Origin of the sequence: Micromonospora sp. NPDC050784 (assembly GCF_044456765.1) — a bacterium.
Classification (GTDB): Bacteria; Actinomycetota; Actinomycetes; order Mycobacteriales; family Micromonosporaceae; genus Micromonospora; species Micromonospora foliorum.
This window is the reverse complement of the sequence record NZ_JBITGG010000024.1, coordinates 1-53,865: the sequence shown is the minus strand read 5'-3', so window position 1 is coordinate 53,865 and position 53,865 is coordinate 1. Positions and strand designations below refer to the sequence as shown.

At 71.4% G+C, this 53,865-nt stretch carries 57 protein-coding genes, 1 tRNA gene and 2 pseudogenes (1 of these 60 only partly in view); 26 read left to right on the top strand and 34 right to left on the bottom strand.

The annotated features are described in order from the left end of the window. From ACIBD9_RS27180 to ACIBD9_RS27160, 5 genes are all read right to left on the bottom strand, one after another. Positions 1–420, bottom strand: the 5' portion of a protein-coding gene (locus ACIBD9_RS27180; protein ID WP_396721911.1) for an ATP-dependent DNA ligase. Its footprint begins 1,173 nt before the window's first position; the window shows 420 of its 1,593 coding nt (coding positions 1–420); the start codon lies at positions 418–420; its stop codon lies beyond the left edge, outside the window. An 85-nt stretch (positions 421–505) separates the two neighbouring features. Further along, positions 506–712 carry a hypothetical protein gene (locus ACIBD9_RS27175; protein WP_030333429.1) on the bottom strand — a complete coding sequence of 69 codons (207 nt, stop codon included), beginning with the start codon at positions 710–712 and terminating at the stop codon, positions 506–508. A 77-nt stretch (positions 713–789) separates the two neighbouring features. Further along, complete coding sequence (locus ACIBD9_RS27170) at positions 790–2,133, bottom strand: dipeptidase (RefSeq protein WP_387169493.1); 1,344 nt, start codon at positions 2,131–2,133, stop codon at positions 790–792. Positions 2,134–2,169: 36 nt separating this feature from the next. Continuing rightward, the gene (locus ACIBD9_RS27165; protein ID WP_396721910.1) at positions 2,170–3,315 is read right to left on the bottom strand and encodes a M48 family metallopeptidase; all 1,146 of its coding nucleotides are present in this window, start codon (positions 3,313–3,315) and stop codon (positions 2,170–2,172) included. Positions 3,316–3,382: 67 nt separating this feature from the next. Then, on the bottom strand, positions 3,383–4,189 hold the full coding sequence (locus ACIBD9_RS27160; RefSeq protein ID WP_396721908.1) for a uridine kinase: 807 nt from the start codon (positions 4,187–4,189) through the stop codon (positions 3,383–3,385). A gap of 224 nt (positions 4,190–4,413) precedes the next feature. Here ACIBD9_RS27160 and ACIBD9_RS27155 point away from each other — a divergent pair, with 224 nt between their 5' ends. Further along, positions 4,414–4,815 carry a rhodanese-like domain-containing protein gene (locus ACIBD9_RS27155; protein WP_396721907.1) on the top strand — a complete coding sequence of 134 codons (402 nt, stop codon included), beginning with the start codon at positions 4,414–4,416 and terminating at the stop codon, positions 4,813–4,815. A gap of 509 nt (positions 4,816–5,324) precedes the next feature. Here the strand turns inward: ACIBD9_RS27155 and ACIBD9_RS27150 are convergent. The 3 genes and pseudogenes from ACIBD9_RS27150 to ACIBD9_RS27140 form a co-directional block, all read right to left on the bottom strand. Beyond that, on the bottom strand, positions 5,325–6,863 hold the full coding sequence (locus tag ACIBD9_RS27150) for a cobyric acid synthase (protein WP_396721905.1): 1,539 nt from the start codon (positions 6,861–6,863) through the stop codon (positions 5,325–5,327). A 185-nt stretch (positions 6,864–7,048) separates the two neighbouring features. Further along, positions 7,049–8,029, bottom strand: a pseudogene (locus ACIBD9_RS27145) (cobalamin biosynthesis protein); the annotation flags it as partial. A 431-nt stretch (positions 8,030–8,460) separates the two neighbouring features. Next, positions 8,461–9,348 carry a single-stranded DNA-binding protein gene (locus ACIBD9_RS27140; RefSeq protein WP_396721904.1) on the bottom strand — a complete coding sequence of 296 codons (888 nt, stop codon included), beginning with the start codon at positions 9,346–9,348 and terminating at the stop codon, positions 8,461–8,463. A gap of 304 nt (positions 9,349–9,652) precedes the next feature. Here ACIBD9_RS27140 and ACIBD9_RS27135 point away from each other — a divergent pair, with 304 nt between their 5' ends. Both ACIBD9_RS27135 and ACIBD9_RS27130 read left to right on the top strand, forming a co-directional pair. Beyond that, entirely contained in the window at positions 9,653–10,072 is a 420-nt protein-coding gene (locus ACIBD9_RS27135) for an HPF/RaiA family ribosome-associated protein (RefSeq protein WP_396721903.1), read from the top strand. 268 nt (positions 10,073–10,340) lie between these two features. Beyond that, a pseudogene (locus ACIBD9_RS27130) lies at positions 10,341–11,363 on the top strand (alpha/beta hydrolase); the annotation flags it as partial. A 159-nt stretch (positions 11,364–11,522) separates the two neighbouring features. On the opposite strand, the gene ACIBD9_RS27125 reads toward ACIBD9_RS27130, so the two are convergent. Then, positions 11,523–12,218: a hypothetical protein gene (locus ACIBD9_RS27125; RefSeq protein WP_396721902.1), complete on the bottom strand. Its 696-nt coding sequence runs from the start codon at positions 12,216–12,218 to the stop codon at positions 11,523–11,525. A gap of 160 nt (positions 12,219–12,378) precedes the next feature. On the opposite strand from ACIBD9_RS27125, the gene ACIBD9_RS27120 reads away from it, so the two are divergent. Further along, positions 12,379–12,451, top strand: a tRNA-Arg gene (locus ACIBD9_RS27120). A 159-nt stretch (positions 12,452–12,610) separates the two neighbouring features. Continuing rightward, a complete protein-coding gene (locus tag ACIBD9_RS27115; protein WP_396721900.1) occupies positions 12,611–15,196 on the top strand; it encodes a hypothetical protein in 2,586 nt (861 codons plus the stop codon). A gap of 86 nt (positions 15,197–15,282) precedes the next feature. Here the strand turns inward: ACIBD9_RS27115 and ACIBD9_RS27110 are convergent, their stop codons facing one another. After that, the gene (locus tag ACIBD9_RS27110) at positions 15,283–15,780 is read right to left on the bottom strand and encodes an STAS domain-containing protein (protein WP_396721899.1); all 498 of its coding nucleotides are present in this window, start codon (positions 15,778–15,780) and stop codon (positions 15,283–15,285) included. 110 nt (positions 15,781–15,890) lie between these two features. Continuing rightward, positions 15,891–16,637 carry a GAF and ANTAR domain-containing protein gene (locus ACIBD9_RS27105; protein ID WP_396721897.1) on the bottom strand — a complete coding sequence of 249 codons (747 nt, stop codon included), beginning with the start codon at positions 16,635–16,637 and terminating at the stop codon, positions 15,891–15,893. A 363-nt stretch (positions 16,638–17,000) separates the two neighbouring features. Between ACIBD9_RS27105 and ACIBD9_RS27100 the strand changes: the two genes are divergently transcribed. Beyond that, entirely contained in the window at positions 17,001–17,324 is a 324-nt protein-coding gene (locus ACIBD9_RS27100; RefSeq protein WP_396721896.1) for a plasmid stabilization protein, read from the top strand. 46 nt (positions 17,325–17,370) lie between these two features. On the opposite strand, the gene ACIBD9_RS27095 is transcribed toward ACIBD9_RS27100, so the two are convergent. Continuing rightward, positions 17,371–18,360, bottom strand: coding sequence for a hypothetical protein (locus tag ACIBD9_RS27095; RefSeq protein ID WP_396721894.1), 990 nt, complete (start codon positions 18,358–18,360; stop codon positions 17,371–17,373). Positions 18,361–18,682: 322 nt separating this feature from the next. Between ACIBD9_RS27095 and ACIBD9_RS27090 the strand changes: the two genes are divergently transcribed. The 4 genes from ACIBD9_RS27090 to ACIBD9_RS27075 all read left to right on the top strand — a co-directional run bounded on the left by ACIBD9_RS27090 (position 18,683) and on the right by ACIBD9_RS27075 (position 22,544). Further along, entirely contained in the window at positions 18,683–19,861 is a 1,179-nt protein-coding gene (locus ACIBD9_RS27090; RefSeq protein ID WP_396721893.1) for a sensor histidine kinase, read from the top strand. Further along, positions 19,851–21,062, top strand: a complete 1,212-nt coding sequence (locus ACIBD9_RS27085) for a hypothetical protein (protein WP_396721891.1) — start codon at positions 19,851–19,853, stop codon at positions 21,060–21,062. The genes ACIBD9_RS27090 and ACIBD9_RS27085 overlap by 11 nt, the downstream gene beginning before the upstream one ends. Then, a complete protein-coding gene (locus ACIBD9_RS27080) occupies positions 21,035–21,748 on the top strand; it encodes a response regulator (protein WP_387168331.1) in 714 nt (237 codons plus the stop codon). The genes ACIBD9_RS27085 and ACIBD9_RS27080 overlap by 28 nt, the downstream gene beginning before the upstream one ends. Positions 21,749–21,821: 73 nt before the next feature. Continuing rightward, positions 21,822–22,544, top strand: a complete 723-nt coding sequence (locus ACIBD9_RS27075; RefSeq protein WP_396721889.1) for a hypothetical protein — start codon at positions 21,822–21,824, stop codon at positions 22,542–22,544. On the opposite strand, the gene ACIBD9_RS27070 is transcribed toward ACIBD9_RS27075, so the two are convergent. The 11 genes from ACIBD9_RS27070 to ACIBD9_RS27020 form a co-directional block, all read right to left on the bottom strand. Next, the gene (locus ACIBD9_RS27070; RefSeq protein ID WP_396721887.1) at positions 22,426–23,406 is read right to left on the bottom strand and encodes a GlxA family transcriptional regulator; all 981 of its coding nucleotides are present in this window, start codon (positions 23,404–23,406) and stop codon (positions 22,426–22,428) included. The genes ACIBD9_RS27075 and ACIBD9_RS27070 overlap by 119 nt on opposite strands. Positions 23,407–23,410: 4 nt before the next feature. Continuing rightward, positions 23,411–24,013: an isochorismatase family protein gene (locus ACIBD9_RS27065; RefSeq protein WP_396721886.1), complete on the bottom strand. Its 603-nt coding sequence runs from the start codon at positions 24,011–24,013 to the stop codon at positions 23,411–23,413. Positions 24,014–24,167: 154 nt separating this feature from the next. Continuing rightward, the gene (locus ACIBD9_RS27060; protein ID WP_396721884.1) at positions 24,168–24,920 is read right to left on the bottom strand and encodes a lysophospholipid acyltransferase family protein; all 753 of its coding nucleotides are present in this window, start codon (positions 24,918–24,920) and stop codon (positions 24,168–24,170) included. Positions 24,921–25,015: 95 nt separating this feature from the next. Continuing rightward, the gene (locus ACIBD9_RS27055; protein WP_396721882.1) at positions 25,016–27,076 is read right to left on the bottom strand and encodes a glycogen debranching N-terminal domain-containing protein; all 2,061 of its coding nucleotides are present in this window, start codon (positions 27,074–27,076) and stop codon (positions 25,016–25,018) included. Beyond that, on the bottom strand, positions 27,076–27,450 hold the full coding sequence (locus tag ACIBD9_RS27050) for an SCP2 sterol-binding domain-containing protein (protein ID WP_387168348.1): 375 nt from the start codon (positions 27,448–27,450) through the stop codon (positions 27,076–27,078). Before ACIBD9_RS27050 ends, ACIBD9_RS27055 begins: the two co-directional genes overlap by 1 nt. 311 nt (positions 27,451–27,761) lie before the next feature. After that, the gene (locus tag ACIBD9_RS27045) at positions 27,762–28,178 is read right to left on the bottom strand and encodes a CBS domain-containing protein (protein ID WP_387168351.1); all 417 of its coding nucleotides are present in this window, start codon (positions 28,176–28,178) and stop codon (positions 27,762–27,764) included. Between the two features lie 73 nt (positions 28,179–28,251). Next, positions 28,252–28,935 (bottom strand): TMEM175 family protein, encoded by a 684-nt coding sequence (locus tag ACIBD9_RS27040; protein ID WP_396721880.1) that lies wholly within the window; start codon positions 28,933–28,935, stop codon positions 28,252–28,254. Positions 28,936–29,038: 103 nt separating this feature from the next. Continuing rightward, positions 29,039–29,479, bottom strand: coding sequence for a PPOX class F420-dependent oxidoreductase (locus tag ACIBD9_RS27035; RefSeq protein ID WP_396721982.1), 441 nt, complete (start codon positions 29,477–29,479; stop codon positions 29,039–29,041). 185 nt (positions 29,480–29,664) lie between these two features. Beyond that, a complete protein-coding gene (locus ACIBD9_RS27030) occupies positions 29,665–30,690 on the bottom strand; it encodes an aspartate-semialdehyde dehydrogenase (RefSeq protein WP_387168359.1) in 1,026 nt (341 codons plus the stop codon). A 230-nt stretch (positions 30,691–30,920) separates the two neighbouring features. After that, positions 30,921–32,258 carry a M16 family metallopeptidase gene (locus ACIBD9_RS27025; RefSeq protein ID WP_396721878.1) on the bottom strand — a complete coding sequence of 446 codons (1,338 nt, stop codon included), beginning with the start codon at positions 32,256–32,258 and terminating at the stop codon, positions 30,921–30,923. Then, the gene (locus ACIBD9_RS27020; protein ID WP_396721877.1) at positions 32,255–33,544 is read right to left on the bottom strand and encodes a M16 family metallopeptidase; all 1,290 of its coding nucleotides are present in this window, start codon (positions 33,542–33,544) and stop codon (positions 32,255–32,257) included. Before ACIBD9_RS27020 ends, ACIBD9_RS27025 begins: the two co-directional genes overlap by 4 nt. Before the next feature lie 102 nt (positions 33,545–33,646). Between ACIBD9_RS27020 and ACIBD9_RS27015 the strand changes: the two genes are divergently transcribed. Further along, positions 33,647–34,396: a phosphodiesterase gene (locus ACIBD9_RS27015; RefSeq protein ID WP_396721875.1), complete on the top strand. Its 750-nt coding sequence runs from the start codon at positions 33,647–33,649 to the stop codon at positions 34,394–34,396. Here ACIBD9_RS27015 and ACIBD9_RS27010 read toward each other — a convergent pair. Continuing rightward, positions 34,363–34,581 (bottom strand): hypothetical protein, encoded by a 219-nt coding sequence (locus ACIBD9_RS27010; RefSeq protein WP_387168372.1) that lies wholly within the window; start codon positions 34,579–34,581, stop codon positions 34,363–34,365. The genes ACIBD9_RS27015 and ACIBD9_RS27010 overlap by 34 nt on opposite strands. A 273-nt stretch (positions 34,582–34,854) precedes the next feature. Here ACIBD9_RS27010 and ACIBD9_RS27005 point away from each other — a divergent pair, with 273 nt between their 5' ends. From ACIBD9_RS27005 to ACIBD9_RS26985, 5 genes are all read left to right on the top strand, one after another. Beyond that, a complete protein-coding gene (locus ACIBD9_RS27005; protein WP_196929802.1) occupies positions 34,855–35,949 on the top strand; it encodes a 3-deoxy-7-phosphoheptulonate synthase in 1,095 nt (364 codons plus the stop codon). A 292-nt stretch (positions 35,950–36,241) separates the two neighbouring features. After that, positions 36,242–37,093: a helix-turn-helix domain-containing protein gene (locus ACIBD9_RS27000; RefSeq protein WP_396721980.1), complete on the top strand. Its 852-nt coding sequence runs from the start codon at positions 36,242–36,244 to the stop codon at positions 37,091–37,093. Positions 37,094–37,196: 103 nt separating this feature from the next. After that, positions 37,197–37,880 carry an SDR family NAD(P)-dependent oxidoreductase gene (locus ACIBD9_RS26995; protein ID WP_396721873.1) on the top strand — a complete coding sequence of 228 codons (684 nt, stop codon included), beginning with the start codon at positions 37,197–37,199 and terminating at the stop codon, positions 37,878–37,880. 64 nt (positions 37,881–37,944) lie between these two features. Further along, positions 37,945–38,178 carry a hypothetical protein gene (locus ACIBD9_RS26990; protein WP_396721978.1) on the top strand — a complete coding sequence of 78 codons (234 nt, stop codon included), beginning with the start codon at positions 37,945–37,947 and terminating at the stop codon, positions 38,176–38,178. Positions 38,179–38,227: 49 nt separating this feature from the next. Continuing rightward, positions 38,228–38,422 carry a hypothetical protein gene (locus tag ACIBD9_RS26985; protein WP_091405645.1) on the top strand — a complete coding sequence of 65 codons (195 nt, stop codon included), beginning with the start codon at positions 38,228–38,230 and terminating at the stop codon, positions 38,420–38,422. Between the two features lie 57 nt (positions 38,423–38,479). On the opposite strand, the gene ACIBD9_RS26980 is transcribed toward ACIBD9_RS26985, so the two are convergent. Genes ACIBD9_RS26980 through ACIBD9_RS26970 form a run of 3 tightly spaced genes read right to left on the bottom strand, consistent with a single transcriptional unit; the run spans position 38,480 to position 39,758 of the window. Continuing rightward, positions 38,480–39,019, bottom strand: a complete 540-nt coding sequence (locus ACIBD9_RS26980; protein WP_238661501.1) for a DUF1360 domain-containing protein — start codon at positions 39,017–39,019, stop codon at positions 38,480–38,482. A 59-nt stretch (positions 39,020–39,078) separates the two neighbouring features. Continuing rightward, positions 39,079–39,417, bottom strand: a complete 339-nt coding sequence (locus ACIBD9_RS26975; RefSeq protein ID WP_210784555.1) for an SRPBCC family protein — start codon at positions 39,415–39,417, stop codon at positions 39,079–39,081. Further along, the gene (locus ACIBD9_RS26970; RefSeq protein ID WP_396721976.1) at positions 39,417–39,758 is read right to left on the bottom strand and encodes a DUF6158 family protein; all 342 of its coding nucleotides are present in this window, start codon (positions 39,756–39,758) and stop codon (positions 39,417–39,419) included. The genes ACIBD9_RS26975 and ACIBD9_RS26970 overlap by 1 nt, the downstream gene beginning before the upstream one ends. A gap of 131 nt (positions 39,759–39,889) precedes the next feature. On the opposite strand from ACIBD9_RS26970, the gene ACIBD9_RS26965 reads away from it, so the two are divergent. Next, positions 39,890–40,312: a hypothetical protein gene (locus tag ACIBD9_RS26965; RefSeq protein ID WP_396721871.1), complete on the top strand. Its 423-nt coding sequence runs from the start codon at positions 39,890–39,892 to the stop codon at positions 40,310–40,312. Positions 40,313–40,337: 25 nt separating this feature from the next. Continuing rightward, positions 40,338–40,667 (top strand): DUF3817 domain-containing protein, encoded by a 330-nt coding sequence (locus tag ACIBD9_RS26960; RefSeq protein ID WP_387168388.1) that lies wholly within the window; start codon positions 40,338–40,340, stop codon positions 40,665–40,667. Positions 40,668–40,724: 57 nt separating this feature from the next. On the opposite strand, the gene ACIBD9_RS26955 is transcribed toward ACIBD9_RS26960, so the two are convergent. Beyond that, positions 40,725–41,246: a DUF6232 family protein gene (locus ACIBD9_RS26955; protein WP_396721869.1), complete on the bottom strand. Its 522-nt coding sequence runs from the start codon at positions 41,244–41,246 to the stop codon at positions 40,725–40,727. A 502-nt stretch (positions 41,247–41,748) separates the two neighbouring features. Between ACIBD9_RS26955 and ACIBD9_RS26950 the strand changes: the two genes are divergently transcribed. Then, a complete protein-coding gene (locus ACIBD9_RS26950) occupies positions 41,749–42,726 on the top strand; it encodes an NlpC/P60 family protein (RefSeq protein ID WP_387168394.1) in 978 nt (325 codons plus the stop codon). 72 nt (positions 42,727–42,798) lie between these two features. Here the strand turns inward: ACIBD9_RS26950 and ACIBD9_RS26945 are convergent, their stop codons facing one another. From ACIBD9_RS26945 to ACIBD9_RS26930, 4 genes are all read right to left on the bottom strand, one after another. Then, positions 42,799–43,788, bottom strand: coding sequence for an RNA polymerase sigma factor RpoD/SigA (locus tag ACIBD9_RS26945; protein WP_196919428.1), 990 nt, complete (start codon positions 43,786–43,788; stop codon positions 42,799–42,801). A 377-nt stretch (positions 43,789–44,165) separates the two neighbouring features. Continuing rightward, complete coding sequence (gene murQ / locus ACIBD9_RS26940; RefSeq protein ID WP_396721867.1) at positions 44,166–45,107, bottom strand: N-acetylmuramic acid 6-phosphate etherase; 942 nt, start codon at positions 45,105–45,107, stop codon at positions 44,166–44,168. Beyond that, positions 45,104–46,018 (bottom strand): MurR/RpiR family transcriptional regulator, encoded by a 915-nt coding sequence (locus ACIBD9_RS26935; RefSeq protein ID WP_091405675.1) that lies wholly within the window; start codon positions 46,016–46,018, stop codon positions 45,104–45,106. Before ACIBD9_RS26935 ends, murQ begins: the two co-directional genes overlap by 4 nt. Positions 46,019–46,093: 75 nt before the next feature. Beyond that, a complete protein-coding gene (locus ACIBD9_RS26930) occupies positions 46,094–47,110 on the bottom strand; it encodes an NAD-dependent epimerase/dehydratase family protein (RefSeq protein ID WP_396721865.1) in 1,017 nt (338 codons plus the stop codon). 169 nt (positions 47,111–47,279) lie between these two features. On the opposite strand from ACIBD9_RS26930, the gene ACIBD9_RS26925 reads away from it, so the two are divergent. Next, positions 47,280–47,972 (top strand): SDR family NAD(P)-dependent oxidoreductase, encoded by a 693-nt coding sequence (locus tag ACIBD9_RS26925; protein WP_396721864.1) that lies wholly within the window; start codon positions 47,280–47,282, stop codon positions 47,970–47,972. Here the strand turns inward: ACIBD9_RS26925 and ACIBD9_RS26920 are convergent. Further along, positions 47,957–48,625 (bottom strand): thymidylate kinase, encoded by a 669-nt coding sequence (locus tag ACIBD9_RS26920; RefSeq protein ID WP_387168405.1) that lies wholly within the window; start codon positions 48,623–48,625, stop codon positions 47,957–47,959. The two genes, ACIBD9_RS26925 and ACIBD9_RS26920, sit on opposite strands and share 16 nt — an antisense overlap. 182 nt (positions 48,626–48,807) lie before the next feature. Here ACIBD9_RS26920 and ACIBD9_RS26915 point away from each other — a divergent pair, with 182 nt between their 5' ends. The 5 genes from ACIBD9_RS26915 (at position 48,808) to ACIBD9_RS26895 (ending at position 51,250) form a co-directional block, all read left to right on the top strand. Further along, complete coding sequence (locus tag ACIBD9_RS26915; protein WP_238658023.1) at positions 48,808–49,392, top strand: nucleotidyltransferase; 585 nt, start codon at positions 48,808–48,810, stop codon at positions 49,390–49,392. Beyond that, positions 49,389–49,664 carry a hypothetical protein gene (locus ACIBD9_RS26910; RefSeq protein WP_124823215.1) on the top strand — a complete coding sequence of 92 codons (276 nt, stop codon included), beginning with the start codon at positions 49,389–49,391 and terminating at the stop codon, positions 49,662–49,664. The genes ACIBD9_RS26915 and ACIBD9_RS26910 overlap by 4 nt, the downstream gene beginning before the upstream one ends. Before the next feature lie 10 nt (positions 49,665–49,674). After that, positions 49,675–50,451: a metallophosphoesterase gene (locus ACIBD9_RS26905; RefSeq protein ID WP_396721861.1), complete on the top strand. Its 777-nt coding sequence runs from the start codon at positions 49,675–49,677 to the stop codon at positions 50,449–50,451. After that, positions 50,442–50,585, top strand: a complete 144-nt coding sequence (locus ACIBD9_RS26900) for a GPGG-motif small membrane protein (protein WP_007464364.1) — start codon at positions 50,442–50,444, stop codon at positions 50,583–50,585. Before ACIBD9_RS26905 ends, ACIBD9_RS26900 begins: the two co-directional genes overlap by 10 nt. Before the next feature lie 170 nt (positions 50,586–50,755). Then, positions 50,756–51,250: a TspO/MBR family protein gene (locus ACIBD9_RS26895; protein ID WP_396721859.1), complete on the top strand. Its 495-nt coding sequence runs from the start codon at positions 50,756–50,758 to the stop codon at positions 51,248–51,250. 45 nt (positions 51,251–51,295) lie between these two features. On the opposite strand, the gene ACIBD9_RS26890 is transcribed toward ACIBD9_RS26895, so the two are convergent. After that, positions 51,296–52,069 carry a peptidoglycan DD-metalloendopeptidase family protein gene (locus ACIBD9_RS26890; protein ID WP_396721857.1) on the bottom strand — a complete coding sequence of 258 codons (774 nt, stop codon included), beginning with the start codon at positions 52,067–52,069 and terminating at the stop codon, positions 51,296–51,298. Positions 52,070–52,319: 250 nt separating this feature from the next. On the opposite strand from ACIBD9_RS26890, the gene ACIBD9_RS26885 reads away from it, so the two are divergent. Next, entirely contained in the window at positions 52,320–53,666 is a 1,347-nt protein-coding gene (locus ACIBD9_RS26885; protein WP_396721855.1) for an ABC transporter substrate-binding protein, read from the top strand. Positions 53,667–53,865 lie beyond the last annotated feature (199 nt).

Genomic DNA, 53,865 nt, shown 5'->3' with positions numbered 1-53,865 from the left:
CACCGCGTCCGCGAGGAGCCCGGCCTGGGCACCCTGGCGTAGCTCGCCGCTGAACAGGCCGGTGAGCAGGCGCTGCTCGTCGGCCGTCGCTGCCGCGTAGAGCGCACCGAGCAACGCCCGACGCCGGGCCTGCGAGCCCGAGCCGTGCACCGCGGCGATCTGCGCGATGGCCGCGTCCACGGCGGCCACCGTCAACGTCGGCTCGGCGGCCGGTGGCGGCAGGTCACGCAGGCTCGCGTAGCCGACCCCGGTCTGCCGTTGGCGCAGCTCACCGGCGAGATAGCCGGCGCCGGCCTCGACCTCGTCAGGGTCGAGCCGGCGCAGCGCGTCAGCGAGCAGCTCCACCTTGGCCCGTCGGCCGCTGGTGGCGCCGACGGCGGCGGAGGTGGCTGCCAGATCGAGGAACCGCACGCAGCTCATCCTGCCAGTCACCTCCGACACCGCCCGGGCATTGCCGTGCCCGGGCGGTGTCGGCAGGGTGCCGCCCGCTCACGCGGACGACGGATCAGGCGGAGACGGGCTCCTCGATGCGCAACCCTCGGGCGCGGACCTCGCCGGCGACCCGGGAGAGCACCGAGTCGAGGGCGACCAGTGCGGCAGAGAGCTCACCGAGCTGTTCGTTGAGCGTGTCCTCGGACCACGCGGAGACATCGACATCTCCCAGCGCGCTGACAGCGGCCCCCAACCGGGCCATCACCTCGTTCGTACTCATGTACGAAAGGCTATAACAGCTGACCATCCGACACGCCGTAAACTCCCAGATCAGGCCCAAAGTTGCCGTTCTGACACCTAACTGCCCGCCGCCGCCACGTTGCGCAGGAGCAGCGCCTCGGCGAGGCAGACCCGGGCGAACTCCCCCAGGTGCAGACTCTCGTTCGGGCCGTGCGCGCGGGCGTGCGGGTCCTCCACACCGGTCACCAGGATCGCCGCCTTCGGGAACATCTCCTGGAAGGTGGCGATGAACGGAATCGAGCCGCCGACACCGATGTCCACCGGGTCGGTGCCGTCCCAGGCGGTCCGGAAGGCCGAACGCGCGGCGTCGAACATCGGCCCGGACGCGTCGATCACGCACGGGTCACCGTCGTGTTCGAAGGTGACCGTCACCTGCGCACCCCACGGCGCGTGCTGCTCCAGGTGCGCGCGCACCGCCGCGTACGCCCGCTTGGGGTCGTCGCCCGGGGCGAGGCGGATGCTGAGCTTCGCCTTCGCGGCCGGGACCAGGGCGTTCGGCGCCTCGCCGGTGGACGGCGCGTCGACACCGAGGATGGCCAGCGCCGGCTTGGTCCAGAGCCGGTCGGTGATCCGGCCGGTGCCGATGAACTGCACGCCCTCGGCGAGCCCAGCCTCGGCCCGGACCCGGTCCTCCGGGTAGTCGACGGTGGCGCCCTCCCGGCCGACCAACCCGTCCACGGCCACGTCACCGGCGTCGTCGTGCAGCGTCGCCAGCAGCCGGACCAGCGCGGTGAGCGCGTCCGGCACGGCGCCGCCGAACATGCCGCTGTGCACCGCGTGGTCCAGCGTGCGCACCTCGACGAAGCAGTTGACGATGCCCCGCAGCGAGGTGGTCAACGCCGGTACGCCGATGTCCCAGTTGCCGGAGTCGGCGATCACGATGACGTCCGACGCGATCTCGTCGCGGTGCTCGGCCAGCAGTTGCTCCAGCGAGTCGGAGCCGTACTCCTCCTCGCCCTCGATGAAGAGGACCACGCCAACCGGCAGCGCGTCGCCGTACGCGCGCAGCGCCGCGACGTGCGCCATGATGCCGGCCTTGTCGTCGGCCGCACCCCGGGCGTAGAGCCGGCCGTCCCGTTCCACCGGCTCGAACGGGTCGGACTCCCACAGCGACCGGTCCCCGACCGGCTGGACGTCGTGGTGGGCGTAAAGCAGCACGGTGGGTGCGCCGGGCGGGGCGGCCCGACGGCCGATCACCGCCGGCTGGCCGCCGGAGCGCACGATGTCGACGTCCAGGCCACAACCGCGCAGCAGCTCGGCGACGGCCTCGGCGGAGCGTTCCACGTGCGAGTGGTCGAAGCCCTCGAAGGCGATGCCGGGGATGCGGACGAGGCGCTCCAGGTCGGCCCGGACGCCGGGCATCTCCCGCTCGACGGCGGCCCGCACCTCGGACTCGGACATGATCGGTGAGGTCATGACCGGCATCGTATGCCGGCCTTACCGGGGCGTGCCGGCGGAGCCCGTACCGTCACCGCTGTCCGCGGGGCCGGCGCCGGCCCGCGTGCCGGGGGCGGCCCGGCCGGCGCGGTGCGCGCGGCCCGCCGCCTCGGTGGCGGCGTCCATCCAGGAACGGGCCCGACCGGCGGTGCCGCCCACCCACTCGCCGACGTCGCTCGCGCCGTCGCCGAGCCGGCGCAGCAACCCGACCAGGGGGTCGGTGGACCGGCTGAACTCCTCCCGGTACGACTCGGCAGCCGCCTTGATCTCCTCCGAAACGCTTGTCGAGCTGTCGTCCTCGCGGCGCGGATAGTCCCCGGCCAGCACCCGCCCGTACGCCCCGGAGTCGATCCACTGGCGCAGCTGCGCCGCCCTCGCCACCGGCACCGGGTGGGTGCTCCACGCGGTCATCCGGATCTTGTGCAGGCTGTCGCGCAGGTCGCCGCCGCCGGCGTACTCGGCGGCCTGCTCCAGGAAGGCGGTGGTGTCGACCTGGGACAGGTCACCGCCGCCGGCCAGCTTCATCAGCAGCCGCAGCGCGGCGGCCGGATCCTGCCCGGCGAGCAGGCCGGCCCGGTCGGCGGAGAGCTCCGCCTTGCGCCACCACTCCAGCATCGCCGCGATGATGGCGCGCAGCGCGATCGCGCCGACCGGCAACCAGCTCAGGTTGGCCGCCCACCGGGTGAGGATCATGAGCATCGTCTTGTAGACCGCGTGCCCGCTGCCCACGTGCCCCAACTCGTGGCCGAGCAGACAGCGCAGCTCGTCCTCGTCGAGTTGCTGCACGCACGCGGAGTTCAGCACGATGAACGGCCGCTCCAGCCCGACCGCCTCGGCGCCCAACCAGGGCGACTGGGTCACGTACAGCTCGGGCAGCTCGGCCACGTCGAGCGCCGCCGCGGCCTCGGTGTAGCGCTGCCACACCGCCGGGTACTGCCGGTGGTCGACCCGGATGCCGGAGGCCAGCACGGACAACCGGAAGCCCCGCTCGTTCCACATCCCGAAGAACGCCCGCACAACGTCGTCGAAACCGCGCAGCTCCCGCAGGGCGACCAGGGCACCCCGGTCGGCCGGATGCTCCCAGGCCCGCGAGCTGATGCCGGTGAGGGTGATCCGACGCCGCGCTGGCGCGTCCGCTGCCGTCATGGTGGCTCCCCGTTCGCCGTAGCTCCCCGCATCGTGCCGCAGTCGGTCGCCGACGTCCATGCCCCGCTCAGCGCAGCCGCACGTAGTACCGCTCCGCGTCGTGCGGGAGTGTCGGCGCGCCGTCCACCAACAGGTCGACGTGGGTCGCGGTCTCGTCGACGGCGAAGTGCGCCCGCTCCCCGTCGTGCCAGCGGCGCAGCTCCGGCAGGATCTCCGGCCCGTCCCGGGCGACCGCGCGAGACAGCCGCAGCGACGCCGGCGCGGTGACGAACACGGCCAGCGTCAGCTCCGGCCGGACAACCGCCCGGGCGGCGCTGACCCCCTCGACCACCAGCACCGGAGCCACCGGCACCGGAACCGGCCGGGGCAGGAAGCGTTGCCGGACCCAGCTGTACCGCCGGTAGGCGCCCGGCTCCCCGTTCCGCAGCGGGGCGAGCACCCCCTCGTCGAGGCGGGGCCAGAAGGTGACCTGGTCGTCCCACCCGTCGAGTAGGTCGTCGGTGTGCACCACCGGCGGTCGGCCGCCGAGCGGCCCCGCCAGGGCATCCGCGAGCCGCGCGGCGAACCGGCTCTTGCCCGCGCCGCTCGGCCCGTCGACCGCCACCAGCCGGGTTCGCCCCAACCGCGCCGGGCCCGCGAGCACCCGACGAGCCAATTCGGCGTACGCCTCGACGACCGCCACGGTCGGCCCGCCAGTCTCCGGGTTCAGCACAGCCTCCCGTGGTGCATGACCGAAGTATGCACGCTGGGCTCGTCGGGCTCGTCGGGCTCGTCGGGCTCGTCGGCCGTCTGGCTCGCCGGGCTCGGTGAGCCGGTGGGCCGGTGGGCCGGTGGGCCGGTGGGCCGGTGGGCCCGATGCTCGACTCGGGTTCATTGAAGGCGCGGTATCCCCGTTGGCGGGACACCGCGACATCAGTGAAGCCGTGTCGATCATGCCGGTAGAGGGGCCAGAGTGGGCCGTGTTGACACGTCCGGCTGACCGCCCTGACCAGCCACCGTCACGTCCGGGGGAATTGGGGCGGCGACGGGTGACGGGCGGCCCGTTCGCCGCCCGGGGTGCCACCGAATCGGCATGATCGGGTGGTGCTCCGAGACGTAATGAGCCCCGGTATAGACGCCCTACTCGAACAGGCCCGCGCCGGGCTGCACCGACTGACTCCGCAGCAGACCGTCGAGGCGGTCCGCGGCGGTGCGTTGCTGGTCGACACCCGTACCGAACCACAGCGCCGCGAACAGGGCGACCTGCCGGGCGCGATCGTCATCGACCGGACCGTACTGGAGTGGCGCCTCGATCCGGCCAGCGCCTGGCGGATCCCGGAAGCCACCGGGTACGACCGGGAGATCGTCCTGGTGTGCCGGCAGGGCTACAGCTCCAGTCTGGCCGCCGCCAGCCTGCAGACCCTCGGGCTGCGCCGGGCCACCGACATGATCGGCGGTGTGGACGCCTGGCTCGCCGCCGGCCTACCCACTACCGACCGCCCCGCCGACATCCGCCCCTGATTCCCACCACCCTGCGCCTCAGGCCGCCCGGGCGGGCGGCCGACTCAAGCAGGCAACCGGCTCAAGCCAGACGGCCGGCTCAAGCAGGCGGCCGGCTCAAGATCGCGCTAGATCCAGGAAACAGGCCACTCCTCGCATGGACGAGGCCCCTACAACAAGGATCGAGCACGATCATGCGCAGCCCCGCCGGCGCACTCCCCATCGGACGGCGGCCGGGTCAAAAGGGCGAGCCAGGTCAAACCGGCGAGCCAGGTCAAAACGCGGGCGCGTCAGAACGCGACCGGGCCAGGACCCGACCAGGTCAAGACACGACCGGGCCAGGACCCGACTAGGTCAAGACAGGACCGGGCCAGGACACGACCAGGCCAAGACACGACCGGGCCAAGACACGACCGGGCCAAGACACGACCGGGCCAAGACACGACCGGGCCAAGACACGACCGGGCCAAGACGCGACCGGGCCAGGACCCGACCGGGCCAGGACCCGACCGGGCCAGGACCCGACCGGGTCAGGACGGTGGGCCGGGCGGGATGAAGGGGCGGCCCGAGGGCGGGCCGGCTTCGATGAGACGCCAGAGAGCATCGGTGTCGAGGTGTTCCTCGACCAGGTCGCCGAGTAGGTCGAGTGAGCGTTCCCGGACGGCGGCGAAGCTGGTGGCCGGTGCGACCCGAAATCCGCTGCGGCCGGCCAGGCGAGCCGCCTCGGTGAGGAACCACCGCCGGAACTCGTCGGACTCGAACGTCCCGTGCCAGTGCGTGCCGTGCACCGCGCCGAGCACGGCTCCCTCTCCGACACCGTCGTCGCCCGTCAGCAGCGGGGTCAGGCTGGGGTCGGCGTGTGAGACGTACCCGTGGTGGATCTCGTAGCCCCGCACCGGGAGGCCGCCGTGGCCGGCGCCCACCGACTGCCGGACGGTCTTGCGCGGATCGAAGGTGATCTCGATGGGCAACAGTCCGAGCCCTGGGACGCTGCCCTGCCGGCTCTCGACCGGGTCGTGGATGGCGCGGCCGAGCATCTGGAAACCACCGCAGAGGCCGAGCAGGGGCTTGCCGGCCGCCACGTGGGTGGCAACCGCGTCGGCGAGGCCGGTTTCACGCAGCCACGCGAGGTCGGCGACGGTGGACTTGGAGCCGGGTAGGACGACCAGGTCGGCGGCGGCCAGCTCGGCCGGTTCGATGGTGAGCCGTACCCGGACCCCCGGCTCGGTGGCGAGCGCCTCCACGTCGGTGGCGTTGCTGATCCGGGGTAGGCGGACGACGGCCACGTCCAGCCATTCGCTGCCGTGCGGGGCGGCGGGCCGGCCGAGCACCCGACCGTAGGCCAGTGAGTCCTCCGCGTCGAGCCACAGGTCCAGTGCCCAGGGCAGCACCCCGTACGTGGGGCGGCCGGTGACCTGACGCAGCATGTCCAGACCCGGCTGGAGCAGCCCGAGGTCGCCCCGGAACTTGTTGATCACGAACCCGGCGATCAGCGCCTGGTCGGCCGGGTCGAGCAGGGCCACGGTGCCGAACATCGAGGCGAAGACACCGCCCCGGTCGATGTCGCCGACGACGATGGTGGGCAGGTTGGCGTGCCGGGCCAGCCCCATGTTGACGTAGTCACCGGCCCGTAGGTTGATCTCCGCGGGACTGCCGGCGCCCTCGCAGATCACCACGTCGTACGTCTCGCGCAGCTCCGCCAAGGCGGCGTACGCGGTCTCGGCGAGCCGGGGACGTAGCTGCCGGAAGGTGCCGGCGGTGATCGTGTCGACCGCCTCGCCCAGCAGCACCACCTGACTGGCCAGGTCGCTGCCCGGCTTCAGCAGCACCGGGTTGAACCGCAGGTCGGGTGCGAGCCCGCACGCCGCGGCCTGCATGGCCTGGGCGCGCCCGATCTCGCCGCCGCGCCCGTCCGGCCCGACGACCACCGCGGAGTTGTTCGACATGTTCTGCGCCTTGTACGGCGCCACCTTCACGCCCTGCCGGTGCAGCCAACGGCAGATGCCCGCGGTGAGCACGCTCTTGCCAGCGTCGGACGTCGTGCCGGCGACCAGCAGCCCGCCGCTCACCGCCCGCTCCCCCGCCGCACCCCGACGCCCCCGTCCAATCCGCCTGCCCCGCCCTTGCCAACAGCCCAGCCCGTGCCGACAGCCGCGCCTTTGCCGACGGCCGGCAGCCCGCGCTCGCCGGCACCGACCAGCCGGAGTGCTCCAGCCACGCCGGCCAGCCCGCGCCCTCCGGCCACGCCGGCCAGCCCGCGCCGACCCACGGCGCCGGTCAGCGCTCGCCTGCTCGCCGCGCCAAGCAGCCGACCGAGGGTCACCGGGTACGCGGCGGCCAGCCCGACAGCGGCCAGCCCCACCGCTCCGGAGATCCGGGCGGCCCGCTTCAGGTGCCGCGCCTCCGGGCGGGGACCGTCGCCGAGAAATGGCCGCACCTCGGAGCGCCCGAAGTAGACATTGCGGCCACCGAGGCGGACCCCGAGCGCACCGGCCATCGCCGCCTCGCACTGACCGGCGTTGGGGCTCGGGTGGTCGTTGCGGTCCCGCCGCCACACCTGCCAGGCGCGCTGGCGGTCCCCGTGCGCGACCGGCGCGACGGCGATGGTGAGCAGCCCGGTCAGCCGGGACGGCACGAGGTTGAGCGCGTCGTCCAGTCGAGCTGCCGGGGTACCGAACCGCGCGTAGCGCGTCGACCGGTGCCCGACCATCGCATCGAGGGTGTTCGCCGCGCGGTAGCCCAGCAGCCCGGGCAGGCCGGCGACCGCACCCCAGAGCAGCGGAGCGACGACCGCGTCGGAGGTGTTCTCCGCGACCGACTCGACGGTGGCACGGGCCAGCTCCGACTCACCCAGCGTCGACGGGTCCCGTCCGCAGAGGTGACCGAGGCGTCGCCGGGCAGCGGGCAGGTCACCGCCGCGCAGCGTACGACCCATGACGGTCGCCTCGTGCCGCAGCGTGCGACCGCCCAGCACGGTCCAGGTGCCGGCCGCCACGAGCAGCGCCCGGGTCACCGGCCGGTGCCGGGTAGCCGCCGAGGCCACCGCCCCGAGCAACACCGGCCCCCCGACGGCCAGCGCGGTGAACGCCGTACCCGCCGTTCGGTCCGGGCGGTAGATGCGGCGCTCCAGCGCACCTGCGGCCTGCCCGAAGCCCGCCACCGGGTGCCACCGGCGGGGGTCGCCGAGCAGCCTGTCCAGCGCGTACCCGGCCAGCAGCCCCACCGCGTTCGCCATCGGCGCTGTCCGTCGCACCCGCACCACCTCCGGCCGGCCAGCCTAGACGAGCACCCCGTGAACCAGCCGAACCCACGGTCCCGCACCGGCCACGAGAACCATTCAAGCGAACAGGTAGGCAGGCCCCGGCTCACCAACTTCGACGCCGCGCTGGAGGGCTACAAGACCCCGTCGCAGCCAGGTCGACGCCTGTCACGCGGGGTGACGACGCTGGTCGCGCCGCCACCCCGCCCCCGTCGTGCCGCACCGCTCCGTGGAGCGGCGCACCGCACCCGCACCGCGCCGTCTGGTGCCATTTCGCCGCAGCCGCAGCACCCGCAACTGATACCGAGCCTCAGGCAGCTCGACCGCCGACCGACTCGCGGTGGCGTTCGCCATCGCCGCCGTGCTCGGCGGTGGCCGAGCCGACGCGGGTCAGCCGAGCCGATCGGTCAGGCTGGCTGCGGAATCCGGCCCCGACCGCGCCGCCCTCGAGCGGGCTGCGCCGGCTCCGGTTGCCTCTCGTCGGGCACCGGCCTCAACTCGATGTCCAGGTCACCGTCGGCGTTGTCGTCGTCCGCCTCGGGCGGTGGGGCCAACTCGTCGTCGAGGCCCGGCGGGACGTTGGCCTGCCCGACCTGCCCGACCTGCCCGACCTGCTCGCCGCTCGGCAGCGCTCCGCCGTCACCGAAAAGCCCACCGCCCAAGGAGACCCCACTCCCCGAGGAGACCCCACTCCCCGAGGAGACCCCACTGTCCGAGGAGACCCGGTCGCTCGGGGAGCTGTCGTCGTCCTCCGGGACGTTGCCGAACGGGCTGGTTCGCAGCTCGGCGTAGTCGGGCAGCTCGAAGTCGTCGTCCAGCGGACGGTCGTCGGGCAGGACGGGTGCCTGCCCGGCGGGCACCGGCTCGGTGGGCTCGCCGTGCACCCGGCTCTCGGCCTCCGTGTCCTCCACGGTGCTGGTGGTCATGCTCGGCCGGTTGCGCAGGAACCGGGCCCGGCCCCGGGACAGGTCGTGGCCGACGGCGACCGCCTCCAGTTCGTAGAGCGTGCGGTGGTTACCGGCGTCGTCGGTCCAGTCGCGGGTGTAGAGCCGCCCGCAGACCACCACCGGATCGCCGACCATGACCGAGGCCGCCACCCCCTCGGCGAGCTTGCGCCAGCAGTTGACGCGGACGCGAAGCGAATTGCCGTCGACCCACCGGCCGCTGTCGCGATCGAGTCGGCGGGCGGTGGAGGCGACCTTGAAGTTGGCCACCAGCGTGTTGCTCTGGGTCGTACGCCGCCACTCGGGCGTGGTCAGCACATTGCCGACGATTGTCACGTAAGTGTCGAACATCGTCCCTCCAGGGGGATCGGGGCTTGCCAGCGCGAGTCGACTCGACACCGAGCATCGGCACTACAGGCACCCATCGCGAGCGCCCATCCCCGACCTGTGGATGACGAACCCACCTGTGGACAACGCCCTGATCACGCCCGGATGTGGTACGCCCGACCCGCCCGACGCGCCGTCGACGGTTTCCCAGGCCGCCCGAACTGGGTAAGGACTTGATCAACGCACCACCGACAGCTCCACGTCGACGAGAGGTCAGCGCCATGACGATCACTACCATCGGCTCCGCGAACGCTTCCGAGGCGCAGCGATGAGCGCCGTGGCGAACCCGGCCACCGTGGCTGAGTGCCTGCGGGTGGGCGCCGGGTTCTCGCAGGGCGACCGCAACTGGATCGCCGAGCAGTTCGCCACCCTCGACGCCCGGCTCGCCAGCTTCCACGCTGATGCCACCGAGCTGGAGGTGTCGGTGAAGGACCGGGAGGCGCGCGGGCAGAAGGTCACCCTGGAGTGCTGGATCGCCGGCCGGCAGAAGATCGTCACCACCTCCGCGGAGGAGGACCTGCACGCCGCCCTCAACGACGTCCGTGACGACCTGCGGCGCCGGCTCAACGACGCCAAGACCCGCCAGGAGCCCCGGCACAACAAGCACCTGCGCGACGTCCCCCAGCCGCAGCTCGATGCCGACGAGTCCGACGACCCGGCCCTCCGCGCCGACGCGGAAACGGCCTGACCCACGCCCCGCCCCGCTCGCCGCCCCACAGCCATCGCAGCCGATCATGGACTTGTGGTGGGCGTCAGATCCGCAAACGTCCCCTTTGCGAGCCACCACAAGTCCATGATCGACGCGGGGCGGGCGGGGCGGGGCGAACGGATCGACGCGGGGCGGGCGGGGCGGGGCGAGCTCATCGACGCGGGGCGGGCGACGCGGGGCGGGCGGGGGCAGGCATCGCCCGGGCGCGGGCTACCGCTGGGTAGGTTGGCGGCGTAGCGTCGCGTTCGTGGAACCGGACGTGTTGGGGCCGCCGTACGAGCGGCAGACGATCGACCTGGGCACCGACGACGAGGGCCCCGTTGTCGCGACCCTGGTCCGGCGGCGGGCCGAGCGCCCCACCGGGCGGGCCGTGCTCTACGTACACGGCTTCGTCGACTACTTCTTCCAGACGCACCTGGCCGACTTCTTCGCCGAGCGAGGTTGGGACTTCTACGCGCTCGACCTGCGCAAATACGGTCGCAGTCTGCTCCCGGGCCAGACCCCGAACTTCTGCCACGACATCAGCGACTACTTCCCCGAGTTGGACGCCGCCGCCGAGATCATCCGCAAAGACGACGGGCACGACACCCTGCTGGCGATGGGCCACTCCACCGGCGGCCTGATCATCTCGCTCTGGGCGGACGCCCGCCGCGACACCGGCACGATCGACGGCCTGGTGCTCAACAGCCCCTTCTTCGACCTGAACGCACCCTGGGCGGTGCGCCGACCCCTCGCGGCCGCCGCGTCCCGGCTGGGCCGCAGGGCGCCGCACCGCATCCTCCCGTTCGGGCTGGGCACGGTGTACGGCGAGAGCATCCACTCCGACCACCGCGGCGAGTGGACCTACGACCTGGCGTGGAAGCCGTTGGCCGGGTTCCCGGTCCGGGCCGGCTGGCTGAACGCGATCCGCACCGGGCAACGCCGGCTCCGTGCAGGGCTGGACATCCAGGTGCCGGTGCTGCTGGCCTGCTCGACCCGCTCCTTCCGGGGCACCAAGTGGCACGACAACGCGACCCTGGCCGACGCCGTACTGGACGTCGAGCACATGGTCCGCTATGCGCCCCGCCTCGGTCGCCACGTCACACTGGCCCGTTTCGACGGCGGGCTGCACGACCTCACGCTCTCCGGCCCCGCCGTACGGAAGAAGGTCTTCGACGAGGTGGGTCGCTGGGCCGAGGCGTTCCTCGCCGCCGGCCCCACCGCCTCGGCCGACGCCGGGCCGACCGACGCCGCACGGTCAGACGCAGCCCCAGCGGATGCCGCACCTACCAATGCGGCCCCAGCCGATGCCGCACCGACCAACGCGGCCCCAGCCCAAGCGGCGCCGACCGACGCGGGCCGAGCTGACGCCGCGCCGACCAACACGCAGACGGTCGACGCGGCGGGGGTAGCGACGCCGGGCCGCTGACGAGGCCGGACGGCGTCGGGCTCAGACGTCGCCCGGCGTCGCCGGAAGGACGGCACGGATCCGGTCGAAGGTCGCCACCGGATGTTCGCCGACGCCCGGCAGGACCAGGCCCAGGCAGTACGGGGAAACCTCACCGGTGGCGCCAGCCTGAACGATGAAGACCGGCGCGCCGACGTACCCCGGCGGCAGCTCCGTGGTGATCAGCACGGCGTCCCCGTCGCGGACCACCCGCTCGATCGCGACCTCCAGCGGCCGCGACCCGTCCTCGCGTACCCCATGGGCCAGCACGAAAGCGGAACTGGCCTCGGCGCCGAGGCGGGCGACCACCTCGGGCCCGGCGGCGATCCCCGCCGGCACCGGCTGGACGCGCCACCGCCAGCCGCCGTCGCCGGCGTACCGGTGCAGGCCACCGGTCGGCAGCACCGCGACCCCGTCGCCCGGGAAACGGGCCCAACCGGGCACGACCTCGGCCTCCGAGATGACGGCCGGAGCCACCCCCGCCGGCTCGGTGACGCTCGACCGCAGCCCCAACTCACCACCCGAACCGCCCACCAGGTCGGCCGCCGTCAACAGCGACTCCCCCACCGGGTCGTCGCCGCCCTGAAAGAAGAAGGCGGTACCGAAGTCGCCCGATGACCGGTACGGCAGGATGGCGCGACCGACGACCTGGCACAGCTCGTAGGCGACGTCGCTCTCGGCGTCGGAATCCAGCAACACCAGCCAAAGGTACGGTCCGCAGCCAGGCCGGTCCGCGGTAACCCGGATGCCCGCTACGGGGCGGACGTGAGACTCTGCTCGGCGACGTGGACGCGGGCACCCTTTTCACCGTCGGGCAGTGGGACGGCGGTACCCTCTGGGCGCGACATCCACGCCACACGCGCCCGTAGCTCAGCGGATAGAGCAGGGGACTTCTAATCCCAAGGCCGCAGGTTCGAATCCTGCCGGGCGCACAGGCACTTCCTCCTTCTGACCAGCTCCGACGGGGCCGCGCCGCCGCAAAACCCAAGCTGAGCTACGTCAGCGCGTCTAGCGGAATTTGGGTAGGACTTCGTGACGTGTTGCTGACACTCGGCGGAGGTGGGTCCGGCCCTTCCGTACGGTGACCTACCGTGCGTGTCCCGATCGCAGTGACTCGAATCGGTTTCGCGGTGGCTGCGATGGTTGCCGGACTCGTCGGCGCCGCCCTGGCCCTTGGCGCATCCCCCTCGCCCGACGTCCGCGCTACCCCGACGCCCGAACCGACAGCACATTGGTGGGCGGACGCGCAGCATCCACCGCGCACCGCGTCCGTGCGCGCGCGGGTTGGTCTAGACAAGGGCACCGATCCGCCCGTCAAGGTAGAGATCGACTACGAGATCGTCCTGCAAGCCGAGGATCCGCTGCTGGTCCTGGTTACCGCAGGGAAGGTGACCGGTCTGGAACTCGTCGGCCGCCTACTTGGGGGCAGATTAGATGATGCCGGCACGCCGACCGTGCAGCGACGTGGCACCGGCTCAGCACGGGTATTGATGAGTGGGAGAACCTCCCCCGACACCTGGCTGGAATCGACCAGCCGCCAGCAGGTGCCCGTTTCCCTCGAGGTCGGGCCCGAAAGCTACTACGACTACGCTCCTGTGCCGACGAGCGTTGTGACGGGCCGATCTTTGACCGTCGAGGTCACGGGCATGAAGATCGTGGCGGTATCTGGCTCCGGCATCGTCGAACAGAGTCCGACGGTTTTACGGCTCAACGGCCGGCCAGGCCCAGCGGATATAACCGTCGAGGTGGAAGATCAAGATTTCAACGATGTCGCTCGATCATATCCCTTCGCTGATCTTGAAGTGCCTGAAGTAACTAAGATCATTCTCACCGGGCTGGTATTGCTGTCTCCGTGGCTGGCGCTTCTACTGGCCTCCTGGTCGAGCCGCAGGGACGGCGGGATTGGGAAGACCATCTGGCTGTTCGCGCTGGTAGTCACGGTCGGCGGCGCGCTCGTCCTCGCCGTGGCGAGCATGCTCGATTACTCGGCCATCCCCGTGTGGGGCGACCGCCTGAGCGTTATCACCGTCGTGGCGGCCGCTGTACTCATTGCCGCCTGCGGTCGCGCGGTTCGGGGTTTGTCGGCATGGGACGGGCCCTCGCGCCGAAGGCTGTTCGTCGGCTGCGCGGCGCTGACCGTGACAGCGGGTTGCATCGCATGGAGTCAGGGCGACCTGCAGGTTGATCCGTCACCAGCGGAACTGCTCGGAAACCTGGTCCTTGTTGTCGCTGCCGCAGTCCTGGCGGCGGTGTACCGGCGGCGTTTCGCCCTTTGGGGAGCCGCGATCGGATTGTCCGTGGCGTTCCTGCTCGCCATATCGCCGGTGCTGACGGGCACCTATGTGGCATTGGGATCGGTGTCGTTCTTGGCGATGACGTTGACGCTCGGCTTAGTCTGCGTCTACATCGCGGAGGCCTCAGCCCTGAACCCTCGGCTACCACAATACGGGACGGCGAGTCGGCGGATGCTCTACACGACCGGGGCGCTGCTGTTCCTCCCTGTTCTTGGGTTGGCTGCCGACCTGGACAAATACGGGACCGTACTCAATGGTCAGTTCGGCGGCCTCACCGTCGGCGTAGCGCTCTTGGGCTTGGCCCTCGTCACGGTGACCGTGGCTCTGGCCCGTCAGAGGGGCCGGCACGCCGAGGGAGTAGGTGACGTCGTTGTATGGGCCCTCGCGCTGGCGAGCACCGTCTTTGTCGTCGTCGACCTCGGCCACCTCGTCCAGTTCAGCGCGCTTGCCACAGGGTCGTTTCTGTTGCTCTGGTCGCTGTTGATCCCGCGGCGTCAGCGGCACAGGGGGATCGCCTTGGCCGGTGTCAGTTCCTCAGCGCATACCGCGCTCGTCAAGGCTGAGATGCGGCGCCGGCTGATGGAGCTCAGTGCCCACGATGTGTACCGCTCGGCTCGCGGCCTGCTGCGTGACGGCAGCATCAGCACCCGTGAGTACTACCGTCGACAGCAACGCATTGACGATGCGGCCGCGGCTCGAGGTCGGATGGTCGCGGGCGTGCCAGTGAATGACGCGCTGGCCACAGCGGGGGGCTGTTCGCCATGGGATGGCGCGGTCGCGGCGATGCTGTATGCCACACCTCTGTTTGTGCTCATCGTCGGGTACGAGTTAGGGCTTCCCTCGGTACCGTACGGGTTGATCTTTAACCCGCCGTGGCAGGCGGTCCTCGTATTGGCGCACATCATGCGTTGGATCGCGTACGCGGCGATCTTCGGGTACTTCTACCCCCTGATCCGCGGTAGAAGCCCGGTCGCCAAGGCCATGGTCCTCGTGTTGCTCATCCTGCCGGCGGAGCTACTGTCCGTGCTGGCGTTGATCTCGCCTGCGGGGGATCCAGCAGCCGGAAGAAGCATCACCGCCTCGGACGAGTTGCTGTTGGCACTCGGCATCAGGACTGGCCAGGCTCTCGTGTTCTGCACCGTCCTCGGCCTCGCGTGGGAGCGACGGATGGCGGTGCTGGCGGGTTATCGCTGGGACCGTCTCCGGAACATTCGGAGCCTGCGGGCCCTCGCGACTCCGGCCGGCACCGTCATCGTTGCCATCGCAACGGCGCTCGGAACGGCCTTGGCCGGCACGGCCGTCGCAGCCCTGTTGACCACTGGGCCCAACGCCCCACCGGCTCCCGCCTCGACACCGAGCCCGACGCAGAGCCCCATGAAATAGCACCCAGGCGACGTCCCGGGTCGACAAGAGCGGGCGGTGTCGGCCGTGGCCGCCGCGGGGCGGAAGCACGGATCCTGAACCGCCGATCAGCCGAGCCGCGCGATTGGACCGGTGTCTGGTTCGGGGCCCGGGAGCAGGCGCTCCACCCCGGTGATCCGCAGCACCCGCTGGGTGATTCCCGTGGCGCCTCTGATCGAGAAGCGGGAGCCAACCCGGTTCGCCCGGTCGCGCGCCACCAGGAGTGCGTGCACACCCGCGGCGCTGAAGAAGCCGACGCCGCTCAGGTCGCAGCAGACTTCGGGATGGCTGTCGATCGCGTTCATCAGGGCCGTCGCCAGGCGTGGCGCGGTATCCATGTCGACGTACCCCACCGGGGCGACGACCATCCGGTCGGCCGAGATGGTCGCGGACAGGTTCGTGGGTTCGGTGTAGCGAGTCACCTGGAACGACGGCCCGGAGGAGTCGAGACCAAGAAGGCTGTCCCGCTGGCCGCCGGCGAGCGCCGCTGGCGTGACCTGCCCGAGGCTGACTGCCGTCGGGAAACTGTCGAAGTGGCTCGGGAAGCACCAGGAACGCTCAGTCATTGGAGCACACGCTTCCTGTTGGAATCCGTAACAGGATTGGCGCATGGCTTGACCAACCTCGACGATAACCGCCTGGGCAGTCGGACGCCACTCGGGCGGCCGTCCTTCGCCTACGGCAGGTTGCCTGACCCACCGCGGTCACGCTTGACACCCTGCGGTCGGGTGGCCCTCTCCACCAGAGCGGCGGCGACCTCGCGCAGTTTGCGGTTGGAGTCCTGTGAGACCTTCGCGAGGACGGCGAACGCCTCGTCGGGGGTGCAGCGGCGTTCGCCCATGATGATGCCCTTGGCCTGCTCGATGACCGCCCGGCTCTGCATGGCCAGCTGCATCTGTGCGGCCAGGGTGGCGGTGGCGTCGTACAGGTGGGCGTTGGCGAGGGCGACGGCGGCGTACCCCGCGAATGTCTGTGCGAGGGTGACCGCGTCCTCGTCGAAGGCACCGGCTTCGGCCCCGTAGATGTTCAGCGCACCGAGCACGGACTCCTGGATCGGGAACCCGATCGACAGTGAGCTGTGAGCTCCGCCCTGCACGGCTTGGGCCGCCCACTGCGGCCAGCGGGCCTCTTCGGACATGTTGGGGACGGACACGACGGCGGCGTCTCTGGCCGCCTCCAGACACGGACCCTGGCCATGCTCGTACTGCAATTCGTCGAGTCGCAGCGCCATCTCGCCGCTGAACGCGGCGGTGTGCGCACTCTCCTGCTTCAGCAATGTCACCGACACCTCCTGCGCACCGGGGATCGTGCGCCGCGCCAGCTCGGAGACCTGGGTCAACACACCAGACAGGTCGGTTTCGCCGAGCTTGATCTGGCCGAGTTCGGTGATCGCCGCATTGGGATCAATGGGCTGCTGTGCCATGACTTCAAGGTCCTCGTGCCCGGGGCGCGTACCAGTTGCAGGAAGGCGACGGCAGCGCGCGTGGTGATGGCGCACCGCGAGCACGGGGCGCCGCACGGACTCGCCAACGGAGCCCGGGCGCCCGCTGCTGGACGCTGACTGACCGACGAGGCGTCGGCTGCGGCGACAACTATACGACGCCGACGCGAGCCTCCCCCAAAGGCGCAGCCGCATCGGCTCGGGCGCACTTGTTTGACCCCCCGGACGGCGGGGCATCGTGCCTGGACAGCGTGAACACCACGCTCCGGCTCGGAATGTGCCGATGGCAGTCTGCGGCGCGCGAGCCGGCCTCGACCGCACCGACAGCTGAGGTGGGAGGCACCGATGCCAGCAGGATCAAGCCCGAAGAGAGAACGACAGTACGAGCACATCAAGGAGAGCGCGCAGCAGCGCGGCGCCTCCTCCGGCCGGGCGAAGGAGATAGCGGCCCGCACGGTCAACAAGGAACGGGCCCGCTCGGGCGAGTCCCGGACGGCGAGCCGGTCCTCCCTCAACGACGTGTCGTCCGCGCACCGTGGCGGTAAGCGTTCCCACAGCGGCGCTCAGGGTCGTACCAAGGAGCAGCTGTACAACGAGGCGAAGCAGCGCGGCATCAAGGGCCGCTCGTCGATGTCGAAGAGCGAACTGGAGCGGGCCCTGTCGAAGTAGCGACAGGGGAGTTCCTCGGCGGGTGGCGCGGATCGGTCGAGCCGCGTCAGACGGGCCCGAGCAGGGCGGCCAGCGCGTCGTCGCCCTGGCCGAGCTGCGCCCCACCCGTCGTTGGCGCGACCAGGAACCGTCGGCAGCCGTCGAGTTCCACGTACCGGTCGGGGCCTGCCCCGTCGAGTGGGCGCAGCACCGCGAAGCGCGTCGCCGGGATGTCGCAGTCGACCACCGCCCGGCGGTTGGACAGCGCCCGGAGCACACCCGCCTGACGCTCGGCCGGCAGCGGCCCGCCGTACACGAAATCACCCGCCGGTTTGTCGCCCTCCTGGAGCGACGCGGGCACCTGGTAGACGCAGAGGCGCAGCGGCCCGGCGGCCGGCGGCAGCCCGGGCCCTGCCGGCCCGGGGTTACCGTTCCGGGTCTCCACCCACACCATGTCCGTCCACTGCTGCGCGCATCCGGCGGCCTCGGCCGCCGCGGATTCGATCTGCCGGATGGTACGGGTGTCCACAGTGGTCCACTGCGGCCCGGCCAACGCGTCGATCACCTCGGCGCGCGGCTTACCGCAGGAGTCCGTCGGGATGTGGGGGCGCAGCCAGCGTCCCCGGTCGTCCAGCAGGGCCAACCACGGCGGGATGACCATGTCGAGAGTGCAGGCGACCTCCCCGCCGGTCTGCTCGTTGGGCAGGCGCAGCGCGGTGAGTAGCGGTGCGATCTGCTCGGCGCGTCGCTCGGTGGCGACCTGCTCCTGGCCGCCGTTGGGCCCCGGCCGGATCTCCCGTCCGCAGATCACGGCCGCGACCGGGGTGAACGCGGGGTCGATGCGACCGATCGTCGGCTCCACAGCCGGTGCCGGCGTCTGCGTGTTCGGCACCGCGAACGTCTCGCCGGCCTGTGGCGCGTCCTTGGCGCAGGAGGTCCATCCATCGACGATCTGAGCCGGCTCGTCGGCCCCGCCCGGCCCGATGTCCGTGCCACCGCAGCCACTCAGCGCCATGCCGAGCAGTGCCACCGCCAGTGCCGTCCGGGACGAACGCATCCGGCTCACCACCTTTCCACCCGGGGATGAGACGGACGACGGGCCGGCCCGGTTCCAGCCGGCCGCAGCGCCTGGCCCAATGATCGACCGGATGGTGGGCGTTTCCTGGAGGAACCACGGCACGAGGCGTACGGTCCGGTAGTGGAGTTCGTCGATCTCTACGGCAACCGGTGAACCTCCTCCAACCCCCGCAGCACAGAGTGACACATTAGCGACACTCCGCACACAAAGGGTCGGCCCGTGACGTCGCCCATGCTATTGTCCGATGTCGATCTACGCCGCGTGGACCCGGACCGGGTCGTTGTCGGAAGGACACTTCCCGATGCCGGCCGTTGCCACCCCAACCGTGCCGCCGACCACGCTGGACAATCCGGCCGGCGGGGCCCTGGGCCTCATCTTCACCACGTTGCCGGCGCTGCTGCGGCTGAGCTGCGGGCTGTTCGCCGCGGCGGTGGCCGTGTCGGTGCAGACCCCGCCGGTCGAGCAGGCGGTGTTACTGCCCGCTGTGGGTGTGCTGACCGGCTGGTCCCTCTGGTACGCACACCGCGCGTTGCGCCACGGCATCGGCCCCGCCCTCGTCGCCGGTGACGTGGCGGTCACCGCGCTGGCCTGCCTCCTCATTCCCGTGCTGGTGGCGCCCGAGGTGCTGCCCGGCGAGGGGAGTTGGATCGCCGTGCTGGCCAGCACCACGGTGATCAACGCGCAGGCCACCGCCCCGGCGCGCTGGTCGATCCCGACCGGGTTACTCGTGATCGCCACCTACGTGACCGGGGCGCAGGCGGCCGGCAACCCCACCGAAGCTCGCGCGCACGCCGCCACGCTGCTGGCGCAGACCGCCTGCACGGCGATGATGGCGGCGGTCATGCGCCGACGCATCGGCCGGGCGGACCGCGCCTTCGTCGAACACCAGCGGCTGACCCGGGAGGCGTTGGTCGCGCGTGCCGCCCGCGAGGCCGAACGCCAACAGAACCGCGATCTGCACGACACCGTGCTCGGGACGCTGACCATGGTGGGGCTGGGCGCGGTGGCCGGTCCCTCGACTGTCTTCCGCGACCGGTGCGCGGCCGACCTGCGTACCCTCGTCTCGCTCACCGACGGCGGGCCGGTGGCCGGCGACGGCCCGGTGCCGCTCGACGGACGGTTGCGGGCGGTGGTCGACCGGCTGCCCGAGCTTGCGGTACGGCTGGACCTGGCGTCGTGCGCCGTGCCGGTCGGGGTGGCCGACGCGATCAGCGAGAGCGCCTACGCCGCGCTGTCCAACGTGGTCCGTCACGCGCCGGGCGCCGGGGCCACGCTGCGGCTGACCCGGGACGCGATCGGCGTCGTGGTCGAGGTCGTCGACGACGGCCCCGGATTCGACCTGGCCACCGTCCCACCGCACCGGTACGGGTTGCGCGAGTCGATCCGCGGCCGGATGACGACGGTCGGTGGGCGGGCCGACGTGCACTCGACGGTCGGCGCCGGCACCCGGATTCGACTGGAGTGGCCCGGTGTCGGCTGACCTGAACACCCCGGCGCACCCCACCGATGCTCCGGAGGCACCGCACCGGAGGAGCGTTCCGACGCCTCGGGAGCCGGTCTCCCCCGCGGCGCTCGCCGCGCCGGCCGCCGTCGCGCACGCGTCCGACCGGGGTGCCCGGATCGCCGCCGTCGCCATCGCGTTGGTGTGGCACGTCGCGATCGCGCTGCCTGCGGTGCTGTCCGCCCGCGCGGAGTTCGCCGCGCCAGCGGTGGTGCTCGGCGCCTGGATACTCGTCGCCGTGACCGGCGCGGTGGCCGGGGTGCGACTGCTACAGGGCTCGCCGCTGCCGCCGTGGCCACTGGCCGCGCTGCTGCTGGTCGTCGACGCGGCGGTCTTCGCCGCAGCCGGTGAGCGGCAGTTGTTCACGGCCGCCAACTGGGTGTGGGGCACGCTCGGCTGGTTCTTCGTGCTGGCGGTGTGGGGTCGGCGCGTCCTGGGGTTGATCGCGCTCCTCAGCACGCACGCGTTGATCGCCCTCGTCGCCGTGCTCGGGCACGGCCCCGACCCGGCCGACGTGGCCCGCTACGTGATGTACGTCTACGGCACGTTCTCGCTGCCGGTGGCGGTCTTCGTGGGCAGCACGGTCATCGTCGGCCTGGCTCGGGAGCGGGCCGCCGTCTCGGCCGCCGGCCACGCGATGGCCGCCGAGCGCGATGCCGCCGAGCGGGGCCTTCGGGAACGCCGGGACCGGCTCGCACTGGTCAGCTCGGCGGCCGGGCGGGTCCTCGGTGACCTGGCCGCCGGCCAGGCCGATCCGGACGACCCGGAGGTGCAGCGCCGGTGCATGCTGGCCGCCGCCCGGCTGCGCCGCCTGATCGCCGAGTCCGACGATGTGCCCGACCCGCTGTTGCACGAGCTGCGAGCCGCCGCCGACCTGGCGGAACGCAATGGCCTACCGATCGACCTGGTCACCATCGGCACCCCGCCGCCGCTGCCGGTGGAGGTCCGCCGCCAACTGGCCGACCCGCTCACCGGCACCCTCGCCGACGCCCGGGGATGGGCACGACTGACCGTGGTCTCCGGCTCGGACGAGGTGGTGGTCAGCCTCGTCACCCCGGACCGGGAGGGGCCGGAGGCGACCGGCCCGCCACCCGGCGAGCACGACGACGGGGGGCCGGTGCAGTACCTCTACGAACGGGACGGGAACATCAGATGGGCGCAGACCCGGTGGCGGCGGTGACCGGCGATCGGCCGGTCGGGGTGGCGATCGTCGACGACCACCCGGTGGTGGTCGAGGGGGTCCGCGCCTGGCTCGCCACCGAGCCGCGCCTGACGGTGCTCGCCACCGGCGACGACCCGGACGAGGTGCTGCGCGCGGCGCCGGACGCCGACGTCGTCCTGCTCGACCTGCGGCTGCACGGGCGGATGGCGTTGGACAAGTTGGCCGAGCTGAGCGCCGCCGGGCGTCGGGTGGTGGTCTATTCGGAGCACACCGACCCGCAGACGATGCTCGCCGCGCTGGACGCCGGGGCGGTGGCGTTCCTGGCCAAGCACGAGGGCCGCGAACACTGCGTGGAAACGGTGCTGGCCGCCGCGAGCGACCGCCCGTACGTGCCGCCGGCGCTGGCCGGTGCGATGGTCGGCGACCCGCGGCCGGATCGGCCGATGCTGTCCGACAAGGAGCGTGAGGCGCTGCTGCTCTGGTTCCAGTCGATGTCCAAGGCGTCGGTGGCCCGGCGGATGCAGATCAGCGAGCACACGGTCAAGCAGTACGTCGACCGGGCGCGGATCAAGTACACCCGGGCGGGGCGGCCAGCCGCCACAAAGGCGGCACTCCTCGCCCGTGCGATCGAGGACGGTCTCGTCCGCCCGGAGGAGATCGGCATCTACCGGTCACAGGCGACACACGACCGGACGACCCCCTAACAGGCGTCATGACAGGGTCGCTCCGGTCCGCCAGGCTTCACTACACAGCCCAGCTGACCGGAAGGTCGTGACGATGCACGCCGACGCGTCCCCCTTCTTCATCGGTCCCCACCGGTTCGACGCCCCGGACGACGATGTGGGCCCGACCCTGGACCGCCGCTACAACCTGCGACCGAGGCCCGGTGAGCGGGTGCTCGGGCGACACCGGCTGCTGGTCGCGGGCTACCTGCTCGGGCCGAGCGAGGTGCGACGCCGTTGGCAGCTACCCGAGCCGGTCGCGGTGACCGTCACCGATCAGCGGATCTGCTGGGTGGGCAGCGGCTCGCAGCTGTCGCTGGTCGCCGACGGCACGCACCGGGCCCGGCCACCCGCTCGGCTGAACGGGCTGATGAGCGGTCAGATCCGCTGGCAGTGGCCGTCCCGGTTGGAGGTGCCGGCGACCGAGCAGGGCGCCCCGGCGCAGCTGCTGATCGTCTGCGACGCGCTGCGCACCATTCAGCAGCCGGCGTTGGCCCTCAGCGGGGCGGCGGCCGAGGTCGTGGCGCTGGCCCGGCAGGTCCGCCGGGCGGTGGCCATGTTCCGGCTCAATCGCCCACAACTGGTCGACCTCTCGGCCCAGGAGCGCGACGTGCTGCTGCTGCGGGCCGGCCCCGGTCTGCTCGCCGGGGACACCCGGATCACGCTGCCCGGCTCGTTGCCGGTGGAGTTCCACTCCCGGGACGACTACTACCGCTCAAGACCGGATCCGACCTCGTGGGGCGGGCTCGCAGGCGGCGCAGCATCCGGGCATCGGTGAAGCCGACGGCCCGCGCGGCGGCTTCCACGGTGGTGCCGTGGCCGATCAGGTGCTCGGCCCGTTCCACCCGGAGCAGCTGCTGGTAGCCGAGCGGGGTGAGGCCGGTGCTCGCCCGGAACAGCCGGGTCAGGGTCCGTTCGGCCACGCCGCCGGCGGCGGCCAGCTCGGCCAGCCGCAGGGGCTCGGCGTACCGGCTGTCGATGAGATCCTGCACCCGGTGCACCGAGTCGGACAGGTGTGAGCGGTGCCGCATCAGCGCGCTGGCCTGCGGCTCGTGCCCGTTGCGGCGGGCGTAGACGACAAGCGTGCGGGCGATCTTCGCGGCGGTCGCCGGGCCGTGCCGGGTCGCCACCAGGTGCAACGCCACGTCGATGCCACTGGCGATGCCCGCCGAGGTGACCACCCGGTCGTCCACCACGTACAGCACGTCGCGGACGACCTGGGCCGCCGGGTGCCGGCGGGCCAGGTCGTCCTGCACCTCGTGGTGGGTGGTGCAGCGCCGGCCGTCGAGCAACCCGGCCCGCCCGAGCGCGTACGCCCCGGCGCAGACGCTGGCCACCGTGCCGCCGGCCGCGTGGTGCTCGGCGAGCCGCCGCAGGTCGCCGGGCGACACCGGCCCCTGCGGCCCGTGCGCCGCCGGCCGCCAACCGGGCACGATCACCAGGTCGTCCGGGGCCAGCTCGGGCCACCGGGTGTCGGCGACCAGCGGTACGCCCTGCACGGTGGGCACCTGCTCGCGCTCGGCGACGTAGTGCAGCTGATAGTCGTACCCGAGGTCGGCGGCGCTGGAGAAGACCTGGGCCGGCCCGGCGAGATCCAGCAGGTGCAGCTGTGGGACCAGCAGGAAGACGACCCGGGTCACGACGTCAGCCCCCGGCGAGGGCCGCGCCGACGACCTCGTCCACGCTGCGGATGGTCGCGAAGCGGCCAGCCAGCGCGTACTCGGTGCGGGTCACGATCTCCTCGTTCGTCAGGGTGCGCGGGTCGGCGAGGATCTCCGCGACCGTTGCGGTCTCCGGCAGGTCCCAATGTGGGATGGGGAAGGTCAGCGTGGCGTCGCTGACGAAGGTCATCCGGTAGCCGAGGTCCGCGCCGACCCGGGTGGTGGTCTCCACGCACTGCTCGGTGCGGATGCCGCAGACGGTGATGTCGGTGCTGCCCGCCTGGGTGAGGAGCTGCTGGAGGTTCGTGGTGGTGAACGCGTTGTGCGCGGTCTTCACAAGCGTCGGCTCACCCTCGGCGGGCACCAGCCCGTCGATCAGCCGCACGTGGCCGACGGCGGGGTCGAACAACCCGCCCGTGCCGGGCTCCGCGTGCAGAACCCAGACCACCAGGTCTCCGCGCTGACGGGCGGCCGTCACCAGCCGGTCGACCTGGCGGATCAGGTCGGGGTTGGAGCCGTACGCCCAGATCGGGCGCTGGCGAAAGGACTCTTGCACGTCGATCACGACGAGTGCTGCTCTGCTCATGACGTCGATCCTGGTCGGACGGCGTGCGCGCCGGCAGACACCATTCTGCCCGGGTGCGGAACGATCCGGCCAACGAGGCGTGCGCCGAAGCCCCTGGCCGGCCTGCGGCGGGCGCCAACACGGCCCGGCGAGGACTTCGACACACGCTCGGGCGTCAGGCGCTGGGGGCGCGTTGCTCGGCGGCGGCGTCCAGAGCGGCCGCCTCTTCCGGCGTGGGCGCGCTGCCGCCCAGGTGCGCGGGCTGCCACCAGGTGTCGTCCGGGCCCGACGGAGTGTCCGGATAGTCCCGCTGCGCCCGGTCGACCAGGGCGCTGAGCCGGGTGGTCAGCTCGGCGGCCAACACGTTCGGGTCCGGGAAGTCCGCCGGGTTGATCGGCTCGCCGATCAGGATGGTGATCGGCGTGTGCCGGCGGGTCAGGGTGCGCGGGCGACCCTTGGTCCAGAGGCGCTGGGTGCCCCACAACGCGACCGGCAGCACCGGCACCTTCGCGGAACGGGCCATCCGGACCGTGCCGCTCTTGAGTTCCTTGACGGTGAACGACCGGCTGATCGTCGCCTCGGGGAAGACGCCGACGACCTCGCCCCGCTTGAGCGCGCCCACGGCGGCGCGGAACGAGGCCGCACCGGCCTGCCGGTCCACCGGAATGTGCCGCATCCCGCGCATCAGCGGGCCAGAGATCTTGTGCGTGAAGACCGAGTCCTTGGCCATGAACCGAACCAGCCGGCCGGACGCGTTCGCGCCCAGACCGGCGAAGATGAAGTCGAGGTAGCTGACGTGGTTGCTGGCCAGCACCGCCCCGCCCGTGCGGGGTACGTGGTGGGCGCCCTCGATGGTGATCTTCAGGTCGAGGACCCGGAACAGCGTCTTGGCGGCGGCGATTACGGGCGGGTACACGAGCTCCGGCATCCGCAGAATCTACCCTGCCGGGCTGGGGATCGGCTGGGTGGCGAACCGGCGGCGACGCGGGCGGCGCGGCACCGCCGGTTCGGCGGTCGAGTCGGTCAGTCGGAGAGTTTGTTCAGGTCCATCCGACCCCGGGCGAACGCGTCCACCCGGCCCCAGCGACCCGGGATGTCCAGCACCTCGATGCGACCCATGCCCACCGGCAGCCGTGGCTCGACCGCCAGGTGACCCTCGTGCGGCTCCAGACCGAGCATGGTGCGCAGCAGCAGCAGCGGCGTGCCCGTCGACCAGGCCTGCGGGCTACACGCCGTCGGGTACTCCACCGGGAACTTGGTCAGCTCCCGCGGGTAGCCGCCGAACGCCTCCGGCAACCGGCCGTCGAAGTACGTGGCCGCGTCCAGGATGCCGTTGGCGATGGTCGCGGCCTCCTCGGCGAAGCCGTAGCGGCGCAGACCCCAGGCGATGAACGAGTTGTCGAACGGCCAGATCGTGCCGTTGTGGTAGCCGATGGGGTTGTACCGCGTCTCCCCCTCGGCGAGCGTGCGGACCCCCCAGCCGGAGAAGAGCCGCGGCCCGACCAGGTGCGCGGCGAGCTTCTCCGCCCGCTCGGGGGCGACGATCCCGCTCCACAGCAGGTGGCCGATGTTGGAGCTGAGGATGTCGCACTGGCGGCCGTCCGGGTCCAGGGCGAGGGCGAAGTACTCGCCGTCCTCCACCCACCAGTCCCGGTTGAACCGTTCCTTCAGCTCTGCCGCCTCCCGCTCCAACTGGTTGGCGAACTCCGGGTCACCCCAGAACTCGCGCGCCAACCGCGCCGCGCGGACCTTCGCGTCGTACGCGTACCCCTGCACCTCACAGGTGGCCCTTGGGAACGGCGGCAGCGTGCCGTCGGAGTAGGAGATCGAGTCCCAGGAGTCCTTCCAGCACTGATTTTCCAGGCCGGTGTCGGTGTTGCGTCGCTCGTACCAGATGTAGCCGTTGCCGACGAGGTCGGCGTAGTTGTCGATCCACCTCAGCGCAGCCCGGGTCTCCTGCTCCAACTCCTTGACCAGCGCGACGTCCCCGCTCCACCGCTCGTACTCGTCGAGCAGCACGATGAACAACGGCGTCGCGTCCACCGAGCCGTAGTACGGCGAGTGTGGCTGCTCCTCGAAGGCCGCGGTCTCGCCGTAGCGCATCTCGTGCAGGATGCGGCCCGGGTCCTCGTCCCGGAAGTCGTCGAACCGGCTGCCCTGCAGGGACGCCAGGATGCGCAGCGTCGTCTTCGACAACTGCGGGGTGAACGGCAGTGTCTGCAGGCAGGTGAGGATGCTGTCTCGACCGAACATGGTCATGAACCAGGGCAGGCCGGCGGCCGGCAGGGTGGCGCCGCCCAGCGACAGCGGCGAGAAGCGCAGCGCCGCCAGGTCGATCAGGCTGCGCCGGTACGTGCTGGCCACCCGGCCGTGCTCACTGTTGACCTTGGGTGCGTCGGCGATCCACTTCTCCAGGTCGTGCTGGAGGGCGAGCCGCTCCGTGCCGTGTGTGCGTAGCCCGAAACGCAGGTCCCGGCCGCCGGGCCCGACCGCGTGGGTCTGGACGTCGATCGAGGCATTCCACTGCTCGTTGGGCTCCAGGTGGACGGTGTACGCGAAGCCCTTGCTGTCGTACCGGGCCGACATCGACGACGAGATGACTGTCTCCCGCCGGAAGTTTCCCCGCCGGTACCCCAACCGCAGCCGGTCCGACTCCACCTCGGTGTAGATCTCGCCCTTCTTGTTGAGGATCTCGTCCTTGACCTGGAACAGGTCGGCGAAGTCCGACGCCGCGTCCATCCGGACTTCCAGGTCGACCGGCTTCTCGTCGTGGTTGAGGATGGTCAGCTGCTCACAGAAGCTGCCGCCCACCGCGCGCTCCCGGATGATCGACAGCTTCGCGTCCACGTAGTGCGTGGCCATCCCCGGGACCAGGAAGAACCGCGACTCGAAGTACTGCAGGTCGTCGAAGGAGAGCGAGTTGAGTCGCTCCCCGTTGACGGTCAGCACCCAGGTCGACAGGAACCGGGTGTCGATGGAGAAGAGCCCGGTGGGCTCGGTCGGCGTCGCCTCGATGTCACCGGTGTCCTCGCAGACGACGAAGGTGTTGCCGTCCAGGATCCGGATCGTGTTGCTCTGCCCCATCAGTGCTGCACCTCCCCGGCGAAACGCCGGCGCGGCCCACGGGCGTCCGGGGAACCCGGGAAGATCCGCTCCACCTGGACGACGAGACGAGCGTCGCCCGTCACCGTCATGTCCCCCCGCAACAGCGCGGCCAGGCCGTGCTCGCGCCCCGAGGCGATGTCGTCGAAGAGGACCGGGCTCGCGCCGATCACCGTGTCGGCCTCCCGGTCCTCCTGACTGACGTTCAGCCGGCCGTGATCGATCCTCAGCAGCCAGTGCCGGGTCTGCGCCCCCTCGTGCAGGTCGATCCGCAGTGTCCCGGAGGTCTTGGCCAGCAGGGGTTCATACCCCCGCCGGTCCAGGTCCTCGAAGAACCTCGTGGTCGCGTCCACCATCGGGTCCACTCCTCCCAGTTGCCGGGCCGGGGATCCCACCCACCGCGCTCGCGTCGCGCGGACGGCCGGCGTTGCACGTCCCCGCACGGGTCCCCGCCGCTCCCCCGACCAACCTCGCCCAAATCGGGTGAGCGGTCCCCGCCGCCGCCCCGCCCCACCCCCTGCCCCGCGCCGGTGATCAAGAGCTTTGCGTCATCGCCTCCGGCGTGTCGTGACGCGAACCTCTTGATCACCCGGGGATTGGAGGGGTGGGGATGCCACAGCGCCGGCCCTCCCCAAGGGGAGGGCCGGCGCGTGCCCGCGGCGGACGGTCAGTTGTTCGGGTCGTCGGCGCTGATGTCGGCCAGGACCGACTGCGGTTCGCGCTCGACCGCGAGGTCACCCATCGAAATCAGGCCGACCAGGCGCCCGTCGTCGATCACCGGAAGTCGGCGTACGGCGTACGTCCGCATCAGGTCCGCGGCGGCCACGACATCGTCGTTCTGACTCACCGTGATCACGTCGCGAGTGGTGATCTGGTTCAACCGGGTCGAGCCCGGGTCCATGTTCTCCGCGACACCTCGGACCGTGATGTCCCGGTCCGTGACGATGCCGACCACACTGTCGCCGTCGGTCACCACCACATCGCCAATCGCGCTGTCACGCATTTCCTGCGCGGCTGAGATGAGCGTGTCATTGCCGTCCATCGTCACCAACCGGGTCGTCATGAACTCTCCGACCGTTGTCATGGTGCTCCCCTCTCGGTGTCGGCACGCCCCGTCTACCCGCAGCCCGGGAGGGGGTAACGCCCACGGCCCCGGCCTATCCGCGTGGGTGCCGCAGGCGTCGTAGCTCGTACAGACCGCTACTGGTAAGGCTGAAGAACGCCGGCAACAACAGGAAGATCACCAGCGCGAACAGCGGGCTGGCCAGGAATCCGACGAGGATCGCCAGCGCGTACCCCCCGAGGCCGATCGCGGCCCGTGCCCGTTCGGCCGGGAAGAACCGACGCGGCACCGCCTGGTCCAGCAGATCGTGATGCCGGGCGAGGTAGTGGTACAGCCCCAGCCAGCTCACCGTGACCAGCACGCCGACCAGACCGTAGACGACCACGCCGGTCCGCTGGTCCGCCCGGTCGCCCTCCCGCATGGCCTGTGAGATGACCGAGGTGGCGAACGGCAGCAGCGCGGTGCTGAACAGCACCGCGAGGTTGTACCACTGGAGGGCCTTCCCGCTGCTCTGCACCCGGTTGAAGGCGGCTCGGTGGTTCAGCCAACTCACCGCCACGTACACGTACGACGTGACATAGGCGAGGTACGCGGGCCACTGCTCGACCAGTGCGTGCAGCAGCTGACCGCGGCCGACCCGGGGAGGCTGGAGGTCGAGCACCAGCAGCGTGATGATGATGGCAAAGACCCCGTCGCTGAACGACAGCAGTCGGGAGGTTTCCCGCCGCAGGGGCGGGCCGCCGGGAAGGGTCCCGTCGTTGCTCGTGCCCTCGCCCATCCCCACGCCCTCCCCGATGTCCCACAACGGTGAAGCAGGGCGGTATACCCGTCGACGGAGCGGCACACCCGCCCACGGGCGGCACGCGTCGGCGGCGCTGGCGTCAGCCCCGGGGCGGCATCCCGTAGAGCCGCTCGACGTGCAGGCGCAGCACGATCCGCCCCTCGTCGACCATGGCCTGGCGGTACTCGTCCCAGTCGGGGTGTTCGCCGCTCAGCCCCCGGTAGAGCGCCACCAACTCCTCGACGGTCTCGTCGCCGAGTTCACTGGCCGGCGGGGTCAGTTCGGCGCGACCCTCGACCACCGCGTACGCCCAGCCGTCCTCGCTGCTGACGTGGAAGCTGGCCCGCGGGTCGCGGCGCAGGTTGGCGGTCTTGGCGCGGCCGTCGGTGACCGAGACCCGGATCACGCCCGCGTCCCGGTCGAAGGAGTAGAGCACCGTGGACAGCTGCGGACGGCCGTCCCGCTTGATGGTGGCGAGCACGCCCATCGAGTGGCCGGCCACCAGATCGGTCAACGCCTGCTGGGTGCGGTCATCCGGCATGGTGTCCTCCAGGTTGGACGATCGTCTCCGACCCATCCAAGCACGACCTGCCGGCCGCCGCGGGCCACCACCCGGAACAGCAGGGCGACCCGGAACGGCAGGGCGACCGCCCGGAACGGCACCGAGCCCCCGCCGACGGACGGCGAGGGCTCGGCGAGCGCTCGGTGTGCTGGCGACCACGCCGGTCAGCGGCGTTCGGCGGCGACCAGCTCGGCGAGTTGCACCGCGTTCAGCGCGGCGCCCTTGCGCAGGTTGTCGTTGGAGCAGAACAGGGCCAGCCCGTACTCCGCGGTCTCGTCGGCGCGGATCCGACCCACGTAGGTCGGGTCCTGACCGGCGGCCTGCAACGGCGTCGGGACGTCGGTCAGTGCCACCCCGGGCGCGTCGGCCAGCAGTTCGTGGGCGCGTTGCGGGGTGAGCGGCCGGGCGAACCGGGCGTTGATCTGGAGCGAGTGCCCGGTGAAGACCGGCACCCGGACGCAGGTGCCGGAGACCTTCAGGTCGGGGATCTCCAGGATCTTGCGGCTCTCGTTGCGGAGCTTCTGCTCCTCGTCGGTCTCGAACGAGCCGTCGTCGACGATCGAACCGGCCAGCGGGAGGACGTTGAAGGCGATCGGCTGGGCGAACGAGCGCGGCGCGGGGAACTCCACGGCCGACCCGTCGAAGGCCAGCCCGGCCGCGTGCTCGGCCACCTTGCGGACCTGCTCGTCCAGCTCGGCGACGCCGGCCAGCCCGGCGCCAGAGACCGCCTGGTACGTGGAGACGACCAGGCCGACCAGGCCAGCCTCGGCGTGCAGCGGACGCAGCACCGGCATCGCGGCCATCGTGGTGCAGTTGGGGTTGGCGATGATGCCCTTGGGCCGGTCCAGGGCGGCGTGCGGGTTGACCTCGGCGACCACCAGCGGCACCTGCGGGTCCATCCGGAACGCCGACGAGTTGTCGATCACCACGGCGCCAGCCTCGGCGACCCGGGGTGCCAACTCCCGGGCGGTGCCCTTACCGGCGGAAAAGAGCACGATGTCCAGCTCGGAATAGTCCGCGGTCGCGGCGTCCTCGACGGTCACCTCGCCGTCGCGCCACGGCAGCGCCCGCCCGGCGGACCGCGCCGAGGCGAACAACCGCACCTGCTCCGCTGGGAACTCCCGCTCCGCCAGCACCTGCCGCATCACGCCACCGACCTGGCCGGTGGCCCCCACAATGCCGATCCTCATGCCCGCGAGGCTACCGACCCCACCCCCGAAACCGGGACCCCTTTCCCACCCCCCGGGTCCCACCTCACACCCCACCCCACACCCCACCCCCCTTCCCCCGACCCCAACTCCCCCACCCCTCTCCCGTCGATCATGAGGTTATTGCCGCGACACCCCGTGGCGAGTGACAACAACTTCATGATCAACGGCACGACAGGTAGCGCGAGAGCCGTGATGGGAGGGAGGAGGAGTTAGGGCAGGAGGGTTCCTAGGGCGGTGGACTCCAGGTCTGCGCGGATTGCTGCGGCGTCGCCCTCGATGACCAGGGTGAGGGCTTCCGGGTGCAGGTGGGTGGCTGCCGCCGCGGAGACCTGCTCCACGTCGGCGGAGAGCAGCGACTCACGCAACCGCGCGTGGTAGTCGTCCGGCAGGTCGTGCACCACCAGGGTGGTCAGCGCGGAGGCGATCGCCCGGGGGCTCTGCAACTCGACCGAGAGCTGCCCGGCCCGCCAGGAGCGGGCCACCTCCAGCTCGTCCTCGGTCACCCCGTTGGCCTGGGTACGGGTGATCTCGCCGACCGCCTCGACCAGGGCCGGCGCGGTGACTGCCGTCTGCACGCCGGAGCTGACCGCGAACCGACCGAACCGCCGGGACGCGGCGAAGTCACCCCGGATGCCGTAGGTGTAGCCGTGCACCTCGCGCAGCAGGTGGTTGAGTCGGGACGTGAACGCCCCGCCGAGCACCGTGCCGGCGAGCGTCATCGGCACGTGGTCGGGGTGCGCCCGGTGGGGTGACGGGTGGCCCAGCCGCAGCGTGGACTGCACCGAGCCGGGTCGGTCCACCAGGATGATCCGCCGACCGCTGTGCAGCGGCACCTCGATGGGGCCGCCCCGCTCGGCGGGGCCACCACCGGTGCCGGCGAACGCGGCGGCGGCCAGCGCGTCCAGGTCGATCCGGTCCAGGTCACCGGCGACGATCAGGGTGCCGGGGCGCAGGAACCACTCGGAGTGGAAGACGGTCACGTCCTCCACGTCCAACCCGGCGACCGACTCCGGGTCGCCGTGCATGGGCCGCCCCCAGCGGTTCTGCGCGCCGAACAGCTCCGCGCGCAGCGCGGCGTCGGCACGCGGGCCGGGATTGGCCCAGTCCATCCGCAGCGCGGTCGCCTCGTCGTCGCGGACCCGGCGTACGTCGGCGGGGTCGAGTTTGGGCGTCCGGACCGCCTCGGCGAGCAGCTCCACGGCGGCACTCAGCCGGTCCACCGGGATCACCACGCTGGCCTGGAACGAGTCCCAGTCCAGACCGGTCGACAACGCGGTGCCGAGCCCTTCGACGGCGAGCGCGTACGCGGCGGCGTCGCGCTGTGCGGTCCCCTCCTCCAACGCCTTGGCCAGCACACCGGAGAGGCCCTCCTTGCCGACCGGCTCCTGGCCCGCGCCCACGTCGAGCAGCAGCAGCGCCACGGCGAGGTTCTGCCCCGGCAGGTGCGCGGCGACGACCTGACCACCGGCCACGGCGCGGCGGACCACCGGCGGGAACCGGTACGGGCGGGCCGCGCCCGGGCCGGGACGGTCGGCGATCAGCGTCATGAGGTCTCCTCGGGCAGGTAGGTCAGGGTCACCCGGTCGGTGGCGAGCACGTCGGCGGCGGCCTCGGCGATCTGCTCGGCGGTGACCGCGAGCAGGGCCGGCAACTGGTCGGCGATGCGGGCCGGGTCGCCGAACTGGGTGGCGTACCGGCCGAGCAGGTCCGCGCGGCCGTCGACCGTGGACAGCTGACGCCACCACCCGGTGCTGAGCAACGCCTTGGCCCGATCCAGCTCGGCGGTGGTGACCGGCACGGTGGCCAGCTCGTCGACGACATCGGCCAGCCCTTCGGCCAGCCGCTCGGCGCTCACTCCCGGGCGGGCGGTGGCGGTGGCGATCAGCGGTGCCGGGGCGTGGGCGAGGTCCACCCCGTACGCCCCGACGAGGTCCGGTTGCGCGATCCTCTCGCCGTCGGCGAGGCGCTGGTAGAGCCGGCTGCCCCGGCCGCTGCCGAGGACTGTGGCGAGCACGGTGATCACGTTGTACCCGGGGCTGCCGAACGGGTAGCTGCGGTGGGCGATGTACACCCGCGGCGCCGGCACGTCGGCGCTCACCGACTCGACGGCCGTCTGCCCGGTGGCGGGGACGTTGCGGCCGTCCGGTGCCGGGGGGATGTCGTCGCGGGCGGGCAGCGCGCCGAAGTACTTGTCGGCGAGCGCGAACACGTCGGAGGCGGTGGCGTCGCCGACCACGGTGAGCACCGCGTTGTTCGGCGCGTAGTAGGTCTGGTGGAACGCCTGGAAGGTGGCGAGGTCGGCGGCGTTCAGGTCGGCCATCGAGCCGATCGTCGCGTGGTGGTAGGGGTGCCCCGGCGGATAGAGCAGCGGCAGCAACCGCAGCCAGGCATCGCCGTACGGCACGTTCTCGTAGCGCTGCCGGCGCTCGTTCTTGACCACGTCCCGCTGGTTGTCCAGCGTCTCCTGGGTGAGGGCGGGGACCAGGCCGCCCATCCGGTCGGCCTCCAACCAGAGCGCCAGCTCGAGGTGCTCGGCCGGGACCGTCTCGAAGTAGTTGGTCCGGTCCGGGTTGGTGGTGGCGTTGAGCGAGCCGCCGGAGCCCTGGATCAGCTTCATGTGCTCGGTCTTCGCCACGTTCACCGAGCCCTCGAACATCAGGTGCTCGAAGAGGTGGGCGAAACCGGTCTGCCCGGCCGGCTCGTGCCGGGAGCCGACGTCGTACCAGAGGTTGACGGCCACGGCGGGCGCGGTGCGATCCTCGCTCACCACCACGCGCAGGCCGTTGTCCAGTCGGGACGTCTGAATGGGCCAGGGGTAACCGCTGTCGGGCATGCCCCGACGCTATCCGATCTCGGGGGCGGAAAGGTGACGTGCGGTCGGTCGGCGAGCCGACCAGGGCCGCATCGGGGCCGCCGCACTGGGTACCGGGAAGGAATGACAGTCACCCCGCCTCCGTCCCGGTCCGCCGGCCGGGCCGCCACCGCCGTCGAACGCGCCAGCGCCGCACTCGGCCGACTGCGCCGCGGCCGGTTGCTGCATCCGGCCGGTCGCTCGTTCGTCGGCGAGACGGTGATCTGGGGTACGCCCGGACCGCCCACCGGGGTCGCTCTGCTGGACCACCCCGGCCGGTACCGGACCACCGTCCGGCTCTCCAAGGGAACGCCCACGCCGGGCAGTTGGCCCGACGTGCTGGGCCTCGCCCTGCGCTTGCACCGCGACGGCGGCCGGCCGTTCGACCTGTTGGTCAGCTCCAGCGGCGCGGCCCCGGTGCTGCGGAACCTGCCGCTGCCCCGACGCCGCTTCACCGGCACGTACAGCACCATTACCTACTACCGGGCGGGTCGGCACCGCCTCTGGCTGGCGGCGCTGGCCGACCCCGACTCGGTCGACCTCGGTCGCAGCCTGGCCGCGGCGGCCGCCGCGACCCGGACGGACACCCCGCGCCTGGTGCTCGCGGTCGCGTCGGCCGTCGGGCCGTGGCGGCTGGTCGGGCAGGTCAGCCTCGGTGCCCAACTCAACGCGCAGGAGGACGCCGCGCTCGCCTTCGACCCGGTGCGCAACCTGCCACCCGAACTGCGGATGGCAGGTCCGCTGGCCTGGCTGCGGGACCAGACCTACCAGGGGTCGCGCCGGGCGCGCGGGGCGACCGCTCAGTCCGGCGGTTCGACCGCGACCACGGTCTGATCCGAGGTACGCCGTTCCAGCACCGTGTCCGGCGCGGCGTTCTGGTCCGCCTCGCGGATGTCCGAGTCGGCGAGGATGGCCTCGGCCTGCGCCTCCGGGTCGTCGCTGCCCACCGCCGTCTCCTCGGGCAGGAGGTGGTGCGCCCGGGACTCCACCCGGTCCTGATCGCTCTGCTCGTGTGTCATGGCACCCCTGTTACCCCGACCGCACCCGCGGCACGCGATCTTCGCCCCGCATCTTGGGACGACAGACCGGGTCACCGCGCCCGGTCGGGTACGCTGGCCCGGTGACGCGTTCCTATCGATGGTTTAGGCAGCCGGCTCGCACGCCGGTGACTTCACCATGAACTGACGTCACCACGGATCGAGCCGGCTGGGCAGGAGCTGTCGTTCCTGCCCTTTTGCGTACGAGCAGCCGGCTCGTCCCGGGTACCGGCCCCGGGCACGGTCGGCGGAAGGATGCCCACCGTGACGACCCCGGAGACCGATCGGGTCAGCGATCAGCGGATCGACCGTGTCGTACCGCTGACCACGCCCGCCCTGCTGCACCACGAGTTGCCCCTGGACGCCCCGCTCGCGGCGGCCGTGTTGACCGGCCGCCGCGCGGTCGGTCGCGTGCTGGACCGCGAGGACGACCGCCTGCTGGTGGTGGTCGGCCCGTGCTCGGTGCATGATCCGGCCGCCGCCCTCGACTACGCGCAGCGCCTGCGGACTGCGGCCGACCGGCTCGCCGACGACCTGCTGATCGTCATGCGGGTCTACTTCGAGAAGCCACGTTCCACCGTCGGCTGGAAGGGCCTGATCAACGACCCCGGCCTGGACGGCAGCGGGGACGTCAACACCGGTCTGCGGCTGGCCCGGGCGCTGCTGCTCGACGTGCTCCGCCTCGGTCTGCCGGTGGGTTGCGAGTTCCTCGACCCGATCACCCCGCAGTACATCGCGGACACCGTGGGCTGGGGCGCGATCGGTGCCCGCACCGTGGAGAGCCAGGTGCACCGCCAACTCGCCTCCGGCCTGTCCATGCCGATCGGCATGAAGAACCGACCGGACGGCAGCATCGGCACGGCCGTGGACGCGATTCGCGCCGCCGGGGTGCCGCACGTCTTCCCCGGCATCGACTTCTCCGGCACCCCGGCGATCATGCACACCCGGGGCAACACCGACGGGCACCTGGTGCTGCGCGGCGGGGGCGGCCGGCCCAACTACGACGCCGAGTCGGTCGCCGGCGCGCTCGACCTGCTCCGCGCGGCCGACCTGCCGGAGCGGCTGGTGATCGATGCCAGTCACGCCAACAGCGGCAAGGACCACCGCAACCAGCCGCTGGTCGCCGCGGACGTGGCCGCCCAACTCGCCGCCGGCCAGCGTGGCATCACCGGCGTGATGTTGGAGTCGTTCCTGCTGCCCGGCCGGCAGGAGCTCGACCCGACCCGGGAGCTGGAGTACGGCCGGTCGGTCACCGACGCCTGCCTCGGTTGGGACGACACCGCCGAGGTGCTCGACCACCTCGCCTCGGCCGTCCGGGCCCGTCGGGCCACCCTGCCCACGACGGTGTGACCGCCGACACCGCGGCCGACGGAACACGAGCGGGGGTCGGCTCGTTGACAGGGGTGTCGGTGTGTCCAGTGTCCCCGGGCCTCACCTAAATAGCCTTCGCGGAATACCGTCCGGCTGGAGCCGCGTAGTGCCACTCGCCGAGAGGCGACCTGCACACCGACACCAGCGCCGCCCCCGACTCACAAGGTCGGGGGCGGCGCTGTCGGTAGGCGGGCCAGCAGCGGGGAGCCGGGGGTGCGACAGGACCCCCGCTAACCGTCCGGCCCGGTCATACGATCGATTTGTGGGTGAGATGTCGAACGAGCTTGGCGCTTTTCTGAGTGCTCGCCGAGCGCTGGTGACACCGCAGCAGGCCGGCATCCCGCACGGGGGCGTACGACGCGTGCCAGGCCTGCGGCGTGAGGAGGTCGCCATGCTCGCCGGCCTGAGCGCGGACTACTACCTGCGCTTGGAACGGGGGCGTGACCGCAACCCGTCCGTGCAGGTGCTCGAGTCCATCGCACGCGTACTGCAGCTCGACGAGGAGCACCTGGCCTACCTGCTGACGCTTGTCACGGGCTCCACTCGAAAGCGCAGACGCCGACCGCCCAGGGAAGCCGTTCCGGCCGGTGCGCTCAAGCTTCTGGGCTCCCTCGTTCAGCCCGCTTTCATCGAGGGCCGGTACTTCGACATCCTGGCCTCGAACAGGCTCGCCCAGGCTCTCTCTCCAGGCCTCGCCGAGGGGGGCAACCAACTCAGGGACCTGTTCCTGAACCCGGCCGAGCAGGCACTGCATCCGGAATGGGAAAACATGACGGAGTGCTTCGTCGCGAACCTGCGACAGGCCGTGGGCACCGACATCGACGACCCCCGGTTCATCGAACTCACCGGAGAACTCTCGTTGGCGAGTGCCCGGTTCCGCCAGCTCTGGGCACGCCACGAGGTACGCGGACAGCGCGGGACGCCGATTCGGCTCAATCACCCGCAGGTCGGGGAGCTGACCCTCAACCGCGAACGGCTGAGCATCGCCGGAGCGGAGGGCCTGATGCTCGTCGTGTACCACGCCGACGCCGGGTCCAGTGACGCGGAGAAGCTGACGCTCCTTGCCTCCGCCGGCCTCTCCGCCATCCGCGAGCCAAAGGCGGGCCAGCTCGCCAGGACCTGAAACGGTGCCGATCGCACTTTCGAGCGATCAGAGGGGGTCCTGTCAGACCCCCGTCTCAAGAGGGCTCCGGGTACGTCGACCTGCCGTGGCTAGCGTTCGGGACATGACCGTCACACTGATCACCGGGGCCAACAAGGGCATTGGCTTCGAGACCGCCAGACAGCTTCTGGAGTTGGGGCACGAGGTCTACATCGGCGCGCGTGATGTCGAGCGGGGTGAGAAAGCCGCGGCGGCGCTCGGATCGCGGTTCGTCCAGCTCGACGTGACCGACGATGCCTCTGTGCGCAGCGCACTGGCGACGATCGACGCGGCCGAGGGCCGACTCGACGTCCTGGTGCACAACGCGGGCATTCTGGAGACCGGACTCGACGGCCCGGCAGCCCTGCGCTCCTTCGACACGAACGCGGTGGGAATCGTGCGCGTCACGGAGGCGGCGCTGCCCCTGCTCCGCAGGTCAGCCAATCCCAACGTCGTCACCATTTCGAGCAGCGCCGGATCGTTCTGGGCGGTGACCAACCCCGAGCGGCCGGAGTTCGGTCTACCGGTCGCGCTGTATTCGGCGTCCAAGTCCGCGGCCACCATGCTGACCGTGCAGTACGCCAAGTCCCAGCCGGGCATCAAGTTCAACGCCCTCGAACCGGGCACCACGGCCACCGACATGACCGCCGCCTTCGGCATCGGACGACCAGTAGCGGAGAGCGCCCGGAACGTCGTGCGCCTGGCGACCCTGGGCCCCGGCGGACCCACCGGGACCTTCCAGGACGAGGCAGGGGAACTGCCCTGGTGAGCAGGCGGCGCCGTGGGTACGTGGGCCGACTGGGGTGACGTTTGACCGATTCCGCCCCGGGTAGCTGATCGAGGTGACCGACGACGCATCCGTGTCCGGCGAGCCGGACACCCAGGCCCTCGACGACCTGCTCGACGACATCTACCGGGCGCAGGAGCGGGTCACCCAGGCGCAGATCTATCGCCGGGCGGTGGCCGCCGAACTCCCGCCGGACCTGCTCGCCCGCATCGACGCGCTTCCCGAGGGCGAGTACTCGGTGGACGAGGCCAGCGACCTGCTGGGCGGTTCCATCGGGTGAGCGACCTGGGCGGCACCATCGCGTGAATGACCGCAGGAGGGACACCGACATGACGCACCACGAGGACCACGACGAGAAGGTGCCGGCGCTGGGTCAGCCCCCGAAGGGCAGGGACACCACGCCCGAGCCGGACTTCGCCAACGAGCACGACCGTACGGCGGTGGATCGGGACATCATCACCGGGGCGGACGAGGACGAGCGGGAGCCGGAGTCGCCGCACGGTTGGTCCGGCATGCAGCGCTGAGGCGTACGAGAAAAGGGGGGCCGGCGTCAGCCGGCCCCCCTTCGCGTGTCCTGCTCGTCAGTCGTCGTCGTGCCCACCCTCGGCGGCCTGCTGCGCCGTCGCGTACGCCATCTGGAGGAAGTCGGACGCGGCGACCGCCGTGAGCGCGGTGGCCACCAGGCGGGTGAGCCGGGGCGCGAGCACCAGACCACCGGTCAGCCCGGTGGCCACCCAGACCGCCAGGCAGAACGGGCAGCTCAGCAACTCGCCGATGGCGTGCCGGGTCGGGCTGCCCGAGTCGCGGACCTGCTCCATCACCTCGCCGCTGCCGATCGGCCGGTCGTAGCGGGTGAACGGCGCTCGCAGCGGGCTGGTCACCGCGTCCTTGGACAGCAACCGGCTCAGCTTGTGCGTGGCGATGGAGAGCAGCACCACGTCGGACGGGGCGGGACGCTCCGGCACCGGCCGACCGGTCGCCTTGACCAGACCGGCGATAGCCCCGGTCACCCCGGCGTAGGCACCCATCGCCACCAGGTAGCCGCCGAGCGGCCGGTGCTCGTGCGGCGCGTACGCCCGGCGCAGCCGGGCCGCCTTCTGCCGCAGGCCAGTGTCGCTCACCCGATCTCCTCACATGTCGTGGTGGTGTGGAAACGCGAACGGCGTCCCGCGCGGGCGGCTCAGCCGGCCTGGAGGTTGTCGGCGACCTCGCGTGCCAGGTTGGTGAGCGCCTCGTCGGCCAACTGGTCCGGGCCGGGCCCGCCGGACCCGTCGGCCAGGTCGAGCTGGATCCGGGCGCCGCCGGAATCCGCCGGCTCGACCCGGATCTCGGCGGACCAGTCGTCGGCGTCGCCGTCGCCCCACCGGGCTCGCAGCTCCTCACCACTGATCTCCGCAGCGGGGCTGCCGTCGCCCCGCAGCGGCTCCGGCAGCCAGGCCGAGGCCCGGTCGGGGTCGGTGGCCGTATTGAAGACCACCTCGGGTGGCGCGGACATGCCGCGCACGGCCCGCGCCGGCATCAGGCGTCCCGCAGGCGGCTGGGATCGACCTCGCGACCCGGGTGGCGGGCCAGGTACTCGGTCTCCAGCTCGGCCGTACGCCGCAGGTGGTTGGCGAGCGCGGAGTCCGCCGCGTGCCGCAGGGTGTCCAGGCGGGTGCGGTGCAGGCTGTGCATCTCGCGGATCAGGTCCTCGTCGGTCAGCTCCGTCGGGTCGATGCCGAGCAGATCGCCGTCGAGACCGGGAGCGCCGGCCGGGTCGGCGACCTGGTCGCCGCCCCACTCGGGCACCCGCTGCTCCGGGCTCATATCCGCGCTGCCGCCGGACGCGAAGTCGTCCTCACGTACCGATCCGGTCATGATCGCCCCCCTTGATCTCGTTTGGGCTGGCGTCTAGACGATTGCCCAGGCGTGGTGCTGCCAAACCATGCCGGCGAGGCGACAACTACGACACGGTGTCGGAGACCGGCGGCGGCCCCGGTACCCTCGATGCCATGAGGCGGCTCTGGACCCCGGCGTGGATCGCGCGCCACGTGGCCATGGTCGTGCTGGTTGTGGGCTTCCTCGGGCTGGGCTGGTGGCAGATCAGCCGGGCCACCGCCGGCAACAGCCTGAGCTGGGGGTACGCGGTCGAGTGGCCGATCTTCGCCGGCTTCGTGGTCTACGTGTGGTGGCGTGAGGTGAAGCTGGCCCGCCGCAGGGCGGAGGAGGCTGACGCGCCGCCGGCGGATCCGGCCGTCGAGCCGGCGCCGGTGGTCACCGCCGGGTCCCGACCGGTGGTACGCCGACCGGTGCGGGTGTCCCGGGTGCCGGCCACCGGCGATGTCGTCGAGGACACCGATCTGGCCGCCTACAACCACTACCTGTCATGGTTGAACGCCAATCCGGGTGCTCGGCCCGGTGACTATCCCGGCTGAGCCGGGCTCGGAAGGACGGACGAAGGTGGGCGCTGCCCTTACCCGGTACCGCGTGATCGCCTGGATCGTGGGCGTGGTGCTGATCCTGCTGGTCGTGATCGGTATGCCCCTGAAGTACGCGTTCGACAACCCGGTCGTGGTCGAGACGGTGGGGCCGGCGCACGGCTTCCTCTACATGATCTATCTGGTGGCCGCGTTCGACCTGAGCCGCCGCGCCGACTGGCCGCTGAAGCGGATGCTGCTGGTGATGCTGGCCGGCACCGTGCCGTTCGTCTCGTTCTACGCCGAGCGCCGGGTCAGCGCCTGGGTGGCCGCGCCGCAGGAGGAACGGGCTCCGGAGCCGGTAGCTAGCTGAGCTTGCCGAACGGCCGTGGGCCGACGCCGCCCCGGCGCCGGCCCGCCGCCCCGTGCGTCAGCGGTGGGGCCGCCATGGGTCCGCCGAGGCGAGCGGGTCGACCCAACTGCCGTAGCGGTTGACCTCCCGGGCCCGCAGCAGGGCCCGGGTGACCTGGCCGAACTGCCGTTCGTCGTCAGCGCTGAACAGCAGCAACTCCGACCCTCGGTACCACCCCCACAGCTCGTGCGGCGGTGGGCGCCAGCGATCTCCCACCAGGGCGAGGGCGGCCGGGAGCAGGAACACCGCGCCGAGGATGAGGTACGCCTCGGCGGTGAGGCGTTGCAGACCGCCGGTGAAGCCGAGGAGCACCCCGACACCGCCGAGCATGCTGGCGGTGATGACGACGGCCCGGACGGCGATCCGGTCGTGCGGGCCTCGGGTGGTACGCAGATGGGTCAGGTCGGCGACCCGGTAGCTGTTCCGACCGACGGTGAACCGGTCGACGGTCACGATGATGCCGGGCCGCGCGTACAGCAGGGTCGACCGGGCACCCGGCACCGTTCGCGGCGGTCGCGTCTGTGCGCCTTCACGATTCACGGTTCCTCCCGCGGGGGACGGTTGGCCGAGTGGGCCCGTCGGTGGCAGTCATCGCCACCTGTCGACGGGATTCCCGGCTCCGGCCCTCATTGTGTTGCGGCACCGCCAGTCGACCTGGGCATTTACCGGCTTCCGACAGCTCCCCACGCCCGGGTGACATCGCCGAGAAACAGCATCCATTTCGGGTTTTATCGGTTATGCCGGCCAGGAATCCGGCGGCATACGCCCGGAACGACGAAAGTCGTATATCCGTCAGGATTGCGCGAAAAGGACAATGTTCCCTCGTTCTGAGGTGTCATCAGTCACGATGACGCCACCCAGCCCAGAGGCACGACCCGCAACTCTTCCAACTTTCGCCTCTGCTTCAACTGCGAGCGACATCCGTCCCGGGTTAGGTTGGGCGAGCCGGTCCGGCCCAGTGCCGTCCGCCCGGATGGCCCCGGCCGGTGTCGTCGAGGGCGTCAGCAGCCCCTGACGGCCGTGGGAGAGGGGCCTTTCGCTCTTGTCATCCCTGAGAAATCTGCTGCGCACCGTGGCGCTGGTCGGCATGTCGGCCGCGCTGATCGCCCCGACGGCGGTGGCCCAGGCCGAGCCGTCGCCCGCCGACCTGACCCGCCGGATCGAGACGTCCTCGGCCGAGTTGGAGCGGGTCGTCGAGTCGTACAACAAACTGCGTGAGGAGATCAAGACAAACGAGGCCGCCGTGGCCCGATTACAGACCCGCATCGGCCCGCTGGAACAGCAGGTCGAGCAGAGCCGGGCCGACGTGGCGGAGCTCGCCTCCACCGCGTACAAGAGTGGCGGCCTGCGCACCGCGGACGCCCTGTTGCGTCCCGGCGGCTCGGCCGCGCTGCTGGACCGGCTCGGCACGATCGAGCAGTTGACCCGCCAGCGGCAGGAGCGCATCTCCGGCTTCACGGCCGACCAGCAGCGGCTGCTCGACGAGAAGGCCAGCCTGAACGCCACTCTGACCCGGCAGGCCGCGCAGGCTCGCCAGCTCGCCAAGGGTAAGAAGCAAATCGAACAGGACCTGGCCAAGCTGTACGAGCTGCGCCGGCAGGCGTACGGGGCCGCGACCGAGCGACCCGAGCCCAAGGCGGCGACGACCGAGGCCAAGAACGTGCCCGCCGTGTCCGGCGCTGCCGGGACGGCGGTGCGCTACGCGTTCGGCGCCATCGGCAAGCCGTACGTCTGGGCAGCCGACGGACCGAACGGCTACGACTGTTCCGGGCTGACCTCGGCGGCCTGGCGGGCGGCCGGGAAGTCCCTGCCACACAACACCCGGATGCAGTGGAGCGCCGTCTCCCACATCGGGCGGGGCGACCTACGCCCCGGTGACCTGATTTTCTACAGCGGGCTCGGGCACGTCGCCCTCTACGTGGGCGACGGCCAGGTGATCGACGCGCCCAGCGCCGGCCGCAACGTGCTCAAGCGGGGCATGAACATGATGTCCATCCAGGGTTACGGCCGGGTTCGCTAACCACGATCGGTAACGGCGAACGGCCGGCGTCCCCCTATCGGACGCCGGCCGTTCGCCGTTGTTACCAGCAGATCAGGCTGCTTGCAGCCCCTCCGCCCGGGCCAGCTCACGGAGCCGGCCGAGGGCCTGGATCTCCAACTGCCGGATCCGCTCGCGGGACAGCGAGAACCGGGACGCGACCTCGGTGAGCGAGTGCTCCCGACCGTCCTCCAGCCCGTAGCGGGCCCGCATGATCCCGGCGGACCGGTCGTCGAGGTGGTTGAGCAGCCCTTCGATGCGCTGCCGCTCCAGCCCGCTGAGGACGATGTCCTCCGGCGACGGCGCGTCACTGTCGGCGACCAGGTCACCGAGGTTCGTGTCGCCGTCGTCGCCCACCGGGGTGTCCAGCGAAACGGTGTCCTGCGACCAGCGGCGCAGCTCGTTCACCCGCTCGACGGTGACGCCGAGGGCGGTGGCGATCTGCTCCGGCTCCGGGTCGCTGCCCAACTCACGGGTCAGCTGCCGCGCCACGTTGCGCATCCGGTTGACGTCCTCCACCAGGTGCACCGGCAGACGGACGGTGCGCTCCTGTTGGGCGATCGCCCGGCTGATGGCCTGGCGAATCCACCAGGTGGCGTAGGTGGAGAACTTGTAGCCGCGCTCGTAGTCGAACTTCTCGACCGCCCGGACGAGGCCGGTGTTGCCCTCCTGGATCAGGTCCAGCATGGGCATCCCCGAGCGCACGTAGCGTCGGGCGATCGACACGACCAGTCGGAGGTTGGCGCGGATGAAGAGGTCCTTCGCCCGCTCGCCCTCGACGACCAGCCACTCCAGGTCGGCCCGGTCGACACCGGCGGGAACGGCTTCCTCACCGAGCAGGTGCTCGGCGTAGAGGCCGGCCTCAATCGCCTTGGAGAGGTCGACCTCCTTGGCGGCGTCCAGCAGTGGCGTCCGGGAGATCTCGTGCAGGTAGACGCCGACCAGGTCGCGCTCCTCGGCAACCTCGTCGGTTCGCATGCCGATGTTCTTGTCCACGTTGCCCACGGTCCCCTCGCTCGCGCCGGTTGCCCGGTTCCTTGCCATTCCCCACAGCTGTCAGCCCCTGGTAACTTCTGCTGTGCCCATCGGTGCTGACACCTACACAACAGATGAGACGTGTCGGGGATTCCTCGTCGTGAGTCGAAAGTGTCACGAATGCCTGAGTAGTAGCTGAGAGCACGGTCCATGTTTGCTGTCAGCACCCCATCGGGTGGCTCGTCACTGGGCACCACGTACGGGTTACGCACCATGGCGACACCGCCCGCCGCGGGGGCACAGCGACCCGGGTCACCACCACAATGCGATCCTGGTCACTGCCAGATACGCACCGGTGGGCCGGTCGGTTCATCCACGGGGGTGGTATTACCCCCCGGCCAGATGAACAATCCGAGGCCCCGTTCGCTTCCCGGGGGCGGGTGGCGCTAGGAGGCGAGCAGGGCGAGGGCGCCGCGCACCTGATCGGCCGAGCGGGCCAGCGCGGCCCGGGCAGCGTCGATCTCGGCGCCCGAGACGAGCGCGACGAGCGCCGTCTTCAGGTCCCCGTCGGCCTCGGTGAGGGCCTGCCGGGAGATCTCCTCCGAGCAGCCGGTGGCCTCGACCAGAATCGAGATCATTCGTCCGCGGAGTTTCGCGTTGGTGGCCACCATATCGATCATGAGGTTCGAGTAGACCCGCCCCAGGCGCACCATGACGGCGGTCGAGAACGTGTTGAGCACCAACTTCTGTGCCGTGCCCGCCTTCATCCGGGTCGACCCGGTGACCACCTCGGGTCCGGTGTCCACCCCGATGAACACGTCGACCGACCGGGCGGCCTCCGCCTCCGGATTGGCGCAGAGCAGCACCGTCGATGCGCCCTTGGCGCGAGCTGACGCAAGCGCCCCGAGGACGTACGGCGTGCGTCCGCTGGCCGCCAGACCGACCACCAGGTCCCCGCCCCGTACACAACTGGCCGCTTCGACCGCGCCGCCCCGGTCATCGTCCTCGGCGTCCTCCACGGCCCGCCACATGGCGTCCGGGCCTCCCGCGAGGTGCGCGCAGAACCAGTGGCGGGGCGAGTTGAAGGTGGGGGCCAGCTCGGCCGCGTCGAGCACGCCCAGCCGGCCGGAGGTGCCGGCGCCGAAGTAGTGCACCCGGTGACCGCCACGGAGGGCCGCGACCGCCAGGTCGACGGTGGTGGCGATCTCGTCGAGCACCGCGGCGACCGCCGCGGGCACCCGTCGGTCCGCCTCGTTGATCACGGTGAGCACGTCCCGGGTCGACATCAGGTCCAGGTCGACGCTGAGCGGGTTACGCAGTTCGGTGGGGGCGCCCACCCGGACCGTCGGGCGAGCGGGCGGTGCGGGCATCTCCGCACCGGCCGTCATGCCCGCCTCCGGTTGGCACCCACCCGGTGCGACTGGACCGCCTCGGCGGTCGCCTCCAGGGCCTTGCGGGCCCGGGCCCGGTTGCGGGCGGCCACCCCGACGAAGAGGCAGTCGACCACGGTGAGCTGGGCCAGCCGGCTGGCCGTCGCACCGGAACGGTAGGTGGTCTCCCGGGCCGCCGTGGTCAACACGAAGTCGGCCACGTCGGTGATCGGCGAGCGCGGGAAGTTGGTCAGCGCCACGGTCGCGGCACCGCGGGTACGGGCCTGCTCCAGCACCTCGATTACGTCGGAGGTGGTGCCGGTGTGCGAGATGCCGATCGCCACGTCACCCCGGCCCAGCAGGGCGGCCGAGGTCAGCGCGGTGTGCACGTCCGGGAAGTAGAAGGCGATCCGGCCGATGCGGTGCAGCTTCTGCTGGAAGTCCGAGGCGACGAACCCGCTGGCGCCGGCGCCGTAGATGTCGATCCGACCGGCGCCGCTGATCGCCTCGACCACCTGCTCGCAGACGGCCGGGTCGAGTTGCTCGGCAGTCTCCTCGACGGCCCGGGCGTCGTTGAACGCGATGGTGGCGATGATCTGGGCGAGGTCGGCGCCGGGCGGGATGTCACCGCCGACCACTCGGGCGTCGGGTGGCTCGATCCGGCGGGCGGCCTCGGCGGCGAGGCGGATGCGCAGTTGGGGGTAGCCGTCCATGCCCACCGAACGGCAGAACCGGATGACTGTCGCCTCGGATGTCTCGGCTGCGGTGGCGAGGTCGGTGATTGTCCGACGGGCGGCGGCCGCCGGATCGGAGACCACCAACCGGGCGACCCGCTGCTCGGCGGGCGACAGCGACGGCAACAGCCCGCTGATGTGGACGATCAGCCCACCGGGCTCGTGACTCGCAGAAATCTTCGCACTCTTCGCCACGGATGAAACTTACTTTCAGCAGGCGTGAGCGTCAACTATGACTGTCCGAGGTGGGGGAAACTTCGATCGCCGGGATCACCGGTCCCGCACAGCCTGCCACTTCCCCAGGATCGCCGCCTCATCCGCCGGGTCGAGTCCACCCTGCCGGACGGCGTCCGGGTGTGCGGCCATCCAGGACGCGGTCGCCCGAACGGTGTCGACCAGCGGACGGACCGCCAGACCGGCGTCCAGGGCCGGTCGAACGTCCCGGTCCATCAGGCCAGCGGCCTCCGGCAGTCGCACCCAGAGCGGCAGCGCCCGCTCCCCCGACCACTCGCGTACGTCGTGGGACCGCAGGAACTCCTGATCCACCCAGGTCAGGACCGGGTCGGCGACGCCCAGCCCGGCGGCCACCCCGGCCAACAAATCGGCCCGGGACATCGCCGGACCGGTGCCGTCGTACGTACCGCCGAGGCGGGTGCCGGCGGCGTGCAGCAACCAGCGCGCCAGATCGGCCACGTCCACGAACTGCACCCGGTCGGTCGGCCGTCCGGGTGCCAGCACCTCGCCACCGGCCGTCAGCCGCCGCACCCAGTACGGGAAACGGTCGCTCGGGTCCTCCGCGCCGACGATCAGCCCCGCCCGGCAGATGAACGAGCGGTCCTCTCCCATCCCCTCCCGGACCAGTTCCTCGATGCTCACCTTGCACTCGCCGTACCAGCGGTGGTCCGGGCCGATCGGACCGTCCACGTCCGGTGGCGCCGGTGCCAGCAGGGGTGTGTCCGTCGCGGTCCGGCCCGGGGTGGTGTGGTCCGCGTACACCGAGATCGTCGAGACGAACGACCAGTGGCCGACGTGGTCGGCGAGCGCGGCGAGCGCGTGCCGGGCGTGGCTGATCTGGCGGGTCACGTCGATCACGGCGTCGAAGCCGGCGTCGGCGAGCGGGACGAGCGCCTCCGGATCATCGCGGTCGGCCGCCACGAACCGCGCCCCGGCCGGCACGACGCCGGACACGCCCCGGGCCGCACAGGTCACCTCGTGCCCCTGCTCGACGGCGAGCGTGGCCGTGGCCCGGCCAAGGAATCGAGTGCCACCGAGAATGAGGATCCGCATCCGCCGATCCTGCGCCCCCAAGGGCCGAACGACCCAGCCAATCTGCCCATGGCAGACCGTGATCATGAAGTTGTTGCCACTCAGATCGGCGTGTCGCGGCAACAACTTCATGATCGACGGAGGGGGCGGAGGGGCGCCGGGGGGCGCGGGGGGCACTAGCGTGGGGTTCATGGGAGAGGGCAGCGTTTTGGTGACCGGGGGTTCCGGCGGGCTGGGCGGGGCGGTCGTCACCGCGTTCGTCGAGGCGGGCTGGCGGGTGGTCGTACCGGAGCGGAAGGCCCGGCCGGGGTCGGAGCCGGCGGCGGCCGGACTGGTCCGGGTTGTCGCGGACCTGGGCGAGCCGGCGGGCGCGGCGCGGGCGGTCGAGGCGGCCGCCGGCGAACCGGCGGCGCCGCTGCGCGCGGTGGTCAACCTCGTCGGGGGGTACGCCAGCGGCGGGCTGGTGCACGAGACGCCGGTCGAGGAGTTCGAGCGGATGCTCACCGTCAACCTGCGGCCGACCTACCTGGTCACCCAGGCGGCGCTGCCGCACCTGGTGGCGTCCGGGGGCGGCGCTGTGGTCTGCGTCTCGGCCCGCGCGGCGGTCGCCCCGTTCCGCGGCGCCGCCGGCTACTCGACCGCCAAGGCCGCGGTGCTGGCCTTCGCCAACGCGGTCGCGGTGGAGTACCGGTCGCAGCACGTGCGCTGCAACACCGTGCTGCCCAGCGTCATCGACACCCCCGCGAACCGGGCAGCCCAGCCCGACGCCGACCACTCCCGCTGGGTGACCCCGGAGGAGATCGCGCCGGTGATCCGGTTCCTGGCGTCGGCCGACTCCGCCCCGACCAGTGGGGCCACCGTTCCGGTCTACGGGCGGGCCTGAGCCACCACCGGGTCGGCCTCGTCCCCGGCCGACGCGGACGGCGGTAGCCAGGTCTCCAGGTGCGCCTGGATCTGCTCGGTCACCTCCTCGGCCGGGCGGCCCGCGTCCACCAGCACGAAGCTGGGGTATTCGGGCAGTGCCCGGTAGGCGGTGTCGGCGGCGGTGAGCCACCCCATCGTCTCGTGGTCGGTGCCGCGTTCCTCGATGCGCCGGTACGCCTCCGCCGGGTCGACGGCGAGCAGGAAGGTCACCTGCGGCGTCGGGAACAGCCGGTAGCCGGCCCGGGCGAGCCGCTCCCAGCGCTGCCCACCGTGCGCCCGGATGCTCGCGTACTGGCAGGCCGAGTAGCGGTCCATCACCGCCGTCCGGCCGGTGAGCAGGCAGCTGAGCAGGGCGATGGCGATGGCGAGCCAGCGCAGCACCGACTCCACGGCCAGCACGCCGTCGCGCCCGACGAGCCGTTGCGCGTCCGGCCGGCCGAGGCGGTGGGCGAGCCGGCCGAGCCAGCGCCGGCCACTGGCGTTGCGGCGGTAGGTGGCGGGGCGGCCGGCGGCGGTGAGCGCGTCGGCCAGCCGGTGCGCCTGAGTGGTCTTGCCCGAACCGTCGATGCCGATCAGGGCGACGGTGCGCAGTCGGGCCTTGCGTCGTCGCATCCCCGATGATCTGGCCACTCTCCACAGGTTATCCGACCCACGCACGCGCTCCGCGTGGTTTGTGGTGCTTCATCCCTGTTGACGCCCGACCGCGTCACCAGCAGGTGTGGCCGACCGGTATGCCGGGTACCGGAGTTTGAAACCCAACCGCCGGTCCACCAACACGACGACGGAGGAACCAGATGGCTGAGCGCGGGGACGAGAGTCTTGTGCACACCCTCAAGAAGGTCGCCGCCGTGCTCAAGCAGTCCGAGATTCCGTTCGCCCTGGGCGGCAGCTTCGCCGTCTACGCCCACGGGGGCCACTCCAGCGACCACGACGTGGACTTCCTGATCCGGGAGGCCGACGTCGAACAGGCGCTGGAGGCGCTGGTTGCCGCCGGCTTCGTCGCCGAGCGTCCCCCGGAGGACTGGCTGGTGAAGGTCTTCGATGACGGTCGGATGGTGGACCTGATCCACCGGCCGATCGAGACGCCGGTGACCGAGGAGACGTTCGCCGACACGGTCGTCCGGCCGGTGGACGCGATTCACATGCCGGTGCTGTCCGCCACCCAGTTGATGGTGCACAAACTGCTCAGCTTCTCCCAGCACTACTGCGACTTCGCCCGCGGCCTGCCGCTGGCCCGCTCGCTGCGGGAGCAGATCGACTGGGAACGGGTACGCAAGGAGACGCAGCACTCGCCGTACGCCGAGGCGTTCCTGGTGCTGCTGGACCGGCTGGAGGTGGTGTCGGCCGCCGGCACCCAGCCAGGAGAGGGGACATCGTGACCCACCATCGCGACATCGGCGCCGGGCCACCGGACGAGTACGTCGAAGCGGAGATCCAACGGTTGCTCGTCGAGGACCCCGCCGTCGCCGAACAGGGGATCACCGTGATTCGACGGGAACGCGCCCTCGTGCTCTACGGCGAGGTGGAGAGCCCGCACCGGCGGGAGGAGATCCTGCGTCGGGTGTCCGAGCGCTTCCCGGACGTGCCGATCACCAGCGACATCGGAGTGATCCGCGCCCAGGCACCCACGGAGATCGAGCAACTGCCCTGAGGGAGGTTCCATGGTGATCCGGATCGCCGCTGTGGGCGACGTGCATCTGGACAAGGACGTGGTCGGCCGGTTCCGACCGGCGTTGGAGGAGCTGCCGGAGTGCGCCGACGTGCTGCTGCTGGCCGGGGACCTGACCCGGCACGGCACCGAGGCCGAGGCGCGCTGCGTGGCGGAGGAGTTCGGTGGGTTGGCCGTACCGGTGGTGACCGTGCTCGGCAACCACGACCACCAGTGTGACCAGGTGCCACAGGTGGTCAAGGTGCTGGAGGACGCGGGCATCACCGTGCTGGAGGGCAACGGCGTCGTGCTGGACTGCGCGGGTGGCCGGCTCGGCATCGCCGGCGTGAAGGGCTTCGGCGGCGGGTTCGCCGGGCGGTGCGCGAGTGACTTCGGCGAGCCGGAGATGAAGGCCTTCGTGCGGACCACCACCGACAGCGCGGACCGCCTGGGTGCGGCGTTGCGCTCGCTGGACTGCGACATGCTGGTCGCGCTCACCCACTACTCGCCGGTGCCGGACACGCTGGCCGGCGAACCGTTGGAGATCTACCCGTTCCTGGGGTCGTACCAGTTGGGCCAGGCGATCGACTCGGCGCCCACGGCGCTGGCCGTGCACGGGCACGCGCACGCCGGCACCGAGCGCGGCACCACCCCCGGTGGCGTACGCGTCCGCAACGTCGCGCACCCGGTGATCAAGCAGGCGTACAGCGTCTTTCACGTTGGCGATCAACTCGACACCGACCAGGTTTCCCCGATCGGCCAGTCGGGTAGTCAGAGGTCATGGAGCTGATTCTCTGGATTCTCGCAGTCGTACTCGTGGTCGCCGGCATCCTCGCGCTGTTCCGCCGGCAGATCCTGTGGGGCATCGTCCTCATCGTCGTCGGGCTGTTGGTCGGCCCGGGTGGTGTCAGCATCTTCAATTAGCGTTCTAACTCCTTAACACCGGGACCCGCCGGGGTCGCCGCGACCGGAGCTTCGTCCTCCCGACAGAAGCATCGACCGCGGCGATCCCGGCGCTTTTTCGTGGGTGGCCGGCCCCGGCCCGCCCTCCCGCTCGGCGGTTTGAGCCGACGCCGGGGGGAAATATCTCGACCATGGAGATATCTCGGGACGCGCCGGCGGCCTCCGGGCGGCGAGCGTGGTGGGCCCTCGCCGGCTTCGCGGCGGCGGTCCTCGTCGCGGCCGCGATCGGCGGGCTGGGCGTGCAGGGCACCACCGAGGAGTACGCGAACCTGCGGCAGCCCGGCTGGGCGCCGCCCTCGTGGCTGTTCGGGCCGGTCTGGTCGCTGCTCTACGCGCTGATCGCGGTGGCCGGCTGGCTGGCCTGGCGGCGGGTCGGCTTCTCCCCCGCCCTCTGGGCGTGGACCGCCCAACTGGTGCTCAACGCGATCTGGACCCCGCTGTTCTTCGGCGCGGGGCGGTACGGGTTGGCGTTCGCCGAGATCGTGCTGATGTGGCTGGCGATCGGTCTGACCGTGGTGCTGTTCGCCCGGGTGTCCCGGGTGGCGGCGGCGCTGCTGCTGCCGTACTGGGCCTGGGTCACCTTCGCCGCGGCGCTGAACCTGTCGATCTGGCAGCTGAACAACTGACCGACCGGTCCCCGGCGGCGGTGCCCGCCGGGGACCGGGGCCGGGTCAGCAGCGGGGCACGCCGGGGATGTATCCGTCGGAGCCGGTGTACACGTACGCGTCGGCGATGTAGCGGCCGGAGCCGATCCGGTCCCAGATCGAGCTGGTGCCGAACGTGCCGGTGACCGTGGTGCCACTGGTCTGGCAGGCGATGGTCACCCGGGTGCCGTCGGCGACGGTGCCCACCGAGGCGTACCCGGTGCCGGGGCCGGAGCGGACGGTCAGCGGTGTGCCGGCGGTGTCGACCGTGCCGTTGCCGCCGCCCGAGGAGCACCCGTTGTCACTGGTGTAGCTCTTGGTGCCCCAGTACAGCCCGAGGGTGCCGTTGAAGCGGACCTGGATGTCGGCGCCGTTGAGGCGCTGCTCGTAGTGCAGGTGTGGGCCGGTCGAGCCTCCGGTGCTGCCGACCCAGCCGAGCACCTTGCCGTACCCGACCGTCTGCCCGACCGAGACGTTGAAGCCGTTGAGGTGCGCGTAGTAGGTGCTGTAACCGCCGCCGTGGTTGATCCGGACGTACTTGCCGTAGCTGGTGCCGCCGAGGTCGGTCACCCGGTCGACCGTGCCGGGGGCGCTGGCGACCACCGGGTCGCCGAGGTCGTCGGTGCGGTTGAAGTCGACGGCGTACGCCGGGCTGTGGTCCGACCGGGTCTGCCCGGACCAGGACTGGCCGCACGGGAACGGCACCTTGAAGGTCGGCGCGGCCAGCGCTGGAGTCGCCGGCACCAGCGCTCCCCCGACGAAGAGACCCGTCACCAGCAGGCTGATCCACCGCTTTCGCATACAGCTCCTCCTATGTCGAAAACCTTCGATCCGGTGCGTCCAGCCTGACAGATATCGTCAATCTTCGAAAGAGTCCCCAGCATGTCGCGGGAGCGCGCCCACCAGGCAGCCCGCAGGTTTCCGGATTGTTACTCGCTCGTGTCTGACAGGGGGTGGACCGGGCCGGATGCAAGCGCTTACATGTGTGCACGCCCAATCGGACCGGCGACGGGTCACCAGCACGACCGCGCCGGCTAGGAAGGAGGACGGCATGGCGGTCTTTACCAGACCACGCCAGGCCTTCGTGATCGCCGGTGTAATCGGGCTGGCGCTCAGCGCCACCGCCTGCGGTACCGGCGACGACAAGAAGAGCAGCAAAGCGGGCTCCGCGGAGTGCGCCGCATACGAGAAGTACCAGGGTCACGACGGCAAGAAGGTCTCCATCTACGCGTCCATCCGTGACGCCGAGGCCGACCTGCTGGAGCGGTCGTGGTCGCAGTTCACCGACTGCACCGGCATCGAGATCGACTACGAGGGCAGCGGCGAGTTCGAGGCGCAGCTTCCCGTCCGGGTCGACGGCGGCAACGCCCCCGACATCGCCTTCGTGCCCCAGCCGGGCCTCGTGAAGCGCTTCGCGGACGCCGGCAAGCTGAAGAACCTCAGCGCCGACACCAAGGCGCTCGCCGAGCAGAACATGCCGGCCGACTGGCTGAAGTACGGCACCGTGAACGGGACGCTCTACGGCGTGCCGCTCGGCGCCAACGTGAAGTCCTTCGTCTGGTACTCGCCGAAGACGTTCAAGGAGAAGGGCTGGGAGGTTCCGACCACCTGGGACCAGCTCATCGCCCTGAGCGACAAGATCGCCGCGAGCGGCATGAAGCCGTGGTGCGCGGGCGTCGAGTCCGGTGACGCCACCGGCTGGCCGGCCACCGACTGGATCGAGGACGTGGTCCTGCGTACGCAGGGTCCCGAGGTCTACGACCAGTGGACCACCCACGCCATCCCGTTCAACGACCCGAAGATCGTCGACGCGGTCGACCGCGCCGGCAGCATCCTCAAGAACGAGAAGTACGTCAACGGCGGCTTCGGCGGCGTCAAGAGCATCACCACCACCGCCTTCCAGGAGGCGGGCCTGCCGGTGACCACCGGCAAGTGCGCGATGCACCGACAGGCGTCGTTCTACGCCAACCAGTTCCCCGAGGGCACCAAGGTGGCCGAGGACGGCGACGCGTTCGCCTTCTACTTCCCGGCCATCGACCCGGCCAAGGGCAAGCCGGTGCTGGGCGCGGGCGAGTTCGTCGTCGGCTACGCCGACCGTCCCGAGGTCCAGGCGGTGCAGACCTACCTCGCCTCGGCGGAGTACGTGAACAGCCGCGCGAAGCTCGGCAACTGGGTCACGGCGAACAACAAGCTGGACATCGCCAACGTCGCCAGCCCGATCGACAAGCTGTCCGTCCAGATCCTCCAGGACAAGACGGGCACCTTCCGCTTCGACGGATCCGACCTGATGCCGGCCGGCGTCGGCGCGGGAACGTTCTGGAAGGGCATGGTCGAGTGGCTGAACGGCAAGGCGACCGCCCCGGTGCTCCAGGGCATCGAGAGCAGCTGGCCTAAGTGATCCCCGGCGGTGGGGGGGGGGGGGGGCGGGGGGGCGGGCCCCCCCCCCGGGGGGGGGGGGCGCGGGGGGGGGGGGCGCGCGGCGGCGGGGGGCCCCCCCCCCCCCCCACGGCACCTACTGACGGCCGCGCTGGTCTGGGCTTACGGCCCCATCGGGTACGGCCCGTGGCGCGCCGCCAGGTCGCTCGACGCCGATCCGA

What these genes read in the sequence shown, in the direction of transcription:
- ACIBD9_RS27165 (WP_396721910.1), bottom strand. Translation starts at nt 3,315, where the DNA reads ATGACGGCAGCGGACGCGCCAGCGCGGCGTCGGATCACCCTCACCGGC.
- ACIBD9_RS27160 (WP_396721908.1), bottom strand. Translation starts at nt 4,189, where the DNA reads ATGAACCCGAGTCGAGCATCGGGCCCACCGGCCCACCGGCCCACCGGC.
- ACIBD9_RS26890 (WP_396721857.1), bottom strand. Translation starts at nt 52,069, where the DNA reads ATGCGAAAGCGGTGGATCAGCCTGCTGGTGACGGGTCTCTTCGTCGGG.
- ACIBD9_RS27030 (WP_387168359.1), bottom strand. Translation starts at nt 30,690, where the DNA reads ATGAGGATCGGCATTGTGGGGGCCACCGGCCAGGTCGGTGGCGTGATG.
- ACIBD9_RS26900 (WP_007464364.1), top strand. Translation starts at nt 50,442, where the DNA reads ATGGAGCTGATTCTCTGGATTCTCGCAGTCGTACTCGTGGTCGCCGGC.
- ACIBD9_RS27050 (WP_387168348.1), bottom strand. Translation starts at nt 27,450, where the DNA reads ATGGTGGACGCGACCACGAGGTTCTTCGAGGACCTGGACCGGCGGGGG.
- ACIBD9_RS27105 (WP_396721897.1), bottom strand. Translation starts at nt 16,637, where the DNA reads ATGGCACAGCAGCCCATTGATCCCAATGCGGCGATCACCGAACTCGGC.
- ACIBD9_RS27020 (WP_396721877.1), bottom strand. Translation starts at nt 33,544, where the DNA reads ATGCCCGACAGCGGTTACCCCTGGCCCATTCAGACGTCCCGACTGGAC.
- ACIBD9_RS26925 (WP_396721864.1), top strand. Translation starts at nt 47,280, where the DNA reads ATGGGAGAGGGCAGCGTTTTGGTGACCGGGGGTTCCGGCGGGCTGGGC.
- ACIBD9_RS26885 (WP_396721855.1), top strand. Translation starts at nt 52,320, where the DNA reads ATGGCGGTCTTTACCAGACCACGCCAGGCCTTCGTGATCGCCGGTGTA.
- ACIBD9_RS27155 (WP_396721907.1), top strand. Translation starts at nt 4,414, where the DNA reads ATGAGCCCCGGTATAGACGCCCTACTCGAACAGGCCCGCGCCGGGCTG.
- ACIBD9_RS27010 (WP_387168372.1), bottom strand. Translation starts at nt 34,581, where the DNA reads ATGACACACGAGCAGAGCGATCAGGACCGGGTGGAGTCCCGGGCGCAC.
- ACIBD9_RS27140 (WP_396721904.1), bottom strand. Translation starts at nt 9,348, where the DNA reads ATGTTCGACACTTACGTGACAATCGTCGGCAATGTGCTGACCACGCCC.
- ACIBD9_RS27090 (WP_396721893.1), top strand. Translation starts at nt 18,683, where the DNA reads ATGCCGGCCGTTGCCACCCCAACCGTGCCGCCGACCACGCTGGACAAT.
- ACIBD9_RS26965 (WP_396721871.1), top strand. Translation starts at nt 39,890, where the DNA reads ATGAGGCGGCTCTGGACCCCGGCGTGGATCGCGCGCCACGTGGCCATG.
- ACIBD9_RS27080 (WP_387168331.1), top strand. Translation starts at nt 21,035, where the DNA reads ATGGGCGCAGACCCGGTGGCGGCGGTGACCGGCGATCGGCCGGTCGGG.
- ACIBD9_RS26895 (WP_396721859.1), top strand. Translation starts at nt 50,756, where the DNA reads ATGGAGATATCTCGGGACGCGCCGGCGGCCTCCGGGCGGCGAGCGTGG.
- ACIBD9_RS26995 (WP_396721873.1), top strand. Translation starts at nt 37,197, where the DNA reads ATGACCGTCACACTGATCACCGGGGCCAACAAGGGCATTGGCTTCGAG.
- ACIBD9_RS27045 (WP_387168351.1), bottom strand. Translation starts at nt 28,178, where the DNA reads ATGACAACGGTCGGAGAGTTCATGACGACCCGGTTGGTGACGATGGAC.
- ACIBD9_RS26920 (WP_387168405.1), bottom strand. Translation starts at nt 48,625, where the DNA reads ATGCGACGACGCAAGGCCCGACTGCGCACCGTCGCCCTGATCGGCATC.
- ACIBD9_RS27000 (WP_396721980.1), top strand. Translation starts at nt 36,242, where the DNA reads ATGTCGAACGAGCTTGGCGCTTTTCTGAGTGCTCGCCGAGCGCTGGTG.
- ACIBD9_RS27065 (WP_396721886.1), bottom strand. Translation starts at nt 24,013, where the DNA reads ATGAGCAGAGCAGCACTCGTCGTGATCGACGTGCAAGAGTCCTTTCGC.
- ACIBD9_RS26975 (WP_210784555.1), bottom strand. Translation starts at nt 39,417, where the DNA reads ATGCCGGCGCGGGCCGTGCGCGGCATGTCCGCGCCACCCGAGGTGGTC.
- ACIBD9_RS27035 (WP_396721982.1), bottom strand. Translation starts at nt 29,479, where the DNA reads ATGCCGGATGACCGCACCCAGCAGGCGTTGACCGATCTGGTGGCCGGC.
- ACIBD9_RS27040 (WP_396721880.1), bottom strand. Translation starts at nt 28,935, where the DNA reads ATGGGCGAGGGCACGAGCAACGACGGGACCCTTCCCGGCGGCCCGCCC.
- ACIBD9_RS26930 (WP_396721865.1), bottom strand. Translation starts at nt 47,110, where the DNA reads ATGCGGATCCTCATTCTCGGTGGCACTCGATTCCTTGGCCGGGCCACG.
- ACIBD9_RS27005 (WP_196929802.1), top strand. Translation starts at nt 34,855, where the DNA reads ATGCCCACCGTGACGACCCCGGAGACCGATCGGGTCAGCGATCAGCGG.
- ACIBD9_RS27060 (WP_396721884.1), bottom strand. Translation starts at nt 24,920, where the DNA reads ATGCCGGAGCTCGTGTACCCGCCCGTAATCGCCGCCGCCAAGACGCTG.
- ACIBD9_RS27175 (WP_030333429.1), bottom strand. Translation starts at nt 712, where the DNA reads ATGAGTACGAACGAGGTGATGGCCCGGTTGGGGGCCGCTGTCAGCGCG.
- ACIBD9_RS27055 (WP_396721882.1), bottom strand. Translation starts at nt 27,076, where the DNA reads ATGGGGCAGAGCAACACGATCCGGATCCTGGACGGCAACACCTTCGTC.
- ACIBD9_RS27110 (WP_396721899.1), bottom strand. Translation starts at nt 15,780, where the DNA reads ATGACTGAGCGTTCCTGGTGCTTCCCGAGCCACTTCGACAGTTTCCCG.
- ACIBD9_RS27135 (WP_396721903.1), top strand. Translation starts at nt 9,653, where the DNA reads ATGAGCGCCGTGGCGAACCCGGCCACCGTGGCTGAGTGCCTGCGGGTG.
- ACIBD9_RS27100 (WP_396721896.1), top strand. Translation starts at nt 17,001, where the DNA reads ATGCCAGCAGGATCAAGCCCGAAGAGAGAACGACAGTACGAGCACATC.
- ACIBD9_RS26945 (WP_196919428.1), bottom strand. Translation starts at nt 43,788, where the DNA reads ATGGCAAGGAACCGGGCAACCGGCGCGAGCGAGGGGACCGTGGGCAAC.
- ACIBD9_RS27025 (WP_396721878.1), bottom strand. Translation starts at nt 32,258, where the DNA reads ATGACGCTGATCGCCGACCGTCCCGGCCCGGGCGCGGCCCGCCCGTAC.
- murQ (WP_396721867.1), bottom strand. Translation starts at nt 45,107, where the DNA reads ATGACGGCCGGTGCGGAGATGCCCGCACCGCCCGCTCGCCCGACGGTC.
- ACIBD9_RS27015 (WP_396721875.1), top strand. Translation starts at nt 33,647, where the DNA reads ATGACAGTCACCCCGCCTCCGTCCCGGTCCGCCGGCCGGGCCGCCACC.
- ACIBD9_RS27095 (WP_396721894.1), bottom strand. Translation starts at nt 18,360, where the DNA reads ATGCGTTCGTCCCGGACGGCACTGGCGGTGGCACTGCTCGGCATGGCG.
- ACIBD9_RS26905 (WP_396721861.1), top strand. Translation starts at nt 49,675, where the DNA reads ATGGTGATCCGGATCGCCGCTGTGGGCGACGTGCATCTGGACAAGGAC.
- ACIBD9_RS27075 (WP_396721889.1), top strand. Translation starts at nt 21,822, where the DNA reads ATGCACGCCGACGCGTCCCCCTTCTTCATCGGTCCCCACCGGTTCGAC.
- ACIBD9_RS27170 (WP_387169493.1), bottom strand. Translation starts at nt 2,133, where the DNA reads ATGTCCGAGTCCGAGGTGCGGGCCGCCGTCGAGCGGGAGATGCCCGGC.
- ACIBD9_RS26915 (WP_238658023.1), top strand. Translation starts at nt 48,808, where the DNA reads ATGGCTGAGCGCGGGGACGAGAGTCTTGTGCACACCCTCAAGAAGGTC.
- ACIBD9_RS26985 (WP_091405645.1), top strand. Translation starts at nt 38,228, where the DNA reads ATGACGCACCACGAGGACCACGACGAGAAGGTGCCGGCGCTGGGTCAG.